This is a genomic window from Cobetia sp. PDI-12MA (assembly GCF_059507695.1).
In genome coordinates, this window is record NZ_CM183351.1 from 1,949,116 (window position 1) to 2,006,786 (window position 57,671).

At 60.3% G+C, this 57,671-nt stretch carries 46 protein-coding genes (1 of these 46 running past the window's edge); 17 read left to right on the forward strand and 29 right to left on the reverse strand.

Features of this window, described 5'->3' with window-relative positions:
- The 9 genes from AC5WNI_RS08400 to can form a co-directional block, all read right to left on the reverse strand.
- On the reverse strand, positions 1-80 hold the start of the coding sequence (locus AC5WNI_RS08400; protein WP_175088767.1) for a hydrolase. Its footprint begins 979 nt before the window's first position; 80 of the gene's 1,059 nt are visible here — the first part of the coding sequence; the start codon lies at positions 78-80; its stop codon lies beyond the left edge, outside the window.
- A 347-nt stretch (positions 81-427) separates the two neighbouring features.
- Positions 428-1,792 carry a Xaa-Pro dipeptidase gene (gene pepQ / locus AC5WNI_RS08405; protein ID WP_175088768.1) on the reverse strand — a complete coding sequence of 455 codons (1,365 nt, stop codon included), beginning with the start codon at positions 1,790-1,792 and terminating at the stop codon, positions 428-430.
- Positions 1,793-1,930: 138 nt separating this feature from the next.
- Positions 1,931-2,842 (reverse strand): LysR family transcriptional regulator, encoded by a 912-nt coding sequence (locus tag AC5WNI_RS08410; RefSeq protein WP_175088769.1) that lies wholly within the window; start codon positions 2,840-2,842, stop codon positions 1,931-1,933.
- Positions 2,843-3,207: 365 nt separating this feature from the next.
- Positions 3,208-4,290, reverse strand: coding sequence for an ABC transporter ATP-binding protein (locus tag AC5WNI_RS08415; protein ID WP_175088770.1), 1,083 nt, complete (start codon positions 4,288-4,290; stop codon positions 3,208-3,210).
- Positions 4,287-5,339: an ABC transporter ATP-binding protein gene (locus tag AC5WNI_RS08420; protein ID WP_175088771.1), complete on the reverse strand. Its 1,053-nt coding sequence runs from the start codon at positions 5,337-5,339 to the stop codon at positions 4,287-4,289. The genes AC5WNI_RS08415 and AC5WNI_RS08420 overlap by 4 nt, the downstream gene beginning before the upstream one ends.
- Positions 5,340-5,359: 20 nt before the next feature.
- Positions 5,360-6,343, reverse strand: a complete 984-nt coding sequence (locus AC5WNI_RS08425) for an ABC transporter permease (RefSeq protein WP_175088772.1) — start codon at positions 6,341-6,343, stop codon at positions 5,360-5,362.
- Positions 6,340-7,386 (reverse strand): ABC transporter permease, encoded by a 1,047-nt coding sequence (locus AC5WNI_RS08430; RefSeq protein WP_175088773.1) that lies wholly within the window; start codon positions 7,384-7,386, stop codon positions 6,340-6,342. The genes AC5WNI_RS08425 and AC5WNI_RS08430 overlap by 4 nt, the downstream gene beginning before the upstream one ends.
- Before the next feature lie 377 nt (positions 7,387-7,763).
- Positions 7,764-9,359, reverse strand: a complete 1,596-nt coding sequence (locus tag AC5WNI_RS08435; protein ID WP_495929116.1) for an ABC transporter substrate-binding protein — start codon at positions 9,357-9,359, stop codon at positions 7,764-7,766.
- 976 nt (positions 9,360-10,335) lie between these two features.
- Positions 10,336-10,989, reverse strand: a complete 654-nt coding sequence (can, locus tag AC5WNI_RS08440; protein WP_175088775.1) for a carbonate dehydratase — start codon at positions 10,987-10,989, stop codon at positions 10,336-10,338.
- A 385-nt stretch (positions 10,990-11,374) separates the two neighbouring features.
- Here can and gorA point away from each other — a divergent pair, with 385 nt between their 5' ends.
- From gorA to AC5WNI_RS08460, 4 genes are all read left to right on the forward strand, one after another.
- Entirely contained in the window at positions 11,375-12,763 is a 1,389-nt protein-coding gene (gene gorA / locus AC5WNI_RS08445) for a glutathione-disulfide reductase (RefSeq protein ID WP_495929118.1), read from the forward strand.
- 524 nt (positions 12,764-13,287) lie between these two features.
- Positions 13,288-14,271 (forward strand): TAXI family TRAP transporter solute-binding subunit, encoded by a 984-nt coding sequence (locus tag AC5WNI_RS08450; protein ID WP_217485816.1) that lies wholly within the window; start codon positions 13,288-13,290, stop codon positions 14,269-14,271.
- A 503-nt stretch (positions 14,272-14,774) separates the two neighbouring features.
- Positions 14,775-17,357 carry a TRAP transporter permease gene (locus AC5WNI_RS08455; protein ID WP_175088777.1) on the forward strand — a complete coding sequence of 861 codons (2,583 nt, stop codon included), beginning with the start codon at positions 14,775-14,777 and terminating at the stop codon, positions 17,355-17,357.
- Between the two features lie 340 nt (positions 17,358-17,697).
- A complete protein-coding gene (locus AC5WNI_RS08460) occupies positions 17,698-19,104 on the forward strand; it encodes a PhoH family protein (RefSeq protein WP_175088778.1) in 1,407 nt (468 codons plus the stop codon).
- A gap of 228 nt (positions 19,105-19,332) precedes the next feature.
- On the opposite strand, the gene AC5WNI_RS08465 is transcribed toward AC5WNI_RS08460, so the two are convergent.
- Positions 19,333-20,298: a DNA-binding protein gene (locus AC5WNI_RS08465; protein WP_175088779.1), complete on the reverse strand. Its 966-nt coding sequence runs from the start codon at positions 20,296-20,298 to the stop codon at positions 19,333-19,335.
- Positions 20,299-20,812: 514 nt separating this feature from the next.
- Here AC5WNI_RS08465 and AC5WNI_RS08470 point away from each other — a divergent pair.
- Together AC5WNI_RS08470 and AC5WNI_RS08475 are read left to right on the forward strand one after the other, a co-directional pair.
- Positions 20,813-22,075: a tyrosine-type recombinase/integrase gene (locus tag AC5WNI_RS08470; RefSeq protein ID WP_495929121.1), complete on the forward strand. Its 1,263-nt coding sequence runs from the start codon at positions 20,813-20,815 to the stop codon at positions 22,073-22,075.
- A gap of 111 nt (positions 22,076-22,186) precedes the next feature.
- Positions 22,187-22,618 (forward strand): SufE family protein, encoded by a 432-nt coding sequence (locus AC5WNI_RS08475; RefSeq protein WP_495929123.1) that lies wholly within the window; start codon positions 22,187-22,189, stop codon positions 22,616-22,618.
- Between the two features lie 170 nt (positions 22,619-22,788).
- Here AC5WNI_RS08475 and AC5WNI_RS08480 read toward each other — a convergent pair whose 3' ends face one another.
- The 9 genes from AC5WNI_RS08480 to AC5WNI_RS08520 all read right to left on the reverse strand — a co-directional run bounded on the left by AC5WNI_RS08480 (position 22,789) and on the right by AC5WNI_RS08520 (position 29,923).
- Positions 22,789-23,523 carry an RES family NAD+ phosphorylase gene (locus AC5WNI_RS08480; RefSeq protein ID WP_285460839.1) on the reverse strand — a complete coding sequence of 245 codons (735 nt, stop codon included), beginning with the start codon at positions 23,521-23,523 and terminating at the stop codon, positions 22,789-22,791.
- Complete coding sequence (locus AC5WNI_RS08485; protein WP_176677103.1) at positions 23,520-23,921, reverse strand: MbcA/ParS/Xre antitoxin family protein; 402 nt, start codon at positions 23,919-23,921, stop codon at positions 23,520-23,522. The genes AC5WNI_RS08480 and AC5WNI_RS08485 overlap by 4 nt, the downstream gene beginning before the upstream one ends.
- A 163-nt stretch (positions 23,922-24,084) precedes the next feature.
- The gene (gene yidD / locus AC5WNI_RS08490; protein WP_495929125.1) at positions 24,085-24,417 is read right to left on the reverse strand and encodes a membrane protein insertion efficiency factor YidD; all 333 of its coding nucleotides are present in this window, start codon (positions 24,415-24,417) and stop codon (positions 24,085-24,087) included.
- Positions 24,404-24,850 carry a phosphoribosyl-AMP cyclohydrolase gene (gene hisI, locus AC5WNI_RS08495; protein ID WP_495929126.1) on the reverse strand — a complete coding sequence of 149 codons (447 nt, stop codon included), beginning with the start codon at positions 24,848-24,850 and terminating at the stop codon, positions 24,404-24,406. The genes yidD and hisI overlap by 14 nt, the downstream gene beginning before the upstream one ends.
- Positions 24,851-24,945: 95 nt before the next feature.
- On the reverse strand, positions 24,946-25,770 hold the full coding sequence (locus AC5WNI_RS08500; RefSeq protein WP_043334239.1) for a metal ABC transporter permease: 825 nt from the start codon (positions 25,768-25,770) through the stop codon (positions 24,946-24,948).
- Positions 25,771-25,848: 78 nt separating this feature from the next.
- Positions 25,849-26,679, reverse strand: coding sequence for a metal ABC transporter ATP-binding protein (locus AC5WNI_RS08505; protein WP_082388762.1), 831 nt, complete (start codon positions 26,677-26,679; stop codon positions 25,849-25,851).
- Between the two features lie 112 nt (positions 26,680-26,791).
- Positions 26,792-27,982 (reverse strand): metal ABC transporter solute-binding protein, Zn/Mn family, encoded by a 1,191-nt coding sequence (locus tag AC5WNI_RS08510; RefSeq protein ID WP_485393136.1) that lies wholly within the window; start codon positions 27,980-27,982, stop codon positions 26,792-26,794.
- A 76-nt stretch (positions 27,983-28,058) separates the two neighbouring features.
- Entirely contained in the window at positions 28,059-29,396 is a 1,338-nt protein-coding gene (locus tag AC5WNI_RS08515; RefSeq protein ID WP_495929128.1) for a dihydroorotase, read from the reverse strand.
- Between the two features lie 59 nt (positions 29,397-29,455).
- Positions 29,456-29,923, reverse strand: coding sequence for a Fur family transcriptional regulator (locus tag AC5WNI_RS08520; RefSeq protein WP_043334236.1), 468 nt, complete (start codon positions 29,921-29,923; stop codon positions 29,456-29,458).
- A gap of 386 nt (positions 29,924-30,309) precedes the next feature.
- Between AC5WNI_RS08520 and AC5WNI_RS08525 the strand changes: the two genes are divergently transcribed.
- Complete coding sequence (locus tag AC5WNI_RS08525; RefSeq protein WP_495929130.1) at positions 30,310-30,921, forward strand: DUF1826 domain-containing protein; 612 nt, start codon at positions 30,310-30,312, stop codon at positions 30,919-30,921.
- 136 nt (positions 30,922-31,057) lie between these two features.
- Here AC5WNI_RS08525 and AC5WNI_RS08530 read toward each other — a convergent pair whose 3' ends face one another.
- The 3 genes from AC5WNI_RS08530 to AC5WNI_RS08540 all read right to left on the reverse strand — a co-directional run bounded on the left by AC5WNI_RS08530 (position 31,058) and on the right by AC5WNI_RS08540 (position 34,571).
- Positions 31,058-32,074: an alpha-L-glutamate ligase-like protein gene (locus AC5WNI_RS08530; RefSeq protein ID WP_043334235.1), complete on the reverse strand. Its 1,017-nt coding sequence runs from the start codon at positions 32,072-32,074 to the stop codon at positions 31,058-31,060.
- Position 32,075: 1 nt separating this feature from the next.
- Positions 32,076-33,638: an inactive transglutaminase family protein gene (locus AC5WNI_RS08535; RefSeq protein ID WP_285460832.1), complete on the reverse strand. Its 1,563-nt coding sequence runs from the start codon at positions 33,636-33,638 to the stop codon at positions 32,076-32,078.
- 102 nt (positions 33,639-33,740) lie between these two features.
- On the reverse strand, positions 33,741-34,571 hold the full coding sequence (locus AC5WNI_RS08540; RefSeq protein ID WP_285460831.1) for an ATP-dependent zinc protease family protein: 831 nt from the start codon (positions 34,569-34,571) through the stop codon (positions 33,741-33,743).
- 1,276 nt (positions 34,572-35,847) lie between these two features.
- On the opposite strand from AC5WNI_RS08540, the gene AC5WNI_RS08545 reads away from it, so the two are divergent.
- Positions 35,848-36,375, forward strand: a complete 528-nt coding sequence (locus AC5WNI_RS08545) for a DUF3833 domain-containing protein (RefSeq protein ID WP_175088780.1) — start codon at positions 35,848-35,850, stop codon at positions 36,373-36,375.
- A gap of 77 nt (positions 36,376-36,452) precedes the next feature.
- Here AC5WNI_RS08545 and AC5WNI_RS08550 read toward each other — a convergent pair whose 3' ends face one another.
- The 6 genes from AC5WNI_RS08550 to nfuA form a co-directional block, all read right to left on the reverse strand.
- Entirely contained in the window at positions 36,453-38,348 is a 1,896-nt protein-coding gene (locus tag AC5WNI_RS08550) for an EAL domain-containing protein (protein WP_175088781.1), read from the reverse strand.
- 278 nt (positions 38,349-38,626) lie between these two features.
- Positions 38,627-39,019 (reverse strand): ectoine synthase, encoded by a 393-nt coding sequence (locus AC5WNI_RS08555; protein WP_043334232.1) that lies wholly within the window; start codon positions 39,017-39,019, stop codon positions 38,627-38,629.
- Between the two features lie 159 nt (positions 39,020-39,178).
- Positions 39,179-40,444, reverse strand: coding sequence for a diaminobutyrate--2-oxoglutarate transaminase (gene ectB, locus AC5WNI_RS08560; protein WP_043334231.1), 1,266 nt, complete (start codon positions 40,442-40,444; stop codon positions 39,179-39,181).
- Between the two features lie 280 nt (positions 40,445-40,724).
- Positions 40,725-41,282 carry a diaminobutyrate acetyltransferase gene (gene ectA / locus AC5WNI_RS08565; RefSeq protein WP_404813685.1) on the reverse strand — a complete coding sequence of 186 codons (558 nt, stop codon included), beginning with the start codon at positions 41,280-41,282 and terminating at the stop codon, positions 40,725-40,727.
- Between the two features lie 347 nt (positions 41,283-41,629).
- Complete coding sequence (locus AC5WNI_RS08570; RefSeq protein ID WP_495929133.1) at positions 41,630-43,429, reverse strand: diguanylate cyclase domain-containing protein; 1,800 nt, start codon at positions 43,427-43,429, stop codon at positions 41,630-41,632.
- A gap of 330 nt (positions 43,430-43,759) precedes the next feature.
- A complete protein-coding gene (nfuA, locus tag AC5WNI_RS08575) occupies positions 43,760-44,350 on the reverse strand; it encodes a Fe-S biogenesis protein NfuA (RefSeq protein WP_175088784.1) in 591 nt (196 codons plus the stop codon).
- 376 nt (positions 44,351-44,726) lie between these two features.
- Between nfuA and metH the strand changes: the two genes are divergently transcribed.
- The 8 genes from metH to AC5WNI_RS08615 all read left to right on the forward strand — a co-directional run bounded on the left by metH (position 44,727) and on the right by AC5WNI_RS08615 (position 56,608).
- Positions 44,727-48,452 (forward strand): methionine synthase, encoded by a 3,726-nt coding sequence (gene metH, locus AC5WNI_RS08580; protein ID WP_495929135.1) that lies wholly within the window; start codon positions 44,727-44,729, stop codon positions 48,450-48,452.
- A 302-nt stretch (positions 48,453-48,754) separates the two neighbouring features.
- A complete protein-coding gene (locus tag AC5WNI_RS08585; protein WP_175088786.1) occupies positions 48,755-50,083 on the forward strand; it encodes an MATE family efflux transporter in 1,329 nt (442 codons plus the stop codon).
- A 404-nt stretch (positions 50,084-50,487) separates the two neighbouring features.
- A complete protein-coding gene (locus AC5WNI_RS08590; protein ID WP_263643029.1) occupies positions 50,488-50,616 on the forward strand; it encodes a hypothetical protein in 129 nt (42 codons plus the stop codon).
- A 45-nt stretch (positions 50,617-50,661) separates the two neighbouring features.
- Positions 50,662-51,576 carry an ABC transporter substrate-binding protein gene (locus AC5WNI_RS08595; RefSeq protein WP_495929138.1) on the forward strand — a complete coding sequence of 305 codons (915 nt, stop codon included), beginning with the start codon at positions 50,662-50,664 and terminating at the stop codon, positions 51,574-51,576.
- A gap of 100 nt (positions 51,577-51,676) precedes the next feature.
- Entirely contained in the window at positions 51,677-52,120 is a 444-nt protein-coding gene (locus tag AC5WNI_RS08600) for a hypothetical protein (protein ID WP_225346687.1), read from the forward strand.
- A gap of 52 nt (positions 52,121-52,172) precedes the next feature.
- A complete protein-coding gene (locus tag AC5WNI_RS08605; RefSeq protein ID WP_175088789.1) occupies positions 52,173-54,122 on the forward strand; it encodes a sensor domain-containing protein in 1,950 nt (649 codons plus the stop codon).
- 289 nt (positions 54,123-54,411) lie between these two features.
- Positions 54,412-56,064: a nitrite/sulfite reductase gene (locus AC5WNI_RS08610; protein WP_141391638.1), complete on the forward strand. Its 1,653-nt coding sequence runs from the start codon at positions 54,412-54,414 to the stop codon at positions 56,062-56,064.
- A gap of 13 nt (positions 56,065-56,077) precedes the next feature.
- The gene (locus tag AC5WNI_RS08615; RefSeq protein ID WP_175088790.1) at positions 56,078-56,608 is read left to right on the forward strand and encodes a DUF934 domain-containing protein; all 531 of its coding nucleotides are present in this window, start codon (positions 56,078-56,080) and stop codon (positions 56,606-56,608) included.
- A 189-nt stretch (positions 56,609-56,797) separates the two neighbouring features.
- On the opposite strand, the gene AC5WNI_RS08620 is transcribed toward AC5WNI_RS08615, so the two are convergent.
- Complete coding sequence (locus tag AC5WNI_RS08620; protein ID WP_175088791.1) at positions 56,798-56,971, reverse strand: DUF2970 domain-containing protein; 174 nt, start codon at positions 56,969-56,971, stop codon at positions 56,798-56,800.
- 286 nt (positions 56,972-57,257) lie between these two features.
- Here AC5WNI_RS08620 and AC5WNI_RS08625 point away from each other — a divergent pair, with 286 nt between their 5' ends.
- Positions 57,258-57,617 (forward strand): hypothetical protein, encoded by a 360-nt coding sequence (locus tag AC5WNI_RS08625; protein ID WP_225346688.1) that lies wholly within the window; start codon positions 57,258-57,260, stop codon positions 57,615-57,617.
- The last annotated feature ends 54 nt before the right edge of the window (positions 57,618-57,671 follow it).

Consider the following 57,671-nt stretch of genomic DNA (forward strand, 5'->3'; position numbering starts at 1 on the left):
CGGGGCAACAAGGTCTGGACATGGCGATTGCGCAGGCCAAGGGCAGGGCGAAACTCTGACGTGAAGATGGAGTGCGGCATGTGAGGTAGCTCCAGTGGCAGGCCAGGGCGATGACGTTGGTGATCGGGTGATGGGCATGCCCTTGATGGCGGTGGCCTGCAGCAAGATCTGACAGGAATTTCTACACGGATATCGTTGGCATCATTTCACTTGACGACGCCAATCGCTAGTCGCAGTGCAGCATACGCATCGACGCCAAGGGCGCTAGCTCGCCCTGGATCACATTCTGGGCCTGGCGCTCGAATACTCAGCCTTGGGTCATGCGACAAAAAAGCCGCCATCGGCACAGGGCCCATGGCGGCGTGAGGCAGACGTGTGACGACAAGCGTTACAGCGAGAGACCCAGACAGTGTTGTGACAGGCCTGATTACAGACCTGTCGCCGGGCTGCGTGTCAGATTGAGGGCACCGTCTGCGGTGATGACCAGATTGTCCTCGATACGCACACCGCCATGCAGTGCCAGCGCCTCGACCAGCTTCCAGTCGATATGCTCACCGCGTGCATCGTTGCGCAGCGGCTCCAGCAACATGGGGATGATGTAGCAACCCGGTTCAATGGTGATGGCCATGCCGGCCTCTAGCATACGCGTCAGGCGCAGCATCGGGTGACCTTGCGGCGGATGACGGATGTCGCCGGTGGTGTGATCAGGAATGCGACCCGCCACGTCATGGACCTGCAGCCCCAGGAGGTGCCCGAGACCATGCGGACAGAAGGCTGCCGTGATCCCTTGTGCAACCTGATCTTCGGCGGGCAGGGACACCACGCCCAGTTCCCGCAGCAGCTCACCCAGCTCGCGATGCATCTCGAGGTGCAGATCAACGTAGTCCACCCCGGGCGCGAGCCTTGCGATCAGCCGCTTCTGCAGCGCCTCCACACCCTCGATCAGGGCGCGATAGAGCGGCAAGGCATCGTCGCCCGCCCAGCTGCGCGTGATGTCAGAGGCATAGCCGTGCACGCTGGCGCCGGCATCCACCAGCAGGCTGTGACGGGCGGCGGGAGCCTGCAAACCATAATGCTGGTAATGCAGAACCGCGGCATGCGCATTGAGACCCACGATATTGCCGTAAGGCACATCCGATTCGCGTTGGCGAGACGCGCCAAGATAGGCCAACTGGATATCGAGCTCCGCACCGCCTTCCATGAAGGTACGTCGGGCAGCCAGATGGCCACGCGCGGCGCGCAAGCTGGCTTCTTGCAGACAGGCGATCTCGAATTCGCTCTTGCAGACGCGCCCCTCGTCGAGCTGGCGCACCAGGCCGACCGGGTTGGGCAGTGCCTCAAGTTCGCTGACCACCTGCGGGTTGAGCTCGGCGATCTCGCCCAGCAGCGCCACGCGGCCCTCGGGACGCTGTGGCAGTGTCGGCTTGCGCAGATGGACGATCTCGAACTGCTCGGCCCATGGCGCAGTGTCTGGCGTCGGCAGGCTGGGTGACAGATGCCAGAAATCATCGGGGGCATAGAGGTAAAGCGTCGGACGCTCGCCCGGACGAATCACCAGCCAGCTATCGCTGAGACCCGCCATCGGCACCCAATGCAGAAAATGGGCATGCGACTTGAAGCTGGCATCCTGATCATCGGCGAAATGCCGCTTCGGCTTGCCACTGTGCAGCACGATGGCGTCCAGATCGTGCTGCTGCATGGCAACTTCGTAGCCTGTTTGCAGCACCGCCAGATGGGCGCGGTGTGCCGCGGCGTGGGTGATGGTCGGGTCGTTGAGCTGGCTGTCAGACATCATGTTTCCTTGCAAACGGTCGTCACACCTGACATGGAGAAGTGAGCGTCAATGGCGTGTTGTGGTGGAGAATGAGGGGATGAAGGAGAGATAAGAGTGCCGCTGAGCCGGCGCCGTCGACCCTCCTGCCCGGATGGCTCACGAGAAATGGGCTTCCAGCTGGTGCCAGAGTTCACTGACACTGTCGTGGCGCGGCACGCGCGGGCGATACAGGCGGATATGCAGGCTCAGATCCCAGCGTGGGTCACCGGCACGTACCAGCTTGCCGCTGGCGATTTCCTCTGCGGCCAGCCGTTGCGGCAACCAGCCGATGCCATAGCCCTGCAACACCAGAGCCTTGATGTTGGCCGCCTGGATATTCTCATTCATGGTGACCAGATGTGCCTGAATCGGGACCTGAGCGAGATGCGCCATCAGCGAGGTGGCGACGACGGCACGCGGGTGCGGGCTGATGAACGGCAGCGGATTGCGCCGCGTGCCCGGCAACTGATGACGCGGATTGCCATCCGCGCCGGGCGCGCACAGCGGGATGAAGGTTTCCTCGCCGACCACCAGGTATTGGTAACTGTCCAGCTCAAAACCCAAGTCTACCCGTGCCTGGGGCCAATAGCACAGCGCCAGGTCACATTCGCCGCGATCCAGCCCGTGGAAATAGTCGGCCGCCAGCCAGCCGGTGGCACGCAGATAGGGCAGCACCTGTTCACGCAGCTGAAGCTGGTCGAGCCAATCGGGCAGGAAGTGTGACACCAGAGACTGCGGCGCCCCCAGCGATATCTTGCTGGCTTGCTGCTGTGCCATGTCCTGCAGGCGTTCGCGTGTGATGCGAACGCGCTCGGTGATCTGCTCGCATAGCTGGAGAAATTCGTCTCCGGCGGGAGTGAGCGACAGCGGCAGGGTCTGACGATTGATCAAGGTGGTGCCCATCTCCTCTTCCAGCAACTTGATGCGGCGGGAAAAGGTGGGCTGAGAGACATTCTGTGCATCGGCTGCCCGCGAGAAATGTCGGGTCTGAGCCAGAACGATGAAATCTTCGAGCCAGCGAATTTCCATGTAATCGGAGTGCCTCGTCGGCCTGGGAACAGGCCATGTCAGGAGGTCGGGTGCACATCTCTTCGGACATGTCACACCAGAGTATCTTGGGGATGCGTCATCGGGGCCCGGTGCCACGCTGAATCTTCTTCTATCATCGTGGGCAATGGTGCCAATTGACCTGTTGGTCAGTAGCGGATGTGCGAAATCTTGCCCACACAAAACGCGAGATGCAATCGTCAATGAGGGCAAGACGCAAGGTTGCCGATGACAATGGCGACCTTGCGCGGTCTTTCCTTGCTTGAGGCCGGAAACGCAATGATCGATGGCGCCCATCACATCGCCGCCATCACATCGCCGCCATCACTTTCATCACTGCCATCACATCAGTCGATGCGGCCTTCTTCCACGGCGTGGCAGGCGACCTGACCGGTGTCCGTGGCGATCAGGCGCGGAATCTCGGTGCGGCAGCGCTGATTGGCATGCGGACAACGGCCATGGAAGACGCAACCCGAAGGCAGATTGACCGGCGTCGGCACCTCACCCTCGAGGCGAATGTGATTGGGTTTGTCATCGTGTAGCCGCGGAATCGCCGACATCAATGCCTGGGTGTAGGGGTGACGCGGGCGGGCGAACAGTGAACGGGTGTCCGCCAGCTCGCACAGCGTGCCCAGATACATCACCGCAACGCGGGTGCCGAAGTGCTCGACCACGGCCAGATCATGAGTGATGAACAGATACGTCAGGTTGCGTTGCTCCTGCGCCTCCATCATCAGGTTGAGCACCTGGGCCTGGATCGACACGTCCAGCGCTGAGATCGGCTCATCGGCGACGATGAATTCCGGGTCCACCGCGAGCGCCCGGGCAATGGAGATACGTTGGCGCTGGCCGCCGGAGAATTCGTGGGCGAAGCGCTTGCCCCAGTCCGGGTCGATGCCCACCGAGCGCATCACCTCCTCGATCTTGTCGCGCACCTCGCCATCCTTGAGCGTCGGCTGATGGAAGCGCAGCGGCTCCTCCAGGGTCTGCTGGATGGTCATACGCGGATTCAGCGACGCATAGGGATTCTGGAAGATCATCTGCATACGACGACGGTAGGGCAGCAGGTCCCGCGGGGCCATGTCATCGATGCGGGTACCGTCAAAACGTATCTCTCCACCGCTGGGCTTGAGAAGCCCCATCACGGTACGTGCGACCGTCGACTTGCCACAGCCGGATTCCCCGACCACGCACAGTGCCTCACCACGCTTGACATCCAGCGTGACGCCATTGATGGCGTGCACATATTCCTGCTTGCGACGCAGGCGTCCCTTCTCGAAGGTCAGCTGCTCGAGAAAGTCACCGGACAACGAGAAGCGCTTCTCGAGATCACGGATTTCCACCAGGGTTTCGCCAAGCTCGGCGCTATCCACACGGGTGGTGGAAGCCTGGGAGGAGGACTGAGCGTCCTTCAGAATTGCCGCGCTCATGCGTTCACCTCCGTGCGGTGGCTGTCAGTGGGTGTGGTGCCATTGCCGTTGGCATCTGAGATGATCGGGGTCCAGCGCTCGCCGGCCACCATGGCATCGACCATATGGCAGGCCACCTTGCAGTTGCCGGAGTTGGCAAAGGCCGGCACCTTCTCGAGGCAGATATTCGCCGCAAAGTCACAGCGCGGATTGAAGGCGCAGCCGGCCGGAATCTTGGTCAGGGTCGGCATCGAGCCACGAATCTGGTTCAGACGGCTGCCCGGGGTGGCCATCTGGGGCAGGGCGTTGATCAGCCCCTGGGTGTAGGGATGCTGAGCATCATTGATGATTTCGCGGGTCGGCCCCTGTTCGATGACGCGCCCGGCATACATCACCAGGGTGCGCTGGGTGACCTGGCTGACCACGCCCAGATCGTGGGTGATCAGTATCAGCCCGACGTTGTGCTTCTCGCACAGCAGCAGCAACAGCTCCATGATCTCGGCCTGGATGGTCACATCCAGTGCGGTGGTCGGTTCATCGGCGACGATGATGTCCGGGTCCAGCAACAGCGCGATGGCGATGATAATGCGCTGTCGCATGCCGCCGGACAGCTCATGGGGGTACTGATCCAGGCGCTTCTCCGGTGAGGGAATGAAGACCTGATTGAGCTTGTGCAGGGCGATGGCGCGCGCATCCTTGCGGGAGATGCGACGATGCGCCTTCAGACACTCGATCATCTGCTCGCCGATGGTCAACACCGGGTTGAGCGTCATCATCGGGTCCTGGAAGATCATCGAGATGCGGTTGCCGCGAATCGACTGTATCGCCTTGGGCTTGAGGGTGTTGAGCACTTCACCATCGAACTTGATTTCGCCGCCGGCGATGTAGCCGGGCTTGGCGATCAGATTCAGGATGGTGAAGGCCGCGACCGACTTGCCGGCCCCCGACTCACCGACGATCCCCAGCCGCTCACCGCGTTCCAGGGTGAAACTGACGTCGCGGAGGGCGCGCACCTCACCGCCTCGCATAGCGAAGCGGACGTCGAGGTTGTTGACTTCAAGTAGTGCCATTGTCTTGACTCCTCTCGGCTTCAGCCCTTGTAGAGACGCGGGTTCATGACATCACGCAGCCAGTCGCCCAGCAGGTTGATGACCAGGACCAGCACGATCAGCACACCACCGGGGATCAGCGTGATCCACCAGCTGCCTGACTGCAGGTAGTCGAAGCCGGATTTGATCAGTGACCCCAGCGACGGCTGGGTCTCCGGCATGCCGAGACCGAGGAAGGACAGCGCCGCCTCCGAGATGATCGCGTTGGCGATCTGCACGGTGGAGATGACGAAGATGGGCGACAGGGTGTTGGGCAGGATGTGACGGAACATGATGCGACGAGAGCGGAAGCCCATCACCCGCGCGGCATCGACGTATTCCTTGTTTTTCTCCGCCAGCACCGAGGCGCGGACGGTACGCGCATACTGCGGCCATTCCGCCAGCCCGATGATCAGGATCAACAGGATCAGCGCGTAGTCCGAGAAGGCGGCGCCACCGAAGGTCGCCTTGATGATGGCGCCCACCACGATGGCCACCATCAGGGTCGAGAACGATAGCTGGATATCGGCCATGCGCATCAGGAAGGCATCGATACGCCCGCCCAGATAGCCCGCCAGCAGCCCGAAGGTCACGCCGAGCAGCGCCTGCAGGATGACCGCGCCGAAGCCGATCAACAGCGACACGCGCGTGCCGTAGAGAATGGTGGAGAGCAGATCTCGCCCCTGGGCATCGGTGCCCAGCAGGAAGGCCGGATCACCGCCCGCCATCCACGCCGGCGGCAGCTCCGAGTTCATGATGTCGATACTGGCCAGGTCATAGGGATCAGCCGGAGCGATCCACGGCGCGAGGAAGGCCCCGATCACCATGGCGATGAACACTAACAGACAGGCCTGAGCCATCCAGTCACGCTTGAAGCTGTAGACCAGATAGGACTCGCGGAAACGCTGCCAACGGCCGGGGACCACGATGGAACTGGTCTTCGGGGTGACGGGCGCGTTGCTCGATTGGGTATTGGATTGGCTCATGCCGGTTTCCCCGCAAGCTTGACGGTGGGGTTGACCAGTCCGTAGATCAGATCGACGAGGGTATTGGTAATCACGAAGATCACGCCGACCATCATCAGATAGGCCACGATCAGCGGGATGTCGGAGCGGGTGATGGCCTCGAGGAACATCAGGCCCATGCCCGGCCACTGGAAGACGGTCTCGGTCAGGATGGTGTAGGCCACCATGGTGCCGATCTGCACGCCGCCGACGGTGATCACCGGCAACATGGTGTTCTTCAGTGCGTGCAGGAAGTAGATACGCTTGAGACCGATGCCCTTGGCGCGCGCGAACTTGATGTAGTCCGACTGCAGCACTTCCATCATCTCGGCACGAATCAGGCGGATGAACAGCGGCAGCATGATCGAGGCCAGCGAGATGGCCGGCAGCACCAGGTGCCAGAGGCCATCGGCGGTGAAGAAGCCGCTCGACCAGGTGCCCGCGACGTGTACCAGCTCACCACGTCCGTAGGAGGGCATGCCGCCATCGGTGGACAGCATGCCGTTCAGGACACTGCCCCAGGTGGTGTCGCTGGGGAACCAGTCCACCGTTACGCCGATCGCGAACAGCTGGATCAACACGATGGCGGTCAGGAAGACCGGCACCGAGATACCGATGATCGAGGTGCCCATGAACAGGCGGGACAGCCAGTTTCGTGGTCGGATCGCTGCGAACACCCCGATGGGGGCAGACAGCAGGATGATGATCAGGCTCGAGGCCATCACCAGTTCCAGCGTGGCGGGCAGGTGCTTGAGAATCACCTCGGTCGCCGGCTGCTTGTAGAAATACGAGGTGCCGAGGTCCCCTTGCAGGGCATTGCCGGCAAAACGCAGATATTGGGTGATGAAGGGGTCGTTGAGGCCCATTTCATCGCGCATGACTTCACGCTGGGCTTCCGACACGGCCTGGCCGGTCATCTCGCGCAGCGGATCACCCAGGTTGTCCTGGATGGCGAAGCTGATGATGCTGATCACGAACATGACCAGTACGGCGTGCATCAGGCGTTTGATCAGAAAGGCAATCATGGATCGCCACCTTCCTCGTGAACATCACGGTCTCGCGCGTGTCGGCCCTGGCCATGCTGACCGATCACGCTGGGTGTCAGGTATCCCGCCCGTCGCTGGCCTGTCATCGGGCACAGGCTCCCCAACCCATCACCGATAGGCGATAGTGAGGAAAACAACAGGCGGGGGTAAGTCGTCGCGTTCAGGCCTGAAGGGCAACCAGAGAACTCGATGTCAGTGTTTCACTGGTTGACTGTCTCTGGCTGCCTGCCTTGCCTGACGCGAGGGGTGAGTGAGGAATCGATGGGGAGTGGATGATCTGAGAGCACGGAATCAGTCCTTCACAGCCGCCTTCCACACCCCATCCATCTTGCCTGTCCCTCACTCACGCGGCGGGATCACTCCTGGTCGATGACCAGATCCCCCAGATACGGGAAGTTCATCACGTTGAGGACCGGCTCGATGTTGACGCCATCACGCGCGCCCCAGGCCAGGTTCTGCCAGTGCAGCGGCACGAAACCAGCATCGTCGTAGACGGCTTTCTCGGCGGCCTGCAGCATCTTGGCGCGCTTCTCGGTGTCGGTCTCCAGGTTGGCCTCGGTGACCATCTTGTCGACGTCCGGGTTGCAGTAGTTGCCGGAGTTGTACTGACCGACACCGCTGTCGGCATCCGGGCAGAAGGTCAGGAATTCGAAGAAGTTGGCACTGTCTTCGGTATCCGAGTGCCAACCGATCATCATCATGTCGGCAGCACGCGCATCATATTCCGGCCAGTACTGGGCCTTGGGCAGGGTCTTCAGGTCCACCGTGATGTTGATCTTGGCCAGCATCGAGGCGACGGCCTGGGCGATCTTGGCATCGTTCACATAGCGATTGTTGGGCGCCATCATGCTGATCTCGAAGCCATCCTCGTAGCCGGCTTCCTTCATCAGCTCCTTGGCCTTGGCCACGTCATAGCGCGGCGTCAGCTCGGGGTTGTGGCCCTGATAGCCATCCGGTGACATCTGGGCGGCGGGGGTCGCGAAGCCTTTCATCAGCTTCTGGGCGATGCCTTCCTGATTGATGGCGTAATTGACGGCCTGACGGACGCGCTTGTCCTTGAAGGCTTCGACACGCTCCTGGTTCATCTGGAAGGTGATGATGCGGGTGCCGCCCATCTCGACCAGGTGCACGCCGTCCTGCTTGCGAATGCGTTCCAGGTCGGTCGGCGGTACCGGCGCGATGAAGTCCATGTCGCCGGAGAGCAGCGCCGCGACACGCGTGGCGTTTTCCTTGATCGGCGTCAGCACGATGTCATCGACGTTACCCGGCGATTCGGTATCCCAGTAATCCTCGAAGCGCTCGAAACTGATCTTCACGCCCTGCTGACGGTCCGCGACCTTGTAGGGGCCAGTGCCGGACTCGTTGCGTGAGGCGAAAGTGTTGGCCGCCTTGGCGATCTCATCCTTGGCCTTGCCGTCTTCGGTCTCACCGGAATAGAACTCACTGTCCATCGGGAAGATGTAGGTGGCGGCATTCAGCACCAGTGGGAACGGCTTGTCGGTCACCAGATCCACGGTGTAGTCATCAACTGCCTTGACGTCGGTGAACGGCGCGAAGATGGCCTTGAAGTCGGCACTCTTCTTGAGGCGTTCGATGGTCCAGACCACATCCTTGGCGGAGAAGTCATTGCCGGAGTGGAACTTGACGCCTTCGCGCAGGTGGAAGCGCATGGTGTTGTCATCGACACGCTCCCAGCTCTTGGCCAGGCGGCCATCGAAGCCGAGATCCTTGTTCCAGCGAATCAGCGGGTCGTAGACCATGTGCGACAGCTGCAGGGTGCCGCCGGAGAGCTGTTCGTGGATATCGAGGGTCACGGGGTCAGCGTCGTAGGCCATGCGCAGGGTGACGTCTTCGGCCATTGCCGGAGCCGCCATGGCCAATGTCGCGCTGCCGATCAGCGCACACAGGGTCTTCTTGGGCAAGAAAGACTGGAGGGCATTCTGACGGGTCATGAGCATCCCTTTGCTTGTGTAGTTTGTTTGTTGTTGTGGCGATCCTGCGCGGCTGTTGAAGCAGACACGAAAGATGCGTTCTAACAGTAGGGAGTCATTTGGTCGCGGGACAATCGAAATGTTGAGTAGCAGGATGCAGGTGGTGAATAGCCTTTTCCTGACAACGCAACGTCATCCAGGCTGGTGCAGGGCGCGCGGTTGACGAAGCGACACCCCGGATGTCACACGGCGTAGCCATTTTTCACCTCGATAACGCCGTGAGCTGCGCGCGCTTTCTGCCAGGGCTATACGGGGCGATTCAGCGCTGCCACGCGCAAGGAAAGCCACCGTGATACTGGCCTGCCTCGTTCATTCCGCAAGACTTCACGACAAGTAAACTCCAATAGAATCAACTACTTGCTTAGGATACGATAATCAAGGTCTGGCAGGTCTTTCGAAGATGGTGTGGCCGTGATGTGTGTCAGTTCCGTCAGCCGATAGCGCCTGGTTGAGAGACACTGTCTACGCTGAATACCGCCAACCAGGCTTCACGCCACTTGGCGATAAACAAACGCCATCAGCAGCAGAAAAGCCGCCAGGGTACGCAGTGATTTTTCAATGAGTGCAGCCTCTGCACTTGATTGGTGCACATGGCGTTCTGCGACCAAAGTTGCGCCTCTGAGACCCTCCACAAAGGTCTGTGAGGTCAATACTGCGCTGTAAAATTCACAAACTGTGCGCTGAAAGCACGTGAAAGACTTCCCAGCTCAGACGATCGCTAGCCCTGATCCCATTCAATAGACGCCAAGGCAGTCGCCGCTGACAAGCACTGGCAAGGGAAGGAGCGTTTGAGATAAGGCGACTCAGGGTCAGTCTTGACAAGAGGGAGGCCTGAAACGCGACGCGCCTCCCGAGTGGGAGGCGCGTTGGAGACACTGCTGACGATGCTACCGGCACCTTGCGGCATCGGCAGCTGGATCAGGTCAGGTTGGCCTGCTCAGTCCTGCTGCGGCAAAGGCTCGATGCGGTCCACGCGATACAGCTGCGGCACCTGTGACAGATTGCTGATGGTGCAATCGAGGTTGTTCACTCGACCATCGGAAAGGCCGTAGACCCAGCCGTGCACTTCCAGCTTCTGACCGCGCTCCCAGGCACGCTGCAGGATCTTGGTTCTGGCCAGGTTCTGCACCTGAGAACGGACATTGAGTTCGCACATGCGATCGACCTGCTCATCCAGTGGCAAGTCCTTGAGCTCGTCATAGTGCAGGTTGTAGAGCTCACGCAGGGTGTGAAGCCAGTAGTCGACCATGCCATTGTCACCGCCGGTGATCGAGGCACGCACGCCACCACAACCGTAATGGCCGACGATCATGATGTGCTCGACCTTCAGGACATCGACGGCGTACTGGATCACCGACAACGCGTTCATGTCGTTGTAGTGGATCAGGTTGGCGACATTGCGATGAACGAAGACTTCGCCGGGCGGCAGGTCGATGATCTGGTTGGCGGGTACGCGGGAATCCGAGCAGCCGATCCACAGAAAGTCAGGATTCTGCTGGTCCGAGAGGCGCTTGAAGAACTCAGGGTCGCGCTCGGTCATGGATTCAGCCCAGACCTTGTTTTGCTCAAGCAGCTTTTTGATATCGCTCATGGCAGGGAGACCACTTTTTCAAATGACGGGGGGCAGGGGATAGTTTTCACACAGAGGCGTTGGCCGTGATGCCTCTCGGGCTCAGACCTTCTGGGCTCAGGCCCACGAGACAGCTAGTGACGGCAGCGTCAGGCAAGGCGTCAGAGCGCTGATGTGACGAGCGACAATGTTACGCGCCCGCGGAGCGCTTCGCCAATGACGGTGCTAGCCCCTGTGCCAGCACGTTGTAACTTTTGTCTAACATGCTTGTGGGACATATTTACCGTGTCAGAGGCCACAGGGTCAACCTGAAGGCCGATACGCAGGTAACCGCGCCCAGCGACGCGGGACTCCCGAGGCCGCGCGAGTCCTGATACCATGTGGCCAATTCATCAAGGAGATTCCCGTGACCGATCAGACCCATCAGCCTGCGACAGGCCAGTTTGACTTCGACCTGTTCGTCATTGGTGCCGGCTCCGGCGGCGTTCGCGCTGCCCGGACCGCCGCCGCGACCGGCGCCCGCGTTGCCGTGGCAGAAGACCGCTACCTCGGCGGTACCTGTGTCAATGTCGGTTGCGTGCCCAAGAAGCTCTACTCCTACGCTGCCCACTACCATGATGCCTTCAAGGACAGCGCCGGCTTCGGTTGGGATCTGGGCGACGCTCCGCGCTTTGACTGGGCGACCCTGCGCGATCGCAAGACCGCCGAGATCTCTCGTCTGAACGGTATCTATCGCAATCTGCTCAACAATTCCGGCGCCACGCTGATCGAAGGCCGTGCCACCATCGCCGATGCCAACACCGTTGTCGTCAATGACGAGCGCCACACCGCGGCCAAGATTCTGGTCGCCACCGGTGGCTGGCCGTTCCTGCCGGATTTTCCGGGTCGTGAACATGCGCTAGATTCCAACCGCATCTTCGATCTGGAAAGCTTCCCGAAGCGCTTCTTCGTCATCGGTGGCGGCTATATCGCCGTCGAGTTCGCCAGCATCTTCAATGGCCTGGGTGCCGAGACGCATCTGAGCTATCGCGGCGACCTGTTCCTGCGCGGCTTTGACAACGAAGTACGCGAGTTCACGCGTGACGAGATGGCCAAGAAGGGCGTCAATCTGCACTTTAACACCACGGTCGAGTCCATCGACAAGCAGGGCGACGTCTACAGCGTGCGTCTCAGCGATGGCCAGGTGCTGGAAGTGGATTGCATCCTCGCCGCCACCGGTCGCAAGCCGAACATCGAAGGCCTGGGGCTCGAGAATGCCGATGTGGCGCTGAATGTCGATGGCACCGTGCGCGTCAACGAACGCTTCGAGACCACCACCCCGTCCATTCTCGCGCTGGGTGACATCATCGGTGGCCCGGAACTGACGCCGGTGGCGCTTGAAGAAGCCATGCACCTGGTGCGTGCGCACTTCGGCGACGGCGTCGTGGGTGGCCTGGACTATGACAGCATCGCGACGGCGGTATTCTGTCATCCGAACATCGGTACCGTCGGCCTCAGCGAGGAAGCGGCGCGCGAGAAGTTCGACAGCATCCGCGTCTACACCGCTGACTTCCGTCCGCTCAAGCACACCCTATCCGGCAGCGATGAGCGCAGCCTGATGAAGCTGATCGTCGATGACGCCAGCGACAAGGTCGTCGGCGTGCACATGGTCGGTGATGAAGCCGGTGAGATCATGCAGGGCATCGGCATCGCCGTGCGTGCCGGCCTGACCAAGGCCGACTTCGACCTGACCGTGGGCATTCACCCGACGGCAGCGGAAGAGTTCGTCACCATGCGCAGTGTCACGCGCACCTGACAAGCCAGTCGCCAAGACGGCTCGTCGAAATGACTGAGCCTTGAAAAGACTGAACGTCGTAAAAACAAAACGCCCCACGGCTTTGCCGTGGGGCGTTCTTGCATGCGTCTTCTGCGTGCTCCCAGGCGCATATTAACTGCGAAAGGGGAAACATGGTTACTGAGTAACGGTGCAGGTTACACAATCAGCAGCAGCCAACACCTGAAGCCGCGCGGAAAGTTGCACGCAATGAGGAAGCGGCAATCCTCGTGTGGCGAGAGACAAGTCGATGCCAGCGCAGTTCACTGCCAACACCTACTCCTTTCGTAGCATAAAGCGTGACAATCTGGTACTCGCGCACTTCAGCTATGCTAGTCTCAGTGCAGCGTTATGCACCTCAAATTACTGAAATATCAGCCATGTGGCAGTGGATAAGCCTGAAAATCGGCTTGTTTCACACGCGATAAAGGCAAAGGGCTGGCCGGGATCGAGGTGCACGACGGCAAGACCAATAACAAGCCAGCAAAGGGAGTTTCAACATGACCATGATCAAGAAGTCGCTGACAGCGGCGGTCGCGACCGCAGGTCTTGGCCTGATGGGGATCTCCGGAGGCGCCAGCGCCGCCGAGCAGACCTTCGTAACCATCGGCACCGGCGGTGTAACAGGCGTTTACTATCCGGCTGGTGGTGCAATCTGCCGCTTGGTCAACCGTGGCAAGGCCGAACACGGCATTCGCTGCAGCGTCGAGTCCACGGGCGGTTCCGGCTATAACCTGAACAGCATCCGTACCGGCGAGCTGGACATGGGCGTTGCCCAGTCTGACGCGCATTACAATGCCTATGAAGGCAAGGGCGACTTCGAAGACTTCGGCCCGAACAAGGACCTGCGTTCACTGTTCTCCCTGCACCCGGAACCGTTCACTGTCGTTGCTCGCAAGGACAGCGGCGTGACCGAGTTCGACCAGCTGGAAGGCAAGCGCATGAACATCGGCAACCCGGGTTCCGGTCAGCGCTCGACCATCGACACTCTGCTGTCCTCGCAGGGCAAGGACACCAGCGTGTATTCCGTGGCCTCCGAGCTTAAGGCCTCCGAGATGTCTTCCGCACTGTGTGACAACAAGATCGACGGTTACGTCTACGTCGTGGGTCACCCGTCCGGTTCCATCAAGGAAGCGACCACTACCTGTGATGCGAACATCGTCAATGTCACCGGCGACGCCGTCACCAAGCTGGTCGAAGAGAAGCCTTACTTCTCCGTCGCGACCATCCCGGGTGGCATGTACCGCGGCAACGATGACGACGTGACCACCTTCGGTGTCCGCGCCACCATCGTCTCCAGTGCCGAAGTCGAAGACCGCGTCGCCTACGAAGTGGTCAAGGCCGTGTTCGACAACTTCGATCAGTTCCAGCGCCTGCACCCGGCGTTCCAGGTCCTGAAGAAGGAAGAGATGGTCAATGCTTCCCTGACGGCGCCGCTGCACGATGGCGCCAAGCAGTACTACAAGGAAGCTGGCCTGCTGAGCGAGTGATATGCCCTGCGCGCCTCGCCTGCGAGGCGCCGTGCATCAACGCTCATCCTGCGCTCAAGGACCCGAGCACAGGGAATTCCCGGAGACCGCACTCGTTGCGGTCTCCGCGCTTGTGGAAAGTCTGCATTCCCGGCCGGCCACTTAGGCCGAGCAGGAAAGGGCCAAGCAGGAAAAGGCTGGGCAGGGATAGCGCAGCAGAGACACCCGCCGTCAGCGCGCCGCCAGGACTTGCCTGCGAGTGGCAAGTGGCGTGACGGCAGCCGCAGCATGGACAAGCGTGACCAGGCAAGGTCTCACGCTCGTCACGAGCCTAGCTCGCTGCCCGTTCAGGAAATCGTTCAGATAATTTGCGCCCTGATCGGGTGAATCAATGGAAACATCTGTCAGGCCGGACATACTGAAGACGTAACCAGCTTGATAAGCATGTGGTTGAGCAGGGCCTTCTGGTCGAGAAGGAAGGTGACCTGTCAGCCATCGCCTGACTCGCGTACCGGATCACAAAAATGACCAAAACCCAAACTGCAGCAACGTCTCAGGCGTCAGACGCCGAGACGCATCATGATGCTGAAGTCCTCGAGATGCTGGAGTCGGAAACCGGCGGCCGTCATCCCGTAGGCTTCGTGGGCCGCCACTTCATGTGGCTGATTCCACTGGCATGGTCGTTGTTTCAGCTTTACCACGCCTCGCCGCTGTCACTGCTCAATTCCGACACCGCGCGCGCCGTGCATCTCTGCTTTGCCATCTCGCTGGCCTTCGTGGCGTATCCGGCCTACAAGGGTGCACCGGCCAATCGTATTCCTCTCTATGACTGGGCCCTGGCGATCTTCGCCGTGGCGGGTGTCGCCTATGTGCTGATCTTCAGTGATGAACTGGCACGTCGCGCTGGCGCCTATACCACCGTGGACCTGGTGTTCTCGGGGATCGGCCTGGTCCTGCTGCTGGAAGCCACGCGGCGCGCACTCGGGCCGCCACTGGCGGTCGTCGCCAGCGTCTTTCTGCTCTACAGCCTGTTCGGCGCCTACATGCCCGACGTCATCGCGCATGCCGGGGCCAGCCTCAACAAGCTGCTCGGCCACCAGTGGCTGACCACGGAAGGGGTATTCGGGGTCGCGCTCGGCGTTTCCACCGACTTCGTGTTCCTGTTCGTGCTGTTCGGTGCCTTGCTTGAGCGCGCAGGCGCCGGCAACTACTTCATCCGCATGGCCTTCTCCATGCTCGGCCACATGCGTGGCGGGCCAGCCAAGGCCGCCGTCGTCGCCTCTGGCTTGTCCGGCATCATCTCCGGCTCCTCCATCGCCAACGTCGTCACCACCGGCACCTTCACCATCCCGCTGATGAAGAAGGTCGGCTTCCCGGCCACCAAGGCGGGCGCCGTGGAAGTGGCCGCGTCCACCAATGGCCAGCTGACGCCGCCGATCATGGGCGCCGCGGCCTTCCTGATGGTCGAATACGTCGGCATTCCTTACCTTGACGTCATCAAGCATGCCTTGCTGCCGGCATTGATCTCCTACATCGCCCTGATCTACATCGTGCACCTGGAAGCGTGCAAGGCCGGCATGGAAGGCCTCAAGCGCACCCAGAAGACCAGCATGATCGCGACCTTGCTGACCTTCCTGACCGTCTTCATCGGCATGGGGATACTCACGCTGGTCGTCTACTACGGCATCGGCTGGATCAAGACCCTGGCGGGTGATGGCGCGGTCTGGATCGTGCTGCCGCTGCTGCTGGCCTCCTATGTGGCACTGATCGCCTATTCGGCACGCTTCCCGGAACTTGGGGAAGGCGATATCGATGTACTGCCGCCGGTCGGCCCGACCGTCAAGGTCGGTCTCTACTTCCTGCTGCCGGTCGTGGTACTGGTGTGGTGCCTGACCGTTGAACGCATGTCACCGGGGCTGTCGGCCTTCTGGGCCGTGTTATTCATGATCTTCATCACCGTGACCCAGCGTCCGCTGGTGGCCATCTTCCGCAAGGAAGGCAATGTCGGTGGCGCCGCGCAACGCGGTGGCGAAGACCTCTTCCATGGCCTGGTGATCGGCGCCAAGAACATGATCGGCATCGGCGTGGCCACCGCGGCGGCAGGTATCGTCGTGGGCACCGTGACCCTGACCGGTCTGGGCCTCAAGATGACCGCCTTCGTCGAGTTCATCTCGGCCGGCAATCTGATGCTGATCCTGCTCTTCACCGCCGTGATCAGCCTGATCCTGGGCATGGGCCTGCCGACGACTGCCAACTACATCGTCGTCTCGACGCTGATGGCGCCGGTCATCGTCAATCTGGGCGCCGAAAACGGCCTGATCGTGCCACTGATCGCCGTGCACCTGTTCGTGTTCTACTTCGGGATATTGGCCGATGACACGCCACCGGTGGGGCTAGCCGCCTTCGCGGCGGCCGCGATCGCCAAGGCAGACCCGATCAAGACCGGTATCCAGGGCTTCACCTACGATATCCGCACCGCGATCCTGCCGTTCATGTTCATCTTCAATACCAATCTGTTGCTGATGAACATCGACAGCTACTGGCATCTGGCGATCACGGTGGCCTCGGCCGTCGCGGCGATGCTGGTCTTCGCGGCGGCGACGCAAGGCTACTGGCTGACGCGTACGCGCTGGTACGAGACCATCGGTCTGCTGCTGATCACCTTCACGCTGTTCCGTCCGGGTTACTGGTGGGACATGATCTATCCGCCGACCACCATGGCCGCGCCCCAGCAGATCGAGACGCTGATCGCCGAAGCGCCGGTGGACAGCAAGCTGCCGATTCACGTCTCGGGCATCAACCTGGATGGCGACGAGGTCTCCAAGACCGTGTTGCTGCCGGTTTCTGACGCCGAGAGTGGCGAAGCCCGCCTGACCGATGTCGGCCTGACGCTGGATATCAGCGACGATCAGGTGCTGGTCAGCATGATCGAGTACGGCAGCGTGGCACAGCAGGCCGGCATCGATTTCGACTTCACCATCGATGGCATCCAGCAGAAAGCTGAGCGTCCGCCGAAGGAAATCGCCATGCTGCCGGCACTGGCATTGCTGTGGCTTATCGGCTTCCTGCAGGTACGTCGACGTCGCCAGCAACCCGCCGCTGCCTGACGACGAAGGGCTATCCGAGCGACAAGATAGCGCTTGAGAGAATCAACCCTCACGACGAATGCCGTGAGGGGATAAACAAAAGCCGCCCCCGAGATTCTCGGTGGGCGGCTTTTCATGCCTGCGGCGCGGCTGGCTCTCTCTGCTACAGGTTGGCGCTGCTCAGCATGCTGCTGTCAGGCACCTGGCAAGAGGGCATTTCATGAGGGAGCCACAGTATGCGCCTGCCTTGCGTGACCTGTCTGCAAGGCTAGCGTGAAATCTGAACGCGTTTTTGCAACACAATCGACATATTCATCATGCTAGCTTCAAGGGGCACACTCCAACGGAAGGCATGTCGCCAATGGTAAGAGTCGAGAAGCAGTCCCGTCGTCTGTACGTCCTCGATACCAACGTGCTGATCCACGACCCCTCAGCCCTGTTCCAGTTTGACGAGCATGATGTCGTCATTCCGATGACAGTGCTGGAGGAGCTGGACAAGCACAAGAATGGCAACAAGGAGATTGCCCATACCGCCCGCCAGATCAGCCGTACGCTGTCCGATCTCACCGCGGATGTCACACCGCAGGAAATCCTGCGTGGAATTCCGCTCCCGCCTTCCATGAATGGCGCGGGCAACCTTCATTTCCTCTCCGGCCATGTCGATCAGAGCGACGTCTGTGCCGACAATCGCATACTCGCCGAGACTCGAAGCCTGTCTGCACGCTGTCAGGACGCCTCGGTCATCCTGGTGACCAAGGACATCAACCTGCGCATCAAGGCCGCCGCCCTGGGCATGGCGGTGGAAGACTATCTGACGGATCGCGCCTTCACCGACAGCGACGCCATGATCGAGGGCGTCAAGCTCTTCCATGAGGCCGGCCACGACGGCCAGGGCGTCTGGGATGACATGCAGGTCGATGTCACCGTCACGCGCGAGCATCATCGCACCTTCTATGAGCTGTCAGGTCAGATGCCCAAGGACTGGTACCCGGGCATGCTGATCGCGGATTGCGATGGAGATGATGGCGCCAGCTTCGAGGCCATCGTGCGCGAGCTGGAGCACGACTATGCACGCCTGGAAGTGCTGCAGAACTATCGCAACGAGCGCAGCGCCTGGGGGGTGAATGCCCATGACAGTCGCCAGAACTTCGCCCTCAATCTGCTGATGGACGACAGCGTCGACATGGTGTCGATCGCGGGCAGTGCAGGCACAGGCAAGACCTACATGACGCTGGCTGCCGCATTCGAGCAGACGCTGGAGAAGAAGCGTTTCGAGCGCATCATCTTCACCCGCGCGCCGATCGCGATGGGCGAAGAGATCGGCTTTCTGCCCGGTACCGAAGAAGAGAAGATGTCACCGTGGATGGGGGCTTTCCACGACAACATGGATAACCTGTTGCGCAAGGAAGGAGAAGGCACCAGCGCCTGGAACGAGGAGGCCACGCGCGCCTGGATCGGCAATCGTGTCCAGATCCGCTCACCGTCCTTCATGCGCGGCCGCACGTTGAGCGACACCTTCCTGATCATCGATGAAGCCCAGAACCTGACACCCAAGCAGCTCAAGGGCCTGCTGACACGGGCGGGCGCCAACACCAAGGTGGTTCTGCTGGGCAATGTGGGCCAGATAGACACTCCCTACCTGACTGCCAATACCTGTGGCCTTGCGGTGGCAGTGCAGCGCTTCAGCTCGTGGCCGCATGCCAGTCACGTGACACTCAAGTGCGTCGAGCGCTCACGTCTGGCACTGGTCGCGGAAGAGCTGCTGTAAGTGGTTCATCACACTTTCGACAACCTGATAGCCACACGATGGCGTCGTCATCACGACACTGGCGGCTCTGGCATCACAAGCTCGGCATCAAGAAGTGGTATCACGAGAATGAGACCACGACAGCACTGACAGAAAACGCCGCCCTGATGGGCGGCGTTTTCGTGTGCATTGCGTCATGTCAGTCACGGAGATCACGCCGCAAATGCGTGGCAATCACTCGCAAGGCTTTCAGCATACGAAGGGCGGCAAGGGCGCAAAGGCCAGGCGTTCCTTGAGCAGCTTGTTCTCATGTGTCAGCTGTCCGAGCTGGGCCTCCAGGCGTGAGTATTCCGCCGAGGAGTGCTCCAGCTGCGCACGCATGTCCTTGAGCTCCGTCTCGCGCTGCTGGCGAGCCTTTGTCTCTTCAAAGCGGCGACGCTCTTCTTCCTGTAGCTGCTTGCGTTGCTCGGCCGCCTGGGCATCGAGACGCTCGACGCGCTTCTCGAGCTGCTCTTGACGACGTCGATGCTGCTTGTCGAGCTCACTCTTCTCGAGCCGTGCATCATCCAGCATCTTCATCAGGCGCGTTTCACTGGATTCATGACGCGCCTCTTCCTGCGCGAGGCGTTCCTTCCACTCGCTTTCCTGCGCCTGAATAGCCTGTTGATGACGCTCATGGTCCACTTCGCGCGTGCGCTCCATGGCCGCGATGTCTTCCTGGGCCAGGGTCAGACGCTTTTCGAGCTTGTCCTGCAGCTGCTGCCAATGTTCCTGCTCATTGGTCAATGTCGCCAAGGCCTGCACGCGCTCTTCAAGTCGCGCCTGCACCTGGACCAATTGCTCGGACAGGGCGCTGAGACGCTGTTCGGCATCTTCCGCGCGGCGCTGTGCCTGCGCTTCGGCTTCACGCGCCTCGACGGTCTGCTTGTCCGCTTCCTGGCGATAGTGCACCAGACTTTCATTGGCCAGTGACTGCGCCTCTTTCCAGACCGTGGCCAGGGTCTCGGTGAGACTGTCGGGCATGGCCTGGCTCAGCGGCTCATCACGCTTCTCGGCGCGTCGCTGGCGCCAGTCACGCAGATGATCGCTGATGGTGGTGAAGCTGCCGGTCCCCAGCACTTCACGAATCTTCTGCACGCTCGGGGCCTCGCCCCGCGCCATCAGTGACTCGATGGCTCGTTGTACATCCTCGTACTGGACGCCAGTGCGCGCCATGGGAATCTCCGTCCGTAGTCCGTCATTGATACGTAGTCTGTCATTGATACGTCGTCAGTCGTTGCTGCTTGACCGCCATTACGCCACGAAGCGCGGCCAACTACCACTCTCCAGCACGCACTCTCATAACGTAAAGGCAGCGGATGGGCCACGTCATCTGAAAGAGCGTCACCATGGATGACGCTCGCCTTCTTCTGCCGTCGGCCTATCATCAGCTTGGCGCCCATCTTAACGATGTTTTCTGACAAGATAAAGATAATTACATATTACGTAATACGTAATTTACGATACGAGCAGATTAATAAATTCATGATTACGCGCCTTATCTTGAATTATGATGACCATAACGTCACAATCAGCCCCGAGGACAGGGCAAGCCTGGTCAGAACAGGGAAGTACAGAGCAGGAAGGGGCAGACAAGAGAAGGGCAGGGGCGCCACAGGAGCGGCGCACGCCTGACATGACGCGCCAGACGGGCGATATACAGCCAAGATGCTGCAAGGGGAGTTGATCGGTGGAAGAAAGCACGCATGACGGCATCACGGCGCTGGTCGGGCATCTCGAGGGCGAGCTATCCAGAGTGCAGCAGCATGCCCAGCTGACGACCACTGATGATCGCTCACTGATTCGCGCCCGCACCGATGTCGAGGCTGTGGCCGCCTGGCTCAACGAGTATCGTCACAGTGCTCAGACGCTGCGTGCCTATCGCAAGGAGGCGGAGCGCCTGCTGCTATGGCTCAAGGCTGAGGGAGAGCAGGGCAGAGAAGCCGCCCTGGCCAGTCTGGATCGCGAACGACTCGAGCACTTCGAGGCGTTTCTGGCCGACCCTCAGCCAGCAGAGGTCTGGATCGGCAGCGTGCGTGCCCGCAAGCACCCGCAGTGGCGCCCCTTTCGTGGCCCGCTGGCCCCTGCCAGCCGCCGTCAGAGCCTGGTGATCCTGCAGGGCATGTATGCCTGGCTGATCGAGGCCGGCTACCTGTCACGCAATCCCTTTCGTCTGATGCGCGACAAGCGCCGCATGGACAACCGCACGCTGCGTATCGAACGGTATCTCGAGCGACCGCTATGGGACTGGTTGTGGGGGCGTATCGAAGCGCATTGCGATGAGCTGACACCGATCGGTGCTTCACCTGAGGACGAGGTGTCCCGCGAGCGCTTCATGGCCGAGCGCCAGCGCTTTCTGTTCGCATTCGCCTATCTGATGGCGCCACGCATCGCGGAAATGGCCGCCGCAAGGATGGGCGATATCGTCAAGCGGGAAGGCCAGTGGTGGTGGCGGGTGGTCGGCAAGGGCGCCAAGCTGGCCGAGATCCCGCTGCCGCCGCCGATGCTCGAAGCGCTGGTTCGCTGGCGACGCCTGCGCGGGCTCAGTGATCTGCCGCAGGCACTGCCCGCCGATGAGTCGCTGTCGCTGCTGGTACGCCTGGATGGCACGACGCCGCTCGGCGACAATCAGCTCTACCGCTTGATCAAGCAGACTTTTACCCAGGCTGCCCAAGACATGCGCCAGCGAACCCAGAGCCCCGGCGATGCCAGTGAGCTGATGGCGCGCACCCTCGATCAGGCAAGCCCTCACTGGCTACGACACACCGCGATCACTCATCAGGCCCAGGCCGGGGTGGAACTGCGCTTTCTGTCGCGCTCCGCCAGACACTCGCGACTGGATACGACATCGCGCTATCTGCACCCCGAGGACAGCGAGTGGCAGCAACAGATGGCCAGACATTCGCTGGCGAGGCCAGGCCATCCGCCTGAGGTACCAGAATACGACCCATGAGCGCTGTCACACACGCTCAGGCCCGAGGCGTCGTGCGTCCGGCGAGATCAGGCGTTATCATGGCGACAGCGTATCTTCAGACACTTTGCAGTGACATCATCGGGAGTCAGCATGAGCGACGCGCAACAAGCGCAGGCGGAACTGGTCGAGGAATTCAGCTTCTTCGACAACTGGATGGACCGCTATCAGTACATCATCGATATGGGCAAGGCGCTGCCGGAGTATCCGGAGGAATTGAAAGGCCCTGAGACCAAGATCGACGGCTGCCAGTCCAACGTCTGGATTCACCCTGAAGTGCGTGGCGAAGGCAGCGAGCAGCGCCTGCATTTCCAGGCGACCTCGGACGCCGCCATCGTGGCAGGCCTGATCGCCGTCGTGTTGCGCATCTACAACGACCGGACCCCGCAGGAAATCGTCGCCACCCAGCCGACCTTCCTCAATGAGCTCGGCCTCGACAAGCACCTGTCGCCGACGCGCTCCAACGGCCTGCATGCGATGCTCAAGCGCATCTACGGTGTGGCCGAGCTTCACGCCAACGCCTGAGGCCTGAGGCCCAGGCCCGATACTTCAGGACCAGGCCGACACGAGTAACGCAAGACGCCCGCCATTCCAGCCTCGAGATTTCGAGCGGAATGGCGGGCGTCTTTTTTGGGTTCTTTCTCAAGAACTTCTTAGGGTATTGTCAGGCGGTTCAGCAGGGCGTCTTCGTGCTCTCAGCGATGCTCGCGCACCTCCAGTACATGCGTCATGGCCTGATGCTGACCATCCCAGACGTAGCGCAGGTGCGGCCCCTGAATGGGGATGCTGACCGCCGGCGGGCGCAGGATGGCAGCGCACTCGGCACTTGCATCCACCTGAGCGTGGCGCACGCTGGGGTAGAGCAGACCAAAGCTGCCAGCTTCTCTCAACCTGGCGGCAAAGGCCTGGCCAGCGGGGTAGCTGGCCATATCTGGCTGACAGAGAGCGTCATGGCCCTCGCGAATGTCATGCAGTGGCTGTGTCACGCGATTGACGTAACTGCGCATGGTCATTTCCTGACTGGGCTGCGCGGTATCTGCCAGAAAGCGCGCCATGTGGAAGCGGGTCTCACTGATCGCGGTATCCAGCGTACTGGCGCAATAATAGACCCCGAAACTGCCATCAGTGAAGCGCGAGGCACGCCCGATGTGCGTGAAGGCCGCCATCACCGGCGTGGAACCCGGCCCGCTGATGCGGTCTTGCGGCGCGACGCGACTCAGCTCGCCGGCTTCTTCGCGCAGACGATCATTGGTCAGCGCCTCGATGGCAAACGCCATCTCCAGCTCATCAGGCTCGAGAATGTCCTCGAATACCGAAATGGGCGGGAAGGCGCTGGAGATCACGCGCCAGGCGTTCTGCCAGTCCGGCAGCGTCAAGGCGGGCAGAGCAGAGTCATCGGCATGCTTGCCTTCGATCGTCCATTCGCTCATCCACGCACTCCGTCGAGATAACGACGAGTGTCGGCCAGCGAGACCACTTGCCCGGCCAGCATGTAGTCCAGCGCACTCTGGCCATTGAAGGGCGCCGCACGATTGGGGCGACGCACCCATTCATGGGCCATCTCGGGCGTATTGCTGAACAGGATGCGCAGGGCCTTGTGGATCCCCATCACGTAGGAGATACGCTCCAGGGTGTCGTTGGGCAGGCGCACTTCCGGCAGCTTGCGGTACTTGTGGTAGGTGGTGGTGCCGATGCCCCCCAGCAGCACGCGCTGATCCGCCGCGCTGCACTGCCACTTCTCCATGATGTTGAAGAAGGACTTGAGGGCAACGCGGCCCGCACCGGGGCTGGTAGGGGACACACGATCGAGGGCGGCTGCGGTGGACATGACATTCTCCTGCTGACTGACGATGACGTCACAGCTGACGCCATACACATGTGAATAATAACATAAAAACACTTCACATGCGCACAGCCATCCGCAAGTCTCACCCGCCCCGCAGAATACGCGGCCCAGTCACTCACCCCGGTCACTCACAAGGTATACACCCTCAAGACCTGGGCGCGTCATCCTGATCATGCTTGTCACAGCAGCTGGCAGATGACGGGCGATCCTTGCGCGGTGGTACGGGGTCCACGCCGCCCGGCCCACCCAGCGGGTGGCAGCGTGACAGACGCCTGGCCGTGAGCCAGCACCCCTTGAGGGGCCCATGCACCTTGATGGCCTCCAGTCCGTAACTGGAGCAGGAAGGATAGAAGCGACAGCGCGGCCCCAGCAGCGGGCTGAGCACCAGCTGATAGCCGCGCAGCAAGCCGGTCAGCAGGCGCGTCATGACCGACGTCACGCCGCGCCTGAGGAAGTGGCGACGTTCAGGCGCTGCCATACAGGGTGTTCGGGTCAATGATCGGTGCATCGGTAATCTCGGCTCCTTCAGCATCCAGGCGCCAGTAGAAGCAGCTCTTGCGGCCGGTATGGCAGGCAGGGCCTGTCTGATCGACCTTGACCAGCAGGGTGTCGCCATCGCAGTCCAGATGCGTACTGACCAGCATCTGCTGTTGGCCCGAGCTCTCGCCCTTGCGCCACAGCTTGCTGCGCGAGCGAGAGAAGTAGCACACGCGACCGGTGGAGAGCGTTTCGCGCAGGGCTTCGGCGTTCATCCACGCCATCATCAGTATCTCGCCGCTGTCGTGCTGTTGCGCGATGGCGGGAATCAGACCGTCGCCATTCCAGGGCAATGCGGCGATCAGCGTCTCCAGCGCGACCTTCTCGCCGACGTCGGCATTCTCCAGCGACTTGAGCAGTCCATCCTGAGCCATTGAGGGTGTTTCCTTGCAGAGTCCATATCGAAGCCCCGGCAGTGTCATGTCACGCTGGCCGGGACTCACGCAGTATCAGTGTCACAAGCCGCGAATCAGCGACGCAGTCCGCCACGGGCGCTGCGCCAGATGAGCGACAGCAGGTAGGCGACACCGGCCACCAGCACGATGGTCGCGCCGGCCGGCAGGTCGAACTGCCAGGAGAGCGCCAGGCCGCCGGTGGTGAAGGCCATGGCCGCCAGGCTCGCGATCACGATCATCATGCCCAGTGAGCGCGCATGATGACCGGCAAGCGCGGCAGGCAGGGACAGCAAGGCCAGCACCATGATCAAGCCCACCGCCTGCAACAGCAGCACGACGGTGATCGCCACCATCACCAGCAGCAGCAGGTAGAGCGTCTTGACCGGCACGCCCCGCAGACGCGCGAACTCTTCATCGAAGATCACCGCGGTCAGCGGGCGATGCACCAGCAGCAACACCAGTGCCAGGCCTCCCACCATCCAGGCGAGGGTGCCGATGGCATCCGCGGGCACCAGCAACAGATTGCCGAACAGATAGCTCATCAGGTCGACCTTGTAACCCGGGGTCTGACTGATGAACAGGATGCCGGTGGCCATGCCGATGGCCCACAGCGCGCCGATGACGGTGTCTTCCTGATCAAAGCCCTTGAGGCTGATATAACCGATCAGCAGGGCGGCGAGAATGGCACTGATGAAGGCGCCGACCAGCGGGCTTGCGCCCATGAAGTAGGCGATCCCCATGCCGGCAAGCACGGTATGGGCGATACCCCCGGCCAGATAACCGATGCGGCGTACCACGACATAGGGGCCGACCAGACCGGCCGCAAGACTGGCCAGCAGGCCGGCGAAGAGGGCGTTCTGGAGAAAATCCTGGCTGCCCAGGGCGGTGATGAAATTCATGTAATGTAAGCCTAGAGCGCAGAGCGGGCGACGTGAAGGAAGTGAAACAGGCCAGACGGACAGTCACCGGCCGCGACATCAGTGATGGTGATGGATCATCTGGACGTTTTCACCATAGAGCCGCTCGATCGATTCAGCGGTGAGCGTCTCGGTGTCATGGACGATCATCTTGCGGTTGAGGCAGGCGACCCGATCGACGTAATCGCTGATGAAACCGAGATCGTGACTGATCACCACCACGCTCATGCGGTTGGCCAGGCGATTGAACAGCTCGAAGAGGGAGCGCTCGCCGTCGCTGTCGACACTCGCGGTGGGCTCATCCAGCAGCAGCAACTGAGGCTCGGCCGCCAGGGCGCGAGCGATCAGCACACGCTGCAGCTGACCGCCGGAGAGGGCATCGATATGCCGACGACGCAGATGACTGATGCCGACTTCCTCCAGCACCGCACCGATCGCCTCACGGTCCGCGCGCGGCCAGGGACCCCACTGACGACGACGCCCCTGACGTCCCATCAGCACGACATCTTCCACGCGGATGGGGAAGCGCTTCACGAAGTTGGCAAACTGCGGCACATAGCCGATATGGCGCGCGGCAGCCTTGGGCGTGCGCCCCAGCACCCGGACACAGCCAGCCGCTGGCTTGTGAAGACCGAGTATCAGTTTGAGCAACGTGCTCTTGCCGCCACCGTTGGGCCCGATCAGTCCCACTATCTCGCGCGCGCCGACCTGAAAGTCGACATCGTCGAGAATGACCTGCTCGCCATACCGGAAGGTCACGCCGCGAATATCAATGGCATCCGGTGCATCTGCCGGCACCGGGCGAAAGACCGGTCCGACACTGCGCCCGGTGGCTGACGCCTCCGGATGGCTGTCCGTGCGCGGGCGCGCGACGGAGATGGGGCTGACCATGACGTAAGGTACCTCGTTGCAACGCAGACGGGCGCATGAGCGCCCGTCTGACTTTTCGATGGGGCAGGGCATTGTGCAAGATCAGACGATATGCGCAATACCCGGCCGGCAATTACTGGCTGTCAGTCAACTCGAAACCCGCCTTCAGCGCTTCGGTGGCGTGCTTCAGGTTGTCGAGATAGTCCTCTGCCAGCGGGTCCAGTACGGCCACTTCGGCCTCCAGCGAGCTGGCGATCCGCTTGGCCGCCGTCTGGGAGAACTGCCCCGAGACGAAGATGGTGCCGATGTTCTCATCCTTGGCACGCGTGATCAGCGTGGCCATCTCGCGTGGCGTGGGCTCACGGCCACTGACTTCAATGGCATGCTGCTCGAGCGAGTAGCGGTCCGCGAAGTAGCCGAAGCTGGGATGGAAGATCAGGAAATTGCGGCCCTTGTAGGGCGCCAGCGCCTGAGCGATCTGCGCATCCAGCTCGCTCAGGGTCTTGAGCAGACGCTGCTCATTGGCATCGATCTCGCTGGCATGCTGCGGTAGGCGTGCCTCGAGCACCTCGGCGGCACGCTCGACGACGGTCTGCATGCGCTGCGGGTCCAGCCAGAGGTGGGGGTCGGCTTCGCCGAGGTCCTCATCCTCGTCATGCTGGGCACCATGCTCTTGATGATCAGCGTGCTCATCGTGGTGCTCGGCGTGATGTTCTTCGTGACCTTCGTGCTCGCCGTGATGCTCTTCGTGGGCCTCATGATCAGCATGCTCGTCATGATGCTCGTCGTGCTCATCATGATCGTCGTGATCACCGTCGTGATGCGCGTCCTGCTCATGAGCATGCGCTTCATCATGACCGTGGTCATGGGTCTCACCACTGCCGAAGTGGCGGGTGTTGAGCCCCTCTTCCAGATGCACGACCTGCATCTCGGCGTTGTTCTTCACCAGGCGCGGCAACCACACCTGCTCGAAGGGCACACCGATGGCGAGATAGAGCGGAACCGTCGACAGCTCGGCCACTTGGCGCGGGGTCGGATCGTAGGCGTGCGGGCTGTCGCCCGGCTTGACCAGCGTGGTGATCTCGACATGCTCACCGGCCAGCTGATCGACCATCCACGCCATGGGCGGCACGCTGACGGCGACATGCAGAGGGGCGCTGTCCTGGGCGTGGGCGGCAGGCGTCGCGAACGCGGCAAGCGCGCCCAGCACACTCAGCGGCAGGGCACGCGCAGCCCGCGGACCCAGCGTGCGCTGGACCCGGGACAGCAGCTTTTCACACAACACTTGGCGAGACGCCAGGGGAGAGCCCGCATGCATACTCATGACACCACTTCCTTTGCTAGTGATCACGGCATGATGCGGGCAGGACGTGCCGAGAACCGGCACGCCAGGACCGCCATCAGCCGCGGTTGAACGAGAGTCGCTGGCCGTTGGCCACCGGATTGACGGTCTTGCCGTCATAGGCTTTCACGCCGTTGACGAAGGTCGCATCGATACGTGCCTTGAAGGTCACGCCATCGAAGGGGCTCCAGCCACACTTGTAGAGCACGTTGTCACGCGTGACGCTGGTCTCGCCATTGAGGTCGACCAGCACCAGGTCAGCGAAGGCCCCTTCACGGATGTAGCCGCGATCGACGATGGAGAAGCGATCCGCCACGTTGTGGCTGGTCTTCTGCACCAGGGTCGCCAGGTCGTAGATGCCGTCCTGAACCTGGTCGAGCAGTGACAGCAGGGCATGCTGCACCAGCGGCAGGCCGGAAGGCGCCTTGAAGTACGGGTTCTGCTTCTCTTCCCAGGTATGCGGTGCGTGATCGGTGGCGATGATATCGATACGGCCATCCATCACGGCAGCGCGCAGGGCGGCGCGGTCTTCAGCGGTCTTCACTGCCGGGTTGCACTTGATCAGGCTGCCACGGGTGTCGTAATCGGCGTCGCTGAACCACAGGTGGTGCGCGCAGACTTCGGCGGTGATCTGCTTGCCCTTCATCGGGCCGGCCTTGAACAGCGCCATTTCCTCGGCGGTGGTCAGGTGCAGGACATGCAGCTGGGTACCGTTGCGGGTCGCCAGGTCGATCGCCAGACGCGAGCTCTTGATGCAGGCTTCGCGCGAGCGGATCAGGCCGTGTTCGGAGAAGGGCACGTCTTCCCCGAAACGCTCACGCCAGCGCGCCTCGTTCTCGAGAATCATCGGCGTGTCTTCGCAATGCGTGACGATGGGCGTCGGGGCATGCTTGAAGATGCCTTCGAGAATCTCCGGATCATCGACCAGCATGTTGCCGGTAGAGGCGCCCATGAAGATCTTGATGCCGCAGGTCTGGTTCGGATCCAGCGTCTTGATCGCTTCCAGGTTGTCGTTGCTGGCACCCAGATAGAAGGCGTGGTTGGCATGGGCACGACCGGCCGCCACGGCAAACTTGGCTTCCAGTGCATCGCTGTCCAGGGTCGCCGGCTTGACGTTGGGCATGTCGAAGAAGGTGGTGATCCCCCCGGCCACGGCAGCAGCAGACTCGGTGGCGATGTTGCCCTTGGCGGTCAGGCCCGGCTCACGGAAGTGCACCTGATCATCGATCATGCCCGGCAGCAGATGGCGGCCAGCGGCATCTATCACTTCACGTGCATCGAGGTGAGACAGGTCGCTGCCGATGGCATGAATACGCCCGTCCTTGATGGCCACATCCTGAGTGGAAATGGTGCCTTCATTGACGACTTGCGCCTGTGAGATGCGGATGTCCAGCATGTGACGTCCTCCGTGGGAAGCAAATGTTATATCGTATCAAAAGCGCTCGCAAGCGCCGTTCACTGAGCGTTTTCTGCCATGGCAGCTGCTTGAGAGGTGCAATCCTGGCAACGCCCCTCGAGTTCGATGGTCTGGCGTTCGATCGAGAAACCATGGCGATCGGCGCTGGCGACTAGCCGGGTGCCGAGATCGTCATCATGCATTTCCTCGACACGACCGCAGCCGCGGCAGATCAACAGCTGAAAGCCGTGCTGATGTTCCGGGCAGTGGCAGGCAAGGTAGGCATTGAGTGATTCGATGCGATGGACGAGGCCCTGTTCGAGCAGGAAGTCCAGCGCACGATAGATCGTGGGAGGGCGGGCAGCGCCATGTTCCTTGGCGAGCTGATCCAGCAGGTCATACGCCTTGAGTGCGCCATGACTGGTCGCGATCATTTCCAGTACACGTCGCCGGATCGGCGTAAATCGCACACCGCGCGCCAGGCATTGACGCTCGGCCTGGTCGATCAGCGAAAGTGGCTCTGGCATGAAGAATCCTGAGTGTCGTGAATCCCGGATGTCAAAAGGCGTCGAGCGCGATGAGGGCAAGGGCGTCAGCGCGCAGCCTGAATGACCAGATGCTTATTCTAGGGCAATTGGACCATGACGGGCCACCGGCAAAGGCATCGGGGCTGCGTGAGTCACTCAAAGGCAACGCACGGCGCGGGAGCCGACATGAAGTCGCGGACAACAAAAAAATATGATATAACATAACAATAATGGCTTTCTGGTCGCGATGATAGACCACCGACCATCCCTGACAGGAGTATTACATGGCCCAGTTCGAGGCGCTGCACTCACCCCTTCACACACGGCCCGTGCCACCCCCGGCGGCCAGTTCGTCACCTTCGACTCTCGCGTCGGCGCAAAGGCCTGTGACTCATTGGCATATCGGGCACGAGGCACGTGACCTGGGGGCGATCTTCGAACCCCATATCAGTCTGGCCGTGATGCAGCGCCGCATCGATGCGGCATTGAAAATGGCGGTGAAGGCCCAGTCCTCGGGTGCCTACCCGCTGCGCATGCGCTGGCGCGGCCCTATCAGTGACCTGCGTGAGGCGCTGGAGCGCTACCTTCCCGCACCGGATGCCGGGGCTACACTGATAGAGGATATCCGTGTGCTGGGTGAGGCCATGGGCGAGCTCTTCCAGGTCAAGGATATCGGCATGCGACTGGAGATGACCCAGAGCGCCATGTGCCCGCGCTTTCATGTCGACCGCATCCCCGTCAGATTGGTGACGACCTACGATGGCCCGGGCACCCAGTGGCTGCCGGAACATGCCGCCGACAGAATGGCACTGGGCCATGGCCAACCAGGACATCAGGACATCTGCCTGGCCCCCGGCGAGATACATGAGCTGCGCCCGGGCAGCCTGGCGTTGCTCAAGGGAGAGTGCTGGCCGGGCAACGAAGGGCGAGGGCTGATCCATCGCTCGCCTGTGGTGCCCAATGGTAGCCGCCTGATGTTGAGCATGGACCCCGGCTAAGCTGAGGCTCGGTGAGACAGCAAACAGAAACACCCCGCCTTGGCGGGGTGTTTCTGTCTTTCCAGACGCTGGAACGCTCGATCAACCAAACCATCGGCCAGCAGACGAGTCGATCGGCAACCTGGTGGAACCGGGATCAATCGGCGATGGGCGCCATGCCGACATTGGCGACGTCTTCCTTGCTGCGCGAGAAATGCTTGCGCGCAAAGGCGACACGCTCGGCGACCGGCACACCGTCGGGCTGACGCTCGATCAGCTCGAGCCGCTTGCGCAGGCCCTCGCCATTGGCCATCTGGATGGCCAGCCCCGGACGGGCGTTGAGCTCCAGAAGCATCGGGCCATGGCGACGATCCAGCACCATGTCGGTGCCCAGATACCCAAGCCCCGTCATCTCGTAACAGCCGGCAGCCAGCTCGAGCAGGGTGTCCCACTGCGGTACCTTGAGCGAGAAGATATCGTGCCCGGTATCGGGGTGCGCGAACTGCGGGCGATCGTACTGCACACCGCGTACCGCCCAGCCACTGCCGATATCCAGCCCGACACCGACCGCGCCCTGGTGAAGATTGGCCTTGCCATCCGAGGCCGCCGTCGACAGGCGCATCATCGCCATCACAGGATAGCCCTTGAAGACGATGACACGAATGTCCGGCACACCCTCATAGGTGAACTCGGCGAAGGCCTGATCAAAGGAAATCAAGCCTTCGACCAGTGCCACATCCGGTGAGCCACCCAGCGAATAGAGCCCTGACAGGATATTGGAGACGTGGCGCTCCATGTCGGCACGCGTGATGCGCGCGCCGCTGGGCTTCACATACTCTTCGCCATCATGGTGCTCGATGACGAGGATCCCCTTGCCGCCTGAGCCCTTGGCCGGCTTGATCACGAAACCTGCGTGATCGCGCACCATGTCGACGACGCGCTCGACCTCGAACTGGCTGGCGACCTTGCCGATCATCTCCGGCGAGGCCAGGCCATACTTCTGACACAGCAACTTGGTCTGCAGCTTGTCATCGACCAGCGGATAGAGGCGGCGGTCGTTGTATTTCGAGATATACCCGATGTTGCGGCGATTCATGCCGACAACCCCCCGGGCGCGCAAGGCGCCCGGCGTGGTCCAGTTGCGCGACCAGCGATTCAGCCATGACGAGAGCATCTCAATCCTCCGTCAGCGGCTTGAAACGGCGCAATTCCAGCAGGCGATAGCCGGTGTAGTTGCCGAGCAGCAGGATGAAGGCCATCAGCACCAGTTGCAGACCGAGGAAGTTGAAGGTCAGGTGACGCACCCACGGATTGTTCATCGCCAGATAGGCCAGTACGGCGGTCAGAAGGCTGCCACCACCTTGCTTGAGCACTTCCTTGGGGCCTTCCTCTTCCCACAGGATCGACATGCGCTCGACGGTCCACGACAGGATGATCATCGGGAAGAAGGTGATGGTCAGGCCGGCGTTCAGGCCGAAGCGATAGGCGAGCACCGAGAAGATGGAGATGATCGCGATTACCGTGATGATCACCACCGAGACCCTCGCCACCAGCAGCAGATTGAGCCGCGACAGGTAGCTGCGGATCACCAGGCCCGTCGCGACGATCAGCAGGAAGCCGATCAAGCCGGTCACCAGGCTTGTCTGGATGAAGGCGAGGGCGATCAATACCGGCATGAAGGTACCGGAGGTCTTGAGGCCGACCAGTACACGCAGCAGCACCACGACCAGCGCGCCGATCGGGATCAGCAGGATGGTCTTGAACAGCGCCTGTTCTTCCAGTGGCAAGGAGTGGATCGAGAAGTTGAGCAGCTCGTCATTGGCCAGCTTATTGCGCACCGCGACGGCCGCCGGCTCGTTGTGACGGATCATCGAGAAGCTGACACGGGAATTCACGCCACCTTCGACTTCCAGCATCGGCGCGCCACGACCTTCCCACAGCAGCAGATTGTCCGGCTCACCTTGCTTTCCGGTTTCCGGGTTGATCAGCACCCAGTCGGTGTTGATGTCTTCAGCAGCGGCGGCATCGACCTCCATCGCCTCGTTGCCTTGCGGCGTTTCGGCGAAGACCTGCAGCCAGGACGAGACCGTCTGGCGACGACGACCGTCTTCCAGGCTCAGGCCGCTGACCAGACGCGCACTGACACCGGCCTCATTGAGCAGGCGCAGCATGAGCTCGGGACGCTCGAACTGGGTCAGCAGCAGGCGCGCATTCTCGCCCTGACGCTGATTGTCGAACTGCTTGATCAACTCGCGGGCGAAGGTGAAGGAATCGGCACTGCGCTCACGGGCCTGATCGATGACCTGGGCTGCGGCGGTATCATAGGGACGCTCCCAGGAGACTTCCTGAGGGGCCGGCAGACGCTTGATGGCCGCAGGCGTCGCATTGTCGGACTCCAGCATGGTCACGGTGTAATACAGCAGCTGCGAGCCTGCCGCTTCACGGATCGACCATTCGGCACGACGGCCCGGCAGGTCATCCAGATAGGATAGCCCGAAGCCCGAGGACGCCGTGTTCTCGGTCAGAACGCTGTAGCCTTTCTGGTTTTCCGGCAGCGCCAGCGACGCCTTGACCGGGCCGCCAGTGGCCGTGAAGGCCACCTGGGCTTCGATATCCCACACTTTCTGCTGTGCACCGGGCACCCAGGGCACATCGAACGAAATATGGCGATAGGCGGTCAGGCCTACACCGATCAGCATCAACAGGCCGACCAGAAGATAGAAAGCAAAACGCGACATGGGAGTCCTTGAAATGTCTTGAGCAGTCATGATGGCTCGGTGGCGCACCGAGCCATGTCAGGCAGCGAAGCCGGGCAGAGGAGACAGGAGGGCGCTTGCCACTCAGTCGCGGTTGCCTTCGTTCGGGTCCTCGTCCTTGGCCGCTTCGTTACTGGGTGCACTGCCCGGGTATTCCGGGCGTGCATTGATGAAGGTACGGCTGACGTCCACCGCAGCGATGTCCATCATGAAGCGACGGCCCAGCAATACCGGATAGGTGAGATCACGACGATCATTGAGGGTGAACTCGACCTTCTGCTTGATGTCACCCAGTGTCATCAGCAGGCTGACGACAGGACGCTCTTCGCGACCGGAGGCCTGGATGATGGTCACCGTGCGGCTGACCTGGGCCTCGACCCACTTGTCCCGATCACCTGACACGAAATACTTGCCGTCATCCCGCAGTGCGAGCTTGAACTTGACCCATTTGGCGCCGTCGCGCTCGAATTCGGTGATATCACGTGCCGACAGCGACGAGGTGTTGGCCCCGGTGTCGATACGTGCCTTGAAATAGCTATTGATGGTGGGGAAGCCGACCCACTCGACACGCCCAAGCAAGGTCTTGTCGAGGATGGGGTTGTCGGTCACGGCCTTGCAGGCTTCCACGGCCTGCGGCTGTGGGGGCTGTTCCATCTCGGCATGGATCTGGCGCAGCTGACTGCCGACTTCTCGCACGTCACGACGCAGAGAGCGGCTCAGTGCCTGCTGGTCGGCAAGTTGCTGCTGTTGGACATTGCATTGTCCTGCCAGCTGTTCCTGCAGGGCATCGATGCGCTGTGAAAAGGCATCTGGCGTCAATACCGGTTTCTGCGGTTGCGGTTGTGCCGGGACGCAGCCGGCCATGACGACGACACTGGTCAAGGTAACAGGCAATAGCAGCTTGCGGATCAGCATAGGGGAGAAGGTTCCTGTTCAGCCTTGCTGCCGCTCTACAACCTGTGTGAACGGCAGACATAATTCTTGTCCATCGTCAGTCAGTTAGCACACTGACTCGACGATGCCTGGGTATTCCCTTGTATAGCTTGGGCGTTCTAGCACCGAAGCGTTACTGGGGGCGATCATACGTAGCCCGAATGGTGACTGTCCATGTTTCAGCACCTGACGCCGAGCCATTTCCTGCGATTCACCAACGTAGCGATCACTTTCTGTCGCCAGTCGAGGACAGACCACACAAGGTCCCACCAGTCGTGGGTCAGAGCCGCTGTCAGCCGGCAGGAGATATAACGCCAGCTTGGCTTGCGTCGCCTTCAGGTGACGAAAACCTTGATGGAATCCACCCTCCAGACAGGAGCAGCCTTCGCGGCAAGTTGCACAGCCAGACCTCACTGTTTGCGCATTGTTCAGGGTGCCACCGTAGCGTCAGCACGGAATCACCGCATTGCAACGACACGCTCTGGGATGAGAACGCGCCGACATAGCGAGCCAGACTGTCGCCAAACTGATCTAATGGAAGCCACTCAGCAAAAGATAGGCGAAAAGATAGGCCGGAACGTCGACTGACTCCATCGACTGACTTTAATCGCAAGCAGAACCTGAGATTCACAAGCAGCTATGCAGAAACTGTCATGCACGCGGAAGAAGTCAGGTGCCTGAAGATCGACGCTCAAGCATTGACTTACACAGCCCGGATGAACAAGGCACCGACGTACACAGCTTGAGCACGCTCACGAAACATCGCATTTAACATAATATATATTATGCGAACTACAATATACACGGGTTCATTAGTGATCCTGGGCGCCCGTATGGTCAGTTGCTTTGGTCCATCAGGTCAGGCCTATCAGGTCGAGTCGTCGGGCCAAGTCCAGCGAGTTGAACCTGTCGCTTGCATCAGCGACGGCAAGGATCACGATCCACTTGAGCTCGCACCAGGCACTCCGAGCCATTTTGCCAGAGTCCGTGTGCAAACAGCCCGTTAGCTCAAGAGCGCGAAAAAACTTATCCTTGATAGAATTAACGCACAAGTGTTGTAGAATAATTCGAGCCACATGTGACCCACACCGCTCATCTAGTCACTCAACCTTGCCGCGCGCCGTGATGACTCACGCGTCGGCGCGAATCGGAGTCAGCGATGCCCTCCTTCCCGTCCTGTCTGTCAGCTAGCGCTGGATTCATGCACAACGGCATTCGACGCCTTCGGCGCATCAGCGGCCGTGCAGCAGTGTTGATCATGGCAGCGGGATTGTCAGCCTGTAGCGGGCCTCAGATAGAGGATTACGCGGGCAGCGGCCCTGAATTTCGCATCGATGACTACTTCCTGGGCCACACGCGTGGCTGGGGCATGGTGCAGGATTACCGTGGTGAGGTGACGCGGCGGTTCGTGGTCGATGTTATCGGCAGCATGCAAGGCAACCAGCTGATTCTTGAGGAAGACTTCGTCTATGCCGATGGCGAGACACAACACCGCCGCTGGACCTTTACCCCTGCGGGTGATCGCCAATGGATCGGTCGAGCGGCGGATGTTACGGGCGAAGCGACAGCGACGACCCGCGGTAATGCCCTGCGCATGAACTACGTGCTTCAAGTACCGATCGACGACAGTACTTGGGAGTTCAGCATGGATGACTGGATGTATCTGCAACCGGACGGCCGCATCCTGAACCGGACTTCGATGCGCAAACTGGGCCTCGAAGCCGCTAATATTACCCTGGCATTTCAGCGTTGTCCCTGTGACTCACCAGCGTCTGAGCCGAAATGACAGCTCTTGCGCGGCAATAACGTGAGCCCTTAATGGCTCTAATCCTTGATAAGCGCCAGCATCTGATAGCCTAGCCATCATGTGTCGGCGGATTTGTCAGATTGCGGCTCAAGAGAGCTTTCCACCCTAGCCTTCCATTTACCGTAATCTTCATCTGGCGCCATCGGCTCTCCGAAAGCGTGTCCCTGCAATTGATCAAAGCCCAGATCAACCATTGTCTGGCGATGGCGTGAGTGTTCGATGCCAACTGCGATGGCGGATATATCAAGGGCATGCAATGCCGCCGTCCAGGCTTTCAATAGCCGCCCCTGACGCGTATCGGTCTGCAACAGACTGATCCAGCGAGGATGCAGTTTCACGCTAGCGATGGGCAGCATGCTTAACAGACGCAGGCTGTCATGCTCAGGGCCGAAACGGTCGACACAGAAGCTGATGCCGTCATTGGCCAGCGATTTCATCGCCGAGACCAATGGCTCAGGCGTCGCGACAAAACTCTCGACACCGCTGATATCAAGGCGAAGGCAATCTCCCCTGAGTCTGTAGAGGCGAAGAACGCGCCGCAGAACATCCATATACTCGGCTTCAACGAGACGCGACGCCGTTACGTTCAACGACAGCGGCAACACGGTAGCCCCCTCCTCCCTAGTCGAAACCCAATGGCTCAGCAAAGCGCAACTTCTGCGCAAGACCCAGATATCAAGCTCCTCATCCAGCCCCGCGTGTCTGGCGATGCGCAGCATCTGATGGGGTGTGATCCAGCGATCCTTGTCCTGCCAGCGCAGTAGCACTTCCTGACCACTGAGGCTTTGACGGCCAGCAGTGACGATTGGCTGCAGGTGGATACGTAGTTCATTGTCACGAAGTGCTTGGGCAAAGCGGTTGTTCATCTCGAAACGCAGATTCAGATTGTCTGTCAGATCCGCGAACTGCACGCCCTTCTCTTTCGGCGCCCATTCACTGGCACAGACAAGCTCTTCTTCCACCACCTCGACCAGTTCCGCCCCTGACATGTCATCGCTGATGAAGGTGCCTGCTCCGATCAGTAAATCAGGTCGGGTGTTGGCGGAGAGATGCAATAGCCAAGGTTGTTCCACGAAACGATGCCAGCGCATGCCGTGTAAGGCCTGGTTACGAGGTAACAAAATCATCAGGGTATCTTCGCTGATGCGCCCCTTGAGTAGGCTCTCATCATCGAAGTTTTCATTGAGCTGGTGGGACAATGATTGCAGTACGCCTTCGTAGAAATCGACACCCTGCTGCCTGCGCAGTCTTTCAGCATTTTGCAGCTTAATCAGGATGACTTGTATCGGCCCTTGGCTTGCATATTCTTCTAGCCAAGCAGCCATTTTCTGAAGAAAGCGCCTACGCAGGCTGTAGCCGGTAATGGGGTCGATATTGGCTTGCAGGGTGGCGCGTGCGCGTTCTGCCAGCAGCGCATCACGCTGGATTAGCTCATTCTCGACCAACAGTGCACAACGCTCCAGCCGCTCCAGCTGGGCCGTAGCCAGCTGACGGGGCTTGTGGTCGATCAGACACAAGGTGCCCAGCGGCAATCCGCTACTATCACGCAGCACGGCACCCGCATAGAAGCAGACATGCGGTGGCCCTGTCACCAGGGCGTTATCAAAGAAGCGCTCATCCTGACGCGCATCATTGATGACCAGAAAGCGCTCTTCATGCAGCGCGTGGGCACAGAAAGCGAGATCCCTGTCCGTCTGCCGTGCATCCAGCCCACAATGGGCCTTGAACCACTGGCGGTCTTCGTCCACCAGCGACACGAGGCAGATGGGCACATCAAAGATATCGGCGACCAGGCGCGTCAGATCGTCATAACGCTTTTCATGATCACTATCCAATACATGTAAAGAATGCAGGCTATTGAGACGCTCTTCTTCACGCGGATGAGGCGCCGCCGGCCTGAAGCCGGGGCGCCCACCTGGCGCGAGGGTCGTCTTTGGAGTGGAATCTGCCATGGCCTACTTCCTCGTTGGAATTTCCAGGAGATATAACCGCATTTTAGTACTTGAGCATACTCGTCTCGACTGTTGACTGGCAGAGTCGGCAAATTACGCGCCACTAACGATAATTGAGCGTGTAAAGCCCTGCACGCCCTGCCATTAGGCAACTTCATGATGCAATTTCTCTTCACCACGACGCAGAAAGCCCCGCAGCAAGGCTACGGGGCTTTCTGGATGGCGCTTGTCCCTTTGAGGTCAGGCGCTTCGCGCCTCACTCAAGACGCGACAGGGTCTCAGGCTTCGGCAGGTGCATAGGAGCCATCTTCACGATGGACTTCCTTGCCGGTCAGGCCTGGGGTGAACACACAGGCCAAGTGCATGGTCTTGGTGGCACGCAGCAGGTGATCGTCATGCTCGTTGAGGATATAGATGTCGCCCGGCTTGATCGGCCAGATCTTGCCATCGGCCAAGGTTTCGACCTCACCCTCACCTTCCATGCAATACACCACTTCATAGTGATGCTTGTAATGGATGTGGGTCTCGGTGCCTTCAAAGATTCGGGTGATGTGGAACGAACACTTGCCACCATCTTCATCGAGCAGCAGGCGCGTGCTATCCCAGTTGCCATTCTCGGCCTTGACCAGACGATCGGTGCTGCGAGCTTCTTCGAGATTGCGAACGATCATGTGTTTTCCTCACTAGGCTGCCTGACATCGACAGCTGACAGATGGCGATTACCGTAACGAAGGGATGACCTGGATGGGCAATCGGTGGGGATGGCAAGCCAAGGGCTCACCAACGACCCGCGGGGCACCGATGATCGGGCGCCCCGCGGGAAGACAACGTTACTTGGACAGCACCGCGGCAGCGTTTTCCTCGATGATATCGAGGGCTTCCAGCAGATCTTCGTCGCGGATGGTCAGCGGGCACAGGCACTTGACGACCTGACCGGAATGACCACTGGTCTCGATGATCAAGCCCTGCTCGAAGCAGCGTGAGGTGATGGCATCGGCCAGCTCACCGTCACGGACATCGATACCGCGCATCAGGCCACGGCCCTTCTCGTGCGCTTCGAAGCCGTTCTCGCGAGCCTTGGCGGCAATCTTCTGGAAGCGGTCTTCGACGATACGGCCCTTACGCTGGATGTCGCGCTCGAACTTGTCATCGCTCCAGAAGTGGCGCAGCGCGGCGGCGCCGGTAACGAAGGCCAGGGCGTGGCCACGGAAGGTGCCGTTGTACTGGCTCGGCTTCCACTGGTCCAGCTCGGGACGCATCATCACCATCGCGAACGGCACACCGGAGGCAGACAGCGACTTCGAGTTGCAGACGATATCCGGCACGATGTTGGCGTGCTCGAAGCTGAAGAACTTGCCGGTACGACCACAACCCGCCTGGATATCATCCACGATCAGCAGGATCTTGTGCTCCTTGCACAACGCATCCAGACGCTGGAGCCATTCGATGGAGGCCGGGTTGATACCGCCCTCACCCTGTACGGTCTCGACCAGCACTGCTGCCGGGCGATCCAGACCGCTAGAGGAATCTTTGAGCAGCTTGTCGAGATAGGCAACGGTGTCGATGCCCTCACCCATGTAGCCATCGTAAGGCACGAATTGCGCACCCTGCGCCGGCAGGCCTGCCGCATCGCGGAACTTGGCGTTACCGGTGGTGGCCAGCGCACCCATGGTCACACCATGGAAGCCGTTGGTGAACGACACGATGTTGTGGCGGCCGGAAACCTTGCGCGCCAGACGAATGGCAGCTTCGACCGCGTTGGTGCCGGTCGGCCCCGGGAAGTGGACCTTGTAGTCCAGACCACGCGGCTTGAGGATCACTTCCTCCAGCGCTTCGAGGAAATCGCGCTTAGCGGAAGTCCACATATCCAGACCGTGAATGATGCCATCATTGCTGATGTAATCGACCAGTGCCTTCTTGAGTACCGGATGATTATGCCCGTAGTTGAGCACACCGGCACCGGCGAGGAAATCGATGTAGCGCTTGCCGTCCTCGGTGAACAGGTGGGCATTCTGCGCCTTGGTGAAAACGGTCGGGAAAGAACGCGAATAAGTGCGTACCTCGGATTCCATCTGTTCGAGAATCTGCGTATTCATGCTGTCACCTCCCTGGTGATGGATGGCCGCGTACTAAAAGGCCATACCAGAATGTAAAGACGATCCAACGAATGACACTGCCCCCACCTCGCTAACACATGGGGTCAGCAGGAGATGTCACAACCTTCCTGTCGTGAACATCTACCGAACGGGACGTGATTCTTCTCGACGACCGACACAAGAATCATGACAGCGCCCCGTCCGGGACTTCTTGCGATTTGCTACCCGCCCTTGCTGCGCATGGGCCTTGATCGCACAGAGCCTTGAGCGCGTCGAGCACTCAGATGTCTCTTGGCAGGAACGGGCCGATGCGCACCAGGTTTTCGGCTAGGTGCACGCCACCCAGCTGGTCTGAAGAGAAGTATTCACGCGAGTGAAGCGGCACCTGCCAGCGCTCGGCGAGGCGAGTGAACAATGCCCAGGACGCCTCGTTGTCCGGCGTGATGGTGGTCTCAAGATGACGCACGTGCGCCATTTCGGGACGCTTCATCACGGCTTCAATCAAACGACGTGCCAAGCCAGTACCACGCGCCTTCTCACCGACGGCGATCTGCCAAAGGAAGAAGGTCTGCGGGGCGTCGTTGCGGGTGTAACCGGAAACGAAGCCGACGACCTCACCTTCCTCATCTGTCGCGATGGCACAGCTGTCACGGAACTGCGTGGCAAGCAAAACGTACGAATACCCTGAATTGAGGTCCAGCGGCGGGCAGGCCTTGACCAGCTCATAGATACCCCAACCATCATCGGTAGTCGGCTGACGGATGAACAACGGCGCGCTGGCGCGGTTGATCACAGCATCGTGGGTGTGGTGGGCCAGGCCCTGAATCGTGGAAGTCATTGTCATGGTTTTCATAAAATATTTCGCAGTTGGCGAATTCGCTATAAACCATAACAAACCGTTATGGATGTCGCAAACCATAAATTATTCTCGTGAAGCGTATGGATAACGTAGAATTATCCCAAGCCCCGTGTCGGTGAGCGCGCAAGCCGGGGCCGTGGCCAGTACCAGTACCGGGCAATACTCGCCCTTGCCCACCGCCCGCAGGTGGTTTATCCCCACCAGACGCAAAACGGCGCCCCGAGGGGCGCCGTTAGATTGCCTGCTCATGCGGCATCTAGCCTTGCTATCGTTGCCAATGCCGCTGAGGCGGCTTCTGCACTAGTGCTTGAACCCTAGGGCTTCCGTCACTGCTGTTTCTGCACATCACGCTTCTTGCTCGCGATCGCAACAATCTGGCCCAGCTCATCATGGCGGCTGAACTGCACCGCGCAATTGCGTCCCTCATGCTTGGCGGCGTACAGCGCCATGTCCGCATTGTGTGATAGCTGTTCACGGTCGGCGCCATGTTGAGGAGCGATGGCAATCCCGATGCTGCAGCCCACTTCCAGCTTGTGCTCTTCATACAGGAATGGCTTGCCCAGACTGTCGATGATGCGCTGGGCCAGCTGGGCGAGTTCCCCGTGGCGACCCAGATTCGCCTGGATGTCGGCATTGTGGACCAGCACCACGAACTCATCGCCTCCCAGACGCGCGACGAAATCGCCCTTGCGCACCACCTGATTGAGTCGCTCCGCGATCACCTTGAGCGCCACATCCCCGGCAGCATGGCCATGGGTATCATTGATGGGCTTGAACTTGTCGATGTCCAGCATGAGACACGCCAGCTGCACGCCTTCGTCACTGACGCTTTCGAGCCAATGCTCGACCCGCTCATAGAAATGCTGTCGATTGGGCAGCCCCGTCAGAGAATCATGCATCGCCAGTTGCGTGATGCGCTTCTTGTAGTTGTTGCTCTCGATGATGTTGTACTTGAACTTCTGCAACGCCCGCGCCATCTGGCCCACTTCATTGGTGTGCTGAGTACTATCGATCACCACGCTCACATCATCGTTGGCCAAGGTATTCATGGTCTGCGTTAGACGACGTATCGGCACCAGGACATAACGTCCAAACAGCCACATCGAGATGCCGATCAGCACCACGATCATCGCCAACGCCAGGCCATTGACGACCGGCGCCACCGTGGCCAACAGATTGAGCGTCTTGCCTACCGAGGCAGAGGTCGCCCCGATCCGCATGTGGGTTTCATGATCCAGCACCGCCAGTGCTGCAAGCGCTTGTGCTTCATTGACCCTGACTTGCTGATCGATCTCACGCGGCGAAAGCTCTGTCTGCTGGTCATGCAACTGGCTGACCTTGTTCAAGCGGTCACTGTAGGACTGGATGACATCGGCAATATCGCGAATAGCACGCTGCTCGGCAGTATTCATGCCCATCTCACGATATGCCGTCAGTGTCGCTCGCAGCGACTTGAGGTCCTGCGCCGCCTGTTGACCGTAGATAGCATCACTACGCAGTACGTAATTCTTGAAGTGGTGGATCATCTCGCCATAGCCGAGGTCACGTCGCAGGTTGGCTACCAGTCTCGCCTTACCCATGCCGTTCTCAAGCGGGTTGTCATTATCACGTAACTCAGCGACGGAGATACGGCGCAAGGTATCTAGCCCTGAGACAGCCTGGAAATCATCGATCTGTACCACCTTGTCGATATCGGCACTTGAACGCCCCTGCTCGATCATCGCGCGTATCCTGGGGACCATCATCTCATAGCGACTGATGGTGGCGCGCAGGCCTGCCACCGCCTGTTCTTCCTGCTGGGACAACCCGAGGTTCTGATAACGGTTCAAGGCACTTCGAGCGGCACCGATCTCGTTCTGCACCTCGCCGATCAAATCAATATCCTGACGCAGCACGAGATTCTTGAAATCATGCACCATGCCGCCATAGCCCAGAGCCTTGGTCAGCTGGCCCTCCAGGCGCGACTTGTCAGAGCGCGCCTGCTGATATTCCTGCCAGCCACGCTGCAGGTCGGACACATTACGGGTAATAAATGCCAACACGATCAGCAACACCAGACCCGCCAAGGCAGAAAGCACACAGATGATGATGTTGATGGTGCGAAAACGCAGGTTGGCCAGACTCATGAAGGCTATCTCTTGACGATGGAAGGAAAGGTTCGACGAACACGTCATGCCGGACAGCCGTAGAGCTGATGCCAGCATGAAAAAGATACTGCCACGATACCAGACAACCCTAATACTTTACTCAGCTACTTCACTGAGCCTCCCTTCATACGCCGCGCGCCCTGGCATGGATATCCCAGGCTCGCGCCAGCTCGCTTCAACCCATGAGAGGCCGACGTCGCACGCATAAAAAAATCTCCCACCGAAAATCGATGGGAGATTGCGTTCTTGGCCTGTGCTTGGATCGACTCTGGCATTGGCCTGGCCACATGCCTGAAGCCAGACCCGCCCTCAGCTGTAGTAGGCGTTGGTCGTGTCGGTATGATCGGTGACGTCACGGACACCGGTCAATTCCGGGATACGCTCCATCAGCGTCTTCTCGACACCATCCTTCAGGGTCAGATCGACGGCGGAGCAGCCTTGGCAACCGCCGCCGAACTGCAGGACGGCGACCTGCTCTTCGGTCAGCTGCACCAGTTTGATCTCGCCGCCATGAGCTGCAAGCCCCGGGTTGATCTCGCTGTAGAGGATATAGTTGATGCGATCTTCCAGCGGGCTATCCGCGTTGACCTTGGGCATCTTGGCGTTCGGTGCCTTGATGGTCAGCTGGCCGCCCATGCGATCGGCATTGAAGTCGACGGTCGCTTCTTCCAAGAAAGGCACGCTGTGCGTGTCGAGATAGACCTTCAGCTTCGGCAGATCCAGGATCTCATCCGTCGGCTCTTCCTCGCCCGGACGGCAATAGGCGAGACAGGTCTCGGCATATGGAGTGCCCGGCTGGGTGATGAAGATGCGCACGCCGATACCTTCGACGTTCTGCTTCTCGAGCAGCTCGGCAAGATACTCTTGGGCGCTATCGGTAATCTGGATGCTCTCACTCATGGCGCAGAGACTCTCTTGATGTCAGGTGACTAATGGCTCCATGTTAAGGGAAAACCTGCTGCACTCGCAATCCTGAGCAAATCACTCGGGTTTGGTGACTGCGCGCGACCACTCCCTTTTGGACACTCCTGACTGACTCATGTTGCGCATGAATCATGCTCATCGTGACGCTTCTGTAGTCTGATACGATAGCTCCAACTGGCCAAGGCGGGGGTTTCTGAGCGAATCCCTCGCCGGCGCCTCTCAATAGCAATGAGTTCGCGCCTGTGGCGTGTGACTTTCTCGGCAAGATGCTGGCTTGGCAAAGCACTGGCTTGGTAGAGAAAGTTGCCCGCCCGGGAAACAACGCGACAGGTCACGTACGCTGGAGTCCGTCATGGCGCAAGCCCAATCCCCTGTTCCTTATTCTCTGTCCTTGCCCGACGCGCTGAGCCAGGCGCTGCAGGAACGCATCCTGATCCTCGATGGCGGCATGGGCACCATGTTGCAGAGTTACGGGCTGGAGGAGGAAGACTTCCGAGGTGAGCGCTTCGCCGACTGGCCCAGCGACATCAAGGGCAACAACGATCTGCTGGCGTTGACCCGACCGGACATCGTCGAGGCGATCCACCGCGCCTACTTCGAGGCCGGCGCCGATATCGTCGAGACCAACACCTTCAATGCCACTCAGCTGTCGCAGTCCGATTACGGCATGCAGGCGCTGGTCCACGAGATCAACCTCGAATCGGCACGCCTGGCGCGCAAGACGGCGGATGCCGTGGCCGCCGAGACTGGCATCCCGCGCTTCGTCGCCGGGGTGCTGGGTCCGACCAGCCGCACCTGCTCCATCTCGCCGGACGTGAATGACCCCGCCAAGCGCAATGTCACCTTCGATATCCTGCGCGACAACTACCGCGAAGCCGCATTGGCGCTCTTCGAGGGCGGCGCAGACCTGATCCTGATCGAGACAATCTTCGACACCCTGAATGCCAAGGCGGCGATCTACGCCCTCGAGGAGCTGTTCGACGAAGGCCATCCGCGCCTGCCGGTGATGATCTCCGGCACCATCACCGATGCCTCGGGGCGTACGCTGTCCGGCCAGACTACTGAAGCCTTCTGGAACTCGGTCCGTCACGCGCGCCCGCTGAGCATTGGCCTCAACTGCGCACTGGGCGCCGAGGAGCTACGTCCTTATCTGCGTGAGCTGTCCGAGAAGGCCGATACCTTTGTTTCCGCGCACCCCAACGCCGGCCTGCCCAACGAATTCGGCGAGTACGACCAGACCCCGGACGAGATGGCCGAGATCATCGGCTCCTTCGCCGCCGCGGGCCTGCTCAACATCATCGGTGGCTGCTGTGGCTCCACCCCGCAGCACATACAGGCGGTCAAGCGCGTGGTGTCCCAGTACCCGCCGCGCAAGGTGCCGGAGATCGCGCCGGCCTGCCGCCTGTCGGGACTTGAGCCCTTCAACATTCAGCCGGACTCGCTCTTCGTCAATGTTGGTGAGCGCACCAACGTCACCGGCTCCGCGCGCTTCCGCCGCCTGATCAAGGAGGAGGACTACACCACCGCGCTGGAAGTGGCCCTCGAACAGGTCGAGAATGGCGCCCAGGTCATCGACGTCAACATGGATGAGGGCATGCTGGAGTCACAGGAGGCCATGGTGCGCTTCCTGAACCTGATCGCCTCGGAGCCGGACATCTCGCGCGTGCCGATCATGGTCGATTCCTCGAAGTGGGACATCATCGAGGCGGGGCTCAAGTGCATCCAGGGCAAGGCGGTGGTCAATTCCATCTCGCTCAAGGAAGGCGAAGAAAGCTTCCGTCAGCAGGCGCAGATCTGTCGTCGCCATGGCGCCGCGGTAGTGGTCATGGCGTTCGATGATGTCGGTCAGGCCGACACCTATCAGCGCAAGATAGAGATCTGCGAGCGCGCCTACCGGATGCTGGTCGATGACATCGGCTTCCCGGCCGAAGACATCATCTTCGACCCCAACATCTTCGCCATCGCCACCGGCATCGAGGAGCACGACAACTACGGGGTCGATTTCATCGAGGCCACGCGCTGGATTCATGACAACTTGCCCCACGCGATGATTTCCGGTGGCGTCTCCAACGTGTCCTTCTCGTTCCGTGGCAACAATCCGGTCCGCGAAGCGATCCACTCGGTATTCCTCTATCACGCCATCCAGGCGGGCCTGAGCATGGGCATCGTCAACGCCGGCCAGTTGGCTCTCTACGATGACCTGCCCCGGGAGCTGCGCGACGCCGTCGAGGATGTAGTGCTCAACCGCCGCGATGACAGCACCGAGCGCCTGCTCGACATCGCCGACAAGTACAAGGGCGATGGCAGCAGCGGCGAGAAGAAGGAAGACCTCGAATGGCGCAGCTGGTCGGTCAACAAGCGCATCGAGCACGCGCTGGTCAAGGGCATCACCGTCCATATCGAGGAAGATACCGAAGAAGCGCGCCTGCAGGCAGCCCGGCCCATCGAGGTCATCGAAGGGCCGTTGATGGACGGCATGAATGTGGTCGGCGACCTGTTCGGCGCGGGCAAGATGTTCCTGCCCCAGGTGGTGAAGTCGGCGCGCGTCATGAAGCAGGCGGTCGCCCACCTGATCCCCTTCATCGAGGCCGAGAAGAGCGGCGAGACCCAGGCCAAGGGCAAGATCGTCATGGCCACCGTCAAGGGCGATGTCCACGACATCGGCAAGAACATCGTCGGTGTGGTGCTTCAGTGCAACAACTATGAGGTGATCGACCTGGGCGTGATGGTGCCGGCGGAGAAGATTCTGCAGACCGCCATCGACGAGAAGGCCGACATCATCGGGCTTTCGGGGCTGATCACGCCGTCGCTGGACGAGATGGTCAGTGTCGCGAGGGAGATGCAGCGCCGTGGCTTCGAGTTGCCGCTGCTGATCGGTGGTGCCACCACGTCCAAGGCACATACCGCAGTCAAGATCGAACCGCAGTACGATCAGCCGGTCATCTATGTCACTGATGCCTCACGCGCGGTGGGCGTGGCATCGCGTCTGCTGTCGCCGGAACTCAAGGCAGCTTATGTCGATCAGATTCGCACCGAGTACGCCGTGGTGCGCGAGCGCAATGCCAAGCGCCGCCCCAAGGCCGCGGATCTCGACTACCGCGAAGCGCGCAAGCGTCGCTTCCAGACGGACTGGGAGCATTACACCCCGCCGGCCCCGAGCTTTACCGGCCTCAAGGTCTTCGATGACTACGATTTGAATGAACTGGTCGAGCGCATCGACTGGACGCCCTTCTTCATGAGCTGGCAGCTGGCGGGCAAGTACCCGAAAATTCTGCAGGATGAAACAGTCGGGGAAGCGGCGCGTTCGTTGTTTGCCGATGCCAAGGTGATGCTGCGCAAGCTGATCGATGACAAGGTGCTGTTGGCGCGTGGCGTGATCGGCTTCTGGCCGGCCAACTGTGTCGACGACGACACCCTGGAAGTCTACGCCGATGAATCACGCACACAGGTGGTCGAGCGCCTGCATCATATCCGTCAGCAGATGACCAAGAATCGTGATGGCGTCTGTCACAGTCTTGCCGACTACATCGCCCCGCGTGATAGCGGCAAGCCGGACTGGATCGGTGGCTTCGCCGTGACCACCGGGCATGGCGCGGATGAACTGGCCAGGGAGTACGAGGCGGCTGGCGATGATTACAACGCCATCATGGTCAAGGCGCTGGCGGACCGTCTCGCCGAAGCCTTTGCCGAGCGCCTGCACGAGCGCGTACGCAAGGAGTTCTGGGGCTACGACAGCGAGGAAGTACTCGACAACGAGGCGTTGATCGCCGAGAAATATCGCGGCATTCGTCCGGCGCCCGGCTATCCGGCCTGCCCGGACCACACCGAGAAGGCCACGCTGTTCCGCATGCTCGAACCAGGCAAGCATGCCGGCATGGAGCTGACCGAGAGCTTTGCCATGTGGCCAGCCGCCGCCGTCTCAGGCTGGTACTTCGCGCACCCGGAGTCGAAGTACTTCTCCACCGGCAAGATCACTCGCGATCAGGTGCAGTCCCTGGCGAGCCGCAAGGCAATGGAGCTTGGCGAGATGGAACGCTGGCTGTCGCCGGTGCTGGGCTACGATCCAGACACCGATTGACTCCTCCCGTCAGCTGCCCCCACCGTCTGACACCGCCAACGTCGCCCCGCGCGCCTCACCTCTCAGGAAGTGGGGCGCGCTGTTGTCTGTGAGCCGATGTCTTCAGTTTGCCGAGCGCGCTATCATGTTGCCCCTCTTGTCCGCTGTCGTGAGTCGCCCGTGCTGCCGTTGTCACTGCTTTGTCTATCACTCCTCTATAAATCAATGCTCTGTTCACTGGTTTCCCGTTTTTCAGGCACATTCGAGGCTTTCAATTCTTCCCGAGCTTCATATCCTTTCGCCACCCCGCGTGGGAGCGTCTGATGCTGGGGAATCTTGCGCGCAACACACGAATACTGAAACTGGCGCTGCCCATCATCGGGGCGATGCTGTCGCAGAGTCTGCTCAACCTGATTGATGCGGCACTGGTCGGCAGCCTGGGGGAAACGGCGCTGGCGGGTGTCGGGATCGGTGGCTACGCCATGTTCATGGTCACGGCACTGATCTTCGGGCTGTCTTCCGCCGTTCAGGCTCAGACCTCGCGACGCCTGGGCGAGGAATCGCCCGAGCGTTGTGGCGAAGGCCTCAATGCCGGCCTGGTGTTGGCGTTGTCGATCGGCATTCCTGTCACCCTCGCCTGCCATCACTGGGCTGGGCCGCTGCTGTCACTGATCAATGACCAGTCCGGCGTGCATGAAACGGCCTCGTCATATTTTCAATGGCGTGTGCTGGGGCTGATACCTGTCGCCATGGCGTTCTGCTTCCGGGGCTTCTGGAATGGCCTGCAGCGCACCGGGATCTATCTGCGCATCATGTTGATCACCCAGGCGGTCAATGTCGTGCTCAGCATCATTCTGATCCATGGCCTGTTCGGTGCTCCGCAGATGGGCGCGGATGGCGCCGGGGCCGGTACGACACTGTCCCTGCTGGTCGCATTGGCGCTGTGGATCAAGGCGACGCTGGGCGAGCGCAGTCTGCACGGTGTTCTGCATGCCTGGCCGCCGATGACGCATTACCTGACGCTGTTGAAGCTCGCGGTGCCCCACTCCTTTCAGCAGTTATGGTTCGCGGCAGGCTACGCGATGCTGTTCTGGATACTCGGTCAGATCGATGCGGCCAGTGTCGCGGTCGGCCATGTACTGGTGAATCTCTCCCTGCTACTGATACTGCCCGGGGTCGGACTTGGGCTGGCCGCCATGAGTCTGGTGGGGCAGTCTCTGGGCAGCGGCGAACATGAAGAGGCCCACCGCTGGGGGTGGGACACCGTGCGCGTGGCACTGCCGTGTCTATTGCTGCTGGGCTTGCCACTGTGGGTCGCGCCCGAGAGCGTGCTCGGATTGTTCCTGCATCGCCCACAGTTGATCGAGCTGGGCAAGCTACCTCTGCAGATGACGGCCGCCATGATCGTGCTCGATTGCACCGCTATCGTGCTGGCCCAGGCACTGCTGGGCGCCGGCGCCCATCGCACCGTGATGCTTGCCACCTTGAGCCTGCAGTGGCTGATCTTTCTGCCCGCGGCCTGGTGGTGGGGGGTTCATCAGGAAGGGGGCCTCGTCGCCATCTGGGCAATTCAGCTCGCCTATCGCCTGCTCAACTCGCTCGTCTTCGGACTTATCTGGCAGCGAAGAGCATGGCAAGCCTTGCGCCTTTGATAATGCTCTATGATGCGACTCGCCATTCATCGCTGTAGCCACTCGCTCCTGTAGCTCATGGTAAATATCAAGAGTCAATGATATAGATCGTTCAATCGTTGAAATTTGGTAAATGGCAGCTTTGTTGCAGTCAATTCAAGGCCTGCCCAGTCGCGTATCCTGATTGAATTGTAATCAAATGTAATAGGGAGAACGCCATGTCCGCTGCCACCCACGAGACAGGACGAGTACAACTTGGCTTGCCAAGGCTGATCGTCCTGTGTGGTTGCCTTGCCCTCAGCGGGTTGGTCAACGCCGCATCCTCTGGCTCTTCCTCCTCCGATCTCACGCCTCGAGCCTCAATAAATACTCAAGCTTCGACCTATCCTTAAGGCGAGTCGAGGGCACGTGTTGCACAGAAGGCGATGCCAGGACGCACGCTGAACGCCACCTTCGTGAACCCCGGGCTTCGTGGCGAGCGCTTCTGGGACATGGTGACGAACACCATGCGAGCGGCCGCCCTGGACTTGAACATCTCGCTGGAAGTCGTCTAAGCCGAGCGGAATCCCATCCTGCTCAGGAAACTCGCGATTCAGGCTTTGGAGAGCCCTTCCGCTCCTGATTATCTCCTGCTGGTCAATGAAGAGCAGGCGGCATCCGAGTTGTTGACGATCGCGGATGGCCACGACACCCATGTCGTGATGCTGTTGAACGGACTGAGCCGCGAACAGGCGCTGATTCATGGCACCCCGGGGTCCCTCCACCCCTCCTGGATCGGCAGCGTCATCCCGGACAACCATACCGCGGGCAAACGCATGGCGGCCCAGTTGATCAAGGTGGCGCGGGAAGGGTCCCCCACCGAACAATTGCATGGGCTTGCCTTGATCGGGGATACCCGAACACCTGCCTCGATTGCCCGCAATACCGGCATGCTTGCCGGCTTTTCCCAGAACCAGAATGTCCACATAGACCGCATACTCGAGGCGCGCTGGAATACTCGGGATGCTGAACATCTTACTGCGCAATATCTTAAGTGGGTCAGCCGCTCAAGCGGTCAGAATGATCTGATCTGGGCGGCGAATGATGCCATGGCCGAGGGGGCCATTCTTGCGCTCGAGTCAGCGAGCCTCACGCCCGGCGTGGATGTGCTGGTGGCAGGACTCAACTGGTCACCGGAGGGTATCAGCATGGTGAAGGATCAGCGCATGCTGTTGACGGACGGCGGTCATTTCATGGCGGGAGCCTGGGCGATGGTGATGGCAAGAGACCATGCCGATATCGAGGAATGGACCCCCAGAACCGTCAACTTTCCGATGAGCGCCATCACGCATGGTAATGTGGCTCGATACGGCCCATTTCTGGAAAATCCTGACTGGGAGGCTGCAGATTTCGCGGCCTTCGGATTGCAGCCATCGCAGGATGACTATGGGTTTGATCCGATGAAGGTATTGGCGCAGATGCTTGATCACCAGGCCGCGGCATCCGGATTGCTCCCTCAGGCTCCTGCCGTCTAGAAGAAGATTGCACATTCCAGCGCGCTCATGAATACCCCTCAATGAGGGGCCGCAAGGATAGCTAGCAGGGCGACTTTCATCGCCACCGAGGGAGAACAGCGTGATCAATGATGGCCCGACACCCGTCAAGACCCCGGATACGGCACCCGGGGGTGATGGCGAGCATGCGTCACCGCTCAGATGGCGAATACTGCGGATACTTGCGCCGCTGGTATTCGCCATCTGTGCCATCAGTGGAGCCGTGAGTTATTACCTTTATGCCAGTGAGGCCGTCGAGCACATGCATGATGACCATCAGGAAATGATGGATATCGTGGCACTATCGATGCCGGACGCCATCTGGAACTTTGATGATGAGAGAGTTCATGCCTACCTCGAGACTCTCAGTCATCACGCCAGCGTCCATGCCGTGCGCTACTTCAATCATGAGGGTGAGCTTGTCGAGGAGATAGCCAAAAGCGGCACAGCCTTGAACCCCCGTCACGCATTCGAAGCCACTTGTCTATCAGAATTCTCTGGTCAAGCAGGCCGTTGGCAGACTTGAACTGGAGAGCACCAACGCACCGTTGCTTGCCGCCCGTTACCAGGGTGGAGCAGTGCTGTTCGCGATTGCCCTGACCATCATCCTGTCGATCCTGCTGATGCTTTCCTGGCAGTTGAAGCGCTATGTGATGAACCCCTTGAGCAAGGCTGTGAGGCGCATGAGGCAGCTGGAGGGCCAGCATGCCACCTTCCAACGAATTCCCCCTGTTCACTCGCGTGAGATCAACAAGGTCATCGTGGAGCTGAACAAGCTGGGGCAGCGAATCTTCAACATGATGGAAACGCTGCGTAACAACGAAGAGCGCTATCAACACTTCTACCGTGATACCCCCGCATTGCTGCTGGTGATCGACGACAAGGGCACAGTGCAGGATGCCAGCGAGCAAATGCTGGAGGTGACCGGTTGGACACGTGAACATCTTGTCGGCATGCCCTTCGATACTCTCATCAGCAGTCAGAATAGCAAGCATATCCATCGCATCAGTACTGCCTTGAAGCTGGGCAATGCCTGCAATGACCTTGTAATGACATTGAACTGCCGACATCAGGAAGACCGTCAGGTCCAGGTGGTCATTCCGGCCGCCAATGGTAGCCAATCCCGGGGCACGATGATGCTGCTGACGGACATCACCGAACTGACCAGGACCCAGCAGCGACTGTTGGAGCATGAGCTGATTGACCCCTTGACTCAATTGCCCAACCGGCTGTCACTCAATCAGCACGTACAACAGTTGATCGCACGTGACGCTGTCTTTGGTTTGCTGCTGGTCAATATCGATCGATTCCACAGCATCAATCACCACCTGGGGCCGATGGACGGTGATCTGCTGTTGAAAGAGGTTGGCGCACGACTCAAGGAGTGTGACCCCGCCTGGATCGGTCGTACTGGTGGTGATGAATTCGTCATGACCTGTGATATCAATGACTTGCGACCACTTGTTCACCGAATTCAAATCGCCTTCTCCCATCCGCTGCTCAAGGCTGGCGAACCCATCCATCTCAGTCTGAGCATGGCGGGTCTGCAGGCGCAGGCAGATGACGAGAGCCCGAGCCGGCTGATGCGTCTGCTGGAACTTACCGTGGTCGATATCAAGCATAAAGGGGGCAATCAATACCGCACCTGCGTCCGTGACAGCGCGCTGGAAGACGGTGAGCCGTTGTTCCTGAAGGAGCGCATGATTCGCGAAGCCTTGACCATGGGCTGGTTCCGCCTCTATTTACAACCCATCTTCCGGGCGGCCAGTGCCGATCTGGAGGCGCCGGAACTGCTCGGTGCGGAGGCACTGATCCGCCTTGAGCACCCTGAGCTCGGCCTGGTACCACCCGATGAGTTCATTCCGGCAGCAGAAAAGACCGGACAGATCGTCGAGATCGGCAACTGGGTATTGGAAGAGGCTGCCGTCATCCTGTGTGAATGGCGACGACTCGGGATCGAGGAGCGCTATCTGTCCGTCAACGCCTCTGTCATCCAGTTCAGGGATCAAGGCATGCTGCACCAGCTCGAGTCACTGCTCGAGCGCTACCCGATTCGTCCCTCGCAGCTGGTGGTCGAGGTCACCGAGAACCTGATGCTCGACAGCAAAGACAGCTTGCGTTATCAGTTGCAGGCCATACGCAGGCTGGGCGTCAACCTCTCGCTGGATGATTTCGGAACAGGCTTCTCATGTCTCTCCTATCTGCATGATCTGCCTTTCGGCATCCTGAAGGTCGATCACTCCTTCGTCATGAACGTCGAGACCAGTCGCCGGGACAGGGAGCTGGCGCGGGTCATCGTCGCGATGGGCCAATCCCACGGCATGCAGGTCGTTGTCGAGGGGGTCGAGGAGCTGGGGCAAGCCGAAATCTTCCAGACCATGGGCGTCCACGCCTTCCAGGGCTTTCTCTTCGGTCGCCCGATGCCGCAGCAAGTCTTCGAGACGCGCTTTCACGCCCATGCGGATTCGCGCCTCAGTCTGCTGAAACCTGTCAGGAGCGCACCAGGCACAGGCAATGACCTGGACTGATATCGTCTGACTGATGTCGTCAGTTCTGCGCGAGCCCGGCCTGTGGCAGGCCCTTGCCTATCGTGAGCCCTCGTGTACTTGGCCAGACGCCTGCCAGCCGGCGTCTGGTCTTTTCTTTTTGGCTGCCGATAGGCAAACTCGACGCGCCCTTCTTAATAACGTCATCATCGAAAACTATGAGGATTTATTCTTTTAAAGAATAAAGAATAGAGGGTATGGTGGCTTCAGCATCAACAAGATTCGCATCAGTGGACGATCATCTGATGCCCGACCGCAGGACACCCCTGACATGTATCGCTATGACACCTACGACCAGACACTGGTCGACGAGCGGGTAGCTCAGTTCAAGGACCAGATGGATCGCTATCTGGCGGGCCGTCTGGGGGATGAAGAATTCCGCCCTCTGCGCCTGCAGAATGGCCTTTACATCCAGCGTCACGCCCCGATGCTGCGTATCGCCATTCCTTACGGCATGTTGAGCGCTGTCCAGCTGCGCGCCATGGCGGCCATCAGTCGTCGTTATGACCGTTCCTATGGACACTTCACCACCCGCCAGAATCTGCAGCTGAACTGGCCGAAGCTGGAAGATGTCCCGGCAATTCTCGCCGAACTCGCTCAGGTCGAGATGCATGCGATCCAGACCAGCGGCAACTGCATCCGCAATACCACGACTGACCAGTTCGCCGGTATCGCGGAAGACGAGACCGTCGACCCGCGTCCGTGGTGTGAGCTGATCCGTCAGTGGTCCACGCTTCACCCGGAATTTGCCTATCTGCCGCGCAAGTTCAAGATTGCCGTCACCGGCGCAAGCGCCGACCGTGCTGCCATCCAGGTCCACGATATCGGCATTCGTCTCAACCGCGCCGACGATGGCAGCGTCAAGGCCACCATCCTGGCGGGTGGCGGCCTCGGCCGTACACCGATGGTCGGCGACATCGTGCGCGAAGACCTCGACTGGCAGCACCTGTTGACCTATCTGGACGCTATCGTGCGTGTCTACAACCAGTGGGGCCGTCGCGACAACAAGTACAAGGCGCGCATCAAGATCCTGGTCAAGGCACTGGGAATCGAGGAATTCCGCCGTCGCGTCGAGGAAGAATGGGCCCACCTCAAGGATGGCCCGGAAACCCTCACCGACTCCGCCGTCACCAAGGCGACCAGCTACTTCCCCGAGCCTGAGCGCCGTGAAGTCAGCGCCGAGGCCATCGAGGCCTACGAGACCCTGCGCCGCGAGAACCGCGCCTTCGCGCGTTTCGTGACCAACAACGTCGTCGGCCACAAGGTGCCGGGCTACAAGGCCGTCACCCTGTCGCTCAAGCGCCGTGAACTGGCCCCGGGTGACGTCACTGCTGACCAGATGGACGCCGTGGCTGACCTCGCGGAGCAATATGGCTTCGGTGAACTGCGCGTGACACACGAGCAGAACCTGGTGCTGTCAGACGTGCCGGTTGATGAGCTCGAGACACTCTGGAAGGCGCTGGAAGAACTCGGCATGGCCAACCCGACCGTCGGCACGCTGGCGGACATGATCTGCTGCCCGGGTGGCGATTTCTGCTCGCTGGCCAATGCCAAGTCGATTCCCATCGCTCAGGCACTGCAGGACCGCTTCGAAGACCTCGACTTCCTGTACGACCTCGGCCCGCTGGACCTGAACATCTCGGGCTGCATGAACGCCTGTGGCCATCACCACGTCGGCAACATCGGCATCCTGGGTGTCGACAAGAAAGGCCAGGAGTTCTACCAGGTCTCGCTGGGCGGACGCAGCGACGACAACGCCACGCTCGGCAAGATTCTCGGCCCCTCCTTCAATGCCGAAGACATGCCGAACGTCATCGACAAGGTGCTGCAGGTCTACGTCGAGCAGCGTCTGGAAGATGAAGTCTTCGTCGATACCTACCACCGCATCGGCATGAAGCCGTTCAAGGAGCGGGTCTATGCCTGAGGTGACTGCACAAATGACATCAGCACGTGAATTGACCGATCAGCGCCAGGGTGGCGTCATCCGTCAGAATCAGCTGGTGAGCGAAGATGCCTGGCAGGTCGTGCGTCTGGATGAAGACGGCAATCTACCGAGCTATCAGCAACCTGCCCTGCTGCCGCTGGCAGAATGGCAGGCGCTGGTCGCCGCCGGTGAAGGTTCTGATCATCTGGCGCCCTGGCTTGCCAGTGACACCGAGCTCACGCCCGAGCTGGGCAAGGCACTGGCGGACGCACCACTGCTGGGGGTCGACTTCCCGAACTTCAATGATGGCCGCGGTTACACCATTGCCCGCCTGATGCGTGAGCGCTTCGGCTACCAAGGTGAGATTCGCGCCATCGGTGACGTGCTGGTGGATCAACTCCACTACATGAGCCGTTGTGGCATCAGTGCTTTCGCCCTGCGTGACGATCAGTACGTGGAAGATGCTTTGCATGCCCTGAGCTTGTTCAGCGTCAGCTACCAGACCGGTGTCGACCAGAAGACGCCGCTGTTCGCGCGTCGTTGATCGCCCGCTCTTGATCACTCACCGTTACTGCCTGCGGATAGACGCGGGATAGAAAGCAATCGCAGTCGAGTGAACCAAGCAAAAGCCCCCGTCCAGGATGGTCTCCTGGGCGGGGGCTTTTTTCGTGCCGGATGGTTAGTCTCTGCAGTGTCTTGCCTGACGTTTCGTCTCAGTCGCCTGAGCGGCTCTTCAACCGGCGACGACCGTGGACAGCAGTGCCATCCCTCCCACCAGCAGTGCGGCCATCACCAGTCCCACCACCAGAAAGTTCAGCGCATGGCCGTGCTCGAAATCACGCTTGCGATTGGCCTCCTTCTGGACACCAAAGAATGCTGCCAGTACGGATTTGACTTCATTGATCATGATCGCCTCCTGGTCGGTGACCTCACGCAATTCATCATCAGGGCACAGGGTTGTCTGAGGACAGGGGGGGCCGGGATAGAGTTGACTGGAGACAGCACAGGATGCTCGCGCGCATTCCAGCAGAGGGAGCTATGCTCAACTCAGCTCAGGTTGCGAAGCCTGTGCCACTAGACACCAGCCACTATCACTATTGGTCACAATAACGCCAAACACCAGCCGCCCCGCCGGTATTTTCCCCAAGGTCTGCACTCATCAGCTATCAGATACCATGAGACAGGAGTCCGGAATGCCAATCGCCAATCAACCGATGCACCCTTTCGCTGCCTTGTTCAGCACCCCACTGCCCTGGATGAATCGACCCGATGACCTCGTGCATCCCCTCGCCCCCTTGATGCGTTGTCAGCAGGTATGGTGGAGCCTGAGCCTCAAGGCATATGAGCAGGAGATCGAGTTTATTCGCATGTGGCAGACCAAGAGCATGGAAATGGGCCAGTGCCTGCTATCCTCCGGGTTCGTTGACCCTCACGAGTCAAAGGAGTGCCTGACGGAGATCGTCAGTGATGTACAGGAACATACCGTCAAGCGCCTGCAACGCCTGCAAGGCCTGACAGACGAATTGAAGGAAGCCATCTGGGAAGAGATCTAGGGCGCAGCTCTGGGCCTGGGGCCGGTGGGAGCGTTGCCCAAAGGCCCTTGTCGA

Excerpts from the sequence above, each read along its gene's own strand:
- pepQ (WP_175088768.1), bottom strand. The coding sequence starts at position 1,792 with ATGTCTGACAGCCAGCTCAACGACCCGACCATCACCCACGCCGCGGCA.
- AC5WNI_RS08410 (WP_175088769.1), bottom strand. The coding sequence starts at position 2,842 with ATGGAAATTCGCTGGCTCGAAGATTTCATCGTTCTGGCTCAGACCCGA.
- AC5WNI_RS08415 (WP_175088770.1), bottom strand. The coding sequence starts at position 4,290 with ATGAGCGCGGCAATTCTGAAGGACGCTCAGTCCTCCTCCCAGGCTTCC.
- AC5WNI_RS08420 (WP_175088771.1), bottom strand. The coding sequence starts at position 5,339 with ATGGCACTACTTGAAGTCAACAACCTCGACGTCCGCTTCGCTATGCGA.
- AC5WNI_RS08425 (WP_175088772.1), bottom strand. The coding sequence starts at position 6,343 with ATGAGCCAATCCAATACCCAATCGAGCAACGCGCCCGTCACCCCGAAG.
- AC5WNI_RS08430 (WP_175088773.1), bottom strand. The coding sequence starts at position 7,386 with ATGATTGCCTTTCTGATCAAACGCCTGATGCACGCCGTACTGGTCATG.
- AC5WNI_RS08435 (WP_495929116.1), bottom strand. The coding sequence starts at position 9,359 with ATGACCCGTCAGAATGCCCTCCAGTCTTTCTTGCCCAAGAAGACCCTG.
- can (WP_175088775.1), bottom strand. The coding sequence starts at position 10,989 with ATGAGCGATATCAAAAAGCTGCTTGAGCAAAACAAGGTCTGGGCTGAA.
- AC5WNI_RS08450 (WP_217485816.1), top strand. The coding sequence starts at position 13,288 with ATGATCAAGAAGTCGCTGACAGCGGCGGTCGCGACCGCAGGTCTTGGC.
- AC5WNI_RS08455 (WP_175088777.1), top strand. The coding sequence starts at position 14,775 with ATGACCAAAACCCAAACTGCAGCAACGTCTCAGGCGTCAGACGCCGAG.
- AC5WNI_RS08460 (WP_175088778.1), top strand. The coding sequence starts at position 17,698 with ATGGTAAGAGTCGAGAAGCAGTCCCGTCGTCTGTACGTCCTCGATACC.
- AC5WNI_RS08465 (WP_175088779.1), bottom strand. The coding sequence starts at position 20,298 with ATGGCGCGCACTGGCGTCCAGTACGAGGATGTACAACGAGCCATCGAG.
- AC5WNI_RS08475 (WP_495929123.1), top strand. The coding sequence starts at position 22,187 with ATGAGCGACGCGCAACAAGCGCAGGCGGAACTGGTCGAGGAATTCAGC.
- AC5WNI_RS08480 (WP_285460839.1), bottom strand. The coding sequence starts at position 23,523 with ATGAGCGAATGGACGATCGAAGGCAAGCATGCCGATGACTCTGCTCTG.
- AC5WNI_RS08485 (WP_176677103.1), bottom strand. The coding sequence starts at position 23,921 with ATGTCCACCGCAGCCGCCCTCGATCGTGTGTCCCCTACCAGCCCCGGT.
- yidD (WP_495929125.1), bottom strand. The coding sequence starts at position 24,417 with ATGGCAGCGCCTGAACGTCGCCACTTCCTCAGGCGCGGCGTGACGTCG.
- hisI (WP_495929126.1), bottom strand. The coding sequence starts at position 24,850 with ATGGCTCAGGATGGACTGCTCAAGTCGCTGGAGAATGCCGACGTCGGC.
- AC5WNI_RS08500 (WP_043334239.1), bottom strand. The coding sequence starts at position 25,770 with ATGAATTTCATCACCGCCCTGGGCAGCCAGGATTTTCTCCAGAACGCC.
- AC5WNI_RS08505 (WP_082388762.1), bottom strand. The coding sequence starts at position 26,679 with ATGGTCAGCCCCATCTCCGTCGCGCGCCCGCGCACGGACAGCCATCCG.
- AC5WNI_RS08510 (WP_485393136.1), bottom strand. The coding sequence starts at position 27,982 with ATGAGTATGCATGCGGGCTCTCCCCTGGCGTCTCGCCAAGTGTTGTGT.
- AC5WNI_RS08515 (WP_495929128.1), bottom strand. The coding sequence starts at position 29,396 with ATGCTGGACATCCGCATCTCACAGGCGCAAGTCGTCAATGAAGGCACC.
- AC5WNI_RS08520 (WP_043334236.1), bottom strand. The coding sequence starts at position 29,923 with ATGCCAGAGCCACTTTCGCTGATCGACCAGGCCGAGCGTCAATGCCTG.
- AC5WNI_RS08530 (WP_043334235.1), bottom strand. The coding sequence starts at position 32,074 with ATGCTCTCGTCATGGCTGAATCGCTGGTCGCGCAACTGGACCACGCCG.
- AC5WNI_RS08535 (WP_285460832.1), bottom strand. The coding sequence starts at position 33,638 with ATGTCGCGTTTTGCTTTCTATCTTCTGGTCGGCCTGTTGATGCTGATC.
- AC5WNI_RS08540 (WP_285460831.1), bottom strand. The coding sequence starts at position 34,571 with ATGCTGATCCGCAAGCTGCTATTGCCTGTTACCTTGACCAGTGTCGTC.
- AC5WNI_RS08545 (WP_175088780.1), top strand. The coding sequence starts at position 35,848 with ATGGCAGCGGGATTGTCAGCCTGTAGCGGGCCTCAGATAGAGGATTAC.
- AC5WNI_RS08550 (WP_175088781.1), bottom strand. The coding sequence starts at position 38,348 with ATGGCAGATTCCACTCCAAAGACGACCCTCGCGCCAGGTGGGCGCCCC.
- AC5WNI_RS08555 (WP_043334232.1), bottom strand. The coding sequence starts at position 39,019 with ATGATCGTTCGCAATCTCGAAGAAGCTCGCAGCACCGATCGTCTGGTC.
- ectB (WP_043334231.1), bottom strand. The coding sequence starts at position 40,444 with ATGAATACGCAGATTCTCGAACAGATGGAATCCGAGGTACGCACTTAT.
- ectA (WP_404813685.1), bottom strand. The coding sequence starts at position 41,282 with ATGACTTCCACGATTCAGGGCCTGGCCCACCACACCCACGATGCTGTG.
- AC5WNI_RS08570 (WP_495929133.1), bottom strand. The coding sequence starts at position 43,429 with ATGAGTCTGGCCAACCTGCGTTTTCGCACCATCAACATCATCATCTGT.
- nfuA (WP_175088784.1), bottom strand. The coding sequence starts at position 44,350 with ATGAGTGAGAGCATCCAGATTACCGATAGCGCCCAAGAGTATCTTGCC.
- metH (WP_495929135.1), top strand. The coding sequence starts at position 44,727 with ATGGCGCAAGCCCAATCCCCTGTTCCTTATTCTCTGTCCTTGCCCGAC.
- AC5WNI_RS08585 (WP_175088786.1), top strand. The coding sequence starts at position 48,755 with ATGCTGGGGAATCTTGCGCGCAACACACGAATACTGAAACTGGCGCTG.
- AC5WNI_RS08590 (WP_263643029.1), top strand. The coding sequence starts at position 50,488 with ATGCCAGGACGCACGCTGAACGCCACCTTCGTGAACCCCGGGCTTCGT.
- AC5WNI_RS08610 (WP_141391638.1), top strand. The coding sequence starts at position 54,412 with ATGTATCGCTATGACACCTACGACCAGACACTGGTCGACGAGCGGGTA.
- AC5WNI_RS08615 (WP_175088790.1), top strand. The coding sequence starts at position 56,078 with ATGACATCAGCACGTGAATTGACCGATCAGCGCCAGGGTGGCGTCATC.
- AC5WNI_RS08620 (WP_175088791.1), bottom strand. The coding sequence starts at position 56,971 with ATGATCAATGAAGTCAAATCCGTACTGGCAGCATTCTTTGGTGTCCAG.
- AC5WNI_RS08625 (WP_225346688.1), top strand. The coding sequence starts at position 57,258 with ATGCCAATCGCCAATCAACCGATGCACCCTTTCGCTGCCTTGTTCAGC.